This is a genomic window from Streptomyces sp. MZ04, from assembly GCF_004684775.1.
Lineage (GTDB): Bacteria > Actinomycetota > Actinomycetes > Streptomycetales > Streptomycetaceae > Streptomyces.
The window spans coordinates 1-49231 of sequence record NZ_SRIC01000032.1 but is presented as its reverse complement, the minus strand read 5'-3'; the positions used below and the strand labels follow the sequence as shown (position 1 = coordinate 49231).

General features: G+C 69.2%; 49 protein-coding genes, 5 tRNA genes and 1 pseudogene. 25 read left to right on the top strand and 30 right to left on the bottom strand.

The window, feature by feature from the left end:
• The first annotated feature begins 205 nt into the window (after positions 1-205).
• On the top strand, positions 206-391 hold the full coding sequence (rpmB, locus tag E2651_RS10310; protein ID WP_135330749.1) for a 50S ribosomal protein L28: 186 nt from the start codon (positions 206-208) through the stop codon (positions 389-391).
• Between the two features lie 119 nt (positions 392-510).
• Here the strand turns inward: rpmB and thiD are convergent, their stop codons facing one another.
• Together thiD and E2651_RS10300 are read right to left on the bottom strand one after the other, a co-directional pair.
• Entirely contained in the window at positions 511-1314 is an 804-nt protein-coding gene (gene thiD, locus E2651_RS10305) for a bifunctional hydroxymethylpyrimidine kinase/phosphomethylpyrimidine kinase (protein ID WP_135330748.1), read from the bottom strand.
• 2 nt (positions 1315-1316) lie between these two features.
• A complete protein-coding gene (locus E2651_RS10300; protein ID WP_135330747.1) occupies positions 1317-2282 on the bottom strand; it encodes a thiamine-phosphate kinase in 966 nt (321 codons plus the stop codon).
• Between the two features lie 209 nt (positions 2283-2491).
• On the opposite strand from E2651_RS10300, the gene E2651_RS10295 reads away from it, so the two are divergent.
• Positions 2492-2725 (top strand): Lrp/AsnC ligand binding domain-containing protein, encoded by a 234-nt coding sequence (locus E2651_RS10295; RefSeq protein WP_016642988.1) that lies wholly within the window; start codon positions 2492-2494, stop codon positions 2723-2725.
• A gap of 26 nt (positions 2726-2751) precedes the next feature.
• Positions 2752-3234 carry a DUF3515 domain-containing protein gene (locus E2651_RS10290; protein ID WP_135330754.1) on the top strand — a complete coding sequence of 161 codons (483 nt, stop codon included), beginning with the start codon at positions 2752-2754 and terminating at the stop codon, positions 3232-3234.
• A 12-nt stretch (positions 3235-3246) separates the two neighbouring features.
• Here E2651_RS10290 and E2651_RS10285 read toward each other — a convergent pair whose 3' ends face one another.
• The 3 genes from E2651_RS10285 to E2651_RS10275 are packed head-to-tail and all read right to left on the bottom strand — an operon-like array spanning position 3247 to position 6249.
• On the bottom strand, positions 3247-4428 hold the full coding sequence (locus E2651_RS10285) for a D-alanine--D-alanine ligase family protein (protein ID WP_135330746.1): 1182 nt from the start codon (positions 4426-4428) through the stop codon (positions 3247-3249).
• Positions 4429-4462: 34 nt separating this feature from the next.
• Positions 4463-5473, bottom strand: a complete 1011-nt coding sequence (locus tag E2651_RS10280) for an NAD(P)H-dependent glycerol-3-phosphate dehydrogenase (RefSeq protein ID WP_135330745.1) — start codon at positions 5471-5473, stop codon at positions 4463-4465.
• Positions 5470-6249, bottom strand: a complete 780-nt coding sequence (locus E2651_RS10275; RefSeq protein ID WP_135330744.1) for a lysophospholipid acyltransferase family protein — start codon at positions 6247-6249, stop codon at positions 5470-5472. Before E2651_RS10275 ends, E2651_RS10280 begins: the two co-directional genes overlap by 4 nt.
• Before the next feature lie 145 nt (positions 6250-6394).
• Here E2651_RS10275 and cofC point away from each other — a divergent pair, with 145 nt between their 5' ends.
• Positions 6395-7030, top strand: a complete 636-nt coding sequence (gene cofC / locus E2651_RS10270; protein ID WP_135330743.1) for a 2-phospho-L-lactate guanylyltransferase — start codon at positions 6395-6397, stop codon at positions 7028-7030.
• A gap of 13 nt (positions 7031-7043) precedes the next feature.
• Positions 7044-7247: a hypothetical protein gene (locus E2651_RS10265; RefSeq protein WP_135330742.1), complete on the top strand. Its 204-nt coding sequence runs from the start codon at positions 7044-7046 to the stop codon at positions 7245-7247.
• An 86-nt stretch (positions 7248-7333) separates the two neighbouring features.
• Here the strand turns inward: E2651_RS10265 and E2651_RS10260 are convergent, their stop codons facing one another.
• From E2651_RS10260 to leuC, 4 genes are all read right to left on the bottom strand, one after another.
• On the bottom strand, positions 7334-7993 hold the full coding sequence (locus tag E2651_RS10260; RefSeq protein ID WP_135330741.1) for an HU family DNA-binding protein: 660 nt from the start codon (positions 7991-7993) through the stop codon (positions 7334-7336).
• 172 nt (positions 7994-8165) lie between these two features.
• Positions 8166-8402, bottom strand: coding sequence for a hypothetical protein (locus E2651_RS10255; protein WP_135330740.1), 237 nt, complete (start codon positions 8400-8402; stop codon positions 8166-8168).
• Positions 8403-8640: 238 nt separating this feature from the next.
• The gene (leuD, locus tag E2651_RS10250) at positions 8641-9234 is read right to left on the bottom strand and encodes a 3-isopropylmalate dehydratase small subunit (protein WP_135330739.1); all 594 of its coding nucleotides are present in this window, start codon (positions 9232-9234) and stop codon (positions 8641-8643) included.
• Between the two features lie 5 nt (positions 9235-9239).
• The gene (gene leuC, locus E2651_RS10245; protein ID WP_135330738.1) at positions 9240-10664 is read right to left on the bottom strand and encodes a 3-isopropylmalate dehydratase large subunit; all 1425 of its coding nucleotides are present in this window, start codon (positions 10662-10664) and stop codon (positions 9240-9242) included.
• 181 nt (positions 10665-10845) lie between these two features.
• Between leuC and ndgR the strand changes: the two genes are divergently transcribed.
• Positions 10846-11562 (top strand): IclR family transcriptional regulator NdgR, encoded by a 717-nt coding sequence (gene ndgR / locus E2651_RS10240; RefSeq protein ID WP_135330737.1) that lies wholly within the window; start codon positions 10846-10848, stop codon positions 11560-11562.
• 95 nt (positions 11563-11657) lie between these two features.
• Here the strand turns inward: ndgR and E2651_RS10235 are convergent, their stop codons facing one another.
• Complete coding sequence (locus E2651_RS10235) at positions 11658-12143, bottom strand: DUF4188 domain-containing protein (RefSeq protein WP_209446111.1); 486 nt, start codon at positions 12141-12143, stop codon at positions 11658-11660.
• Positions 12144-12255: 112 nt separating this feature from the next.
• On the opposite strand from E2651_RS10235, the gene E2651_RS10230 reads away from it, so the two are divergent.
• On the top strand, positions 12256-12912 hold the full coding sequence (locus E2651_RS10230) for a MerR family transcriptional regulator (RefSeq protein ID WP_135330736.1): 657 nt from the start codon (positions 12256-12258) through the stop codon (positions 12910-12912).
• Between the two features lie 50 nt (positions 12913-12962).
• Here the strand turns inward: E2651_RS10230 and E2651_RS10225 are convergent.
• The 9 genes from E2651_RS10225 to E2651_RS10185 all read right to left on the bottom strand — a co-directional run bounded on the left by E2651_RS10225 (position 12963) and on the right by E2651_RS10185 (position 17335).
• Positions 12963-13035: transfer RNA gene (locus E2651_RS10225), tRNA-Glu, on the bottom strand.
• 22 nt (positions 13036-13057) lie between these two features.
• Positions 13058-13129, bottom strand: a tRNA-Gln gene (locus E2651_RS10220).
• 26 nt (positions 13130-13155) lie between these two features.
• Positions 13156-13228 (bottom strand) — tRNA-Glu (locus E2651_RS10215).
• A gap of 62 nt (positions 13229-13290) precedes the next feature.
• A tRNA-Glu gene (locus tag E2651_RS10210) sits at positions 13291-13363 on the bottom strand.
• Positions 13364-13384: 21 nt separating this feature from the next.
• Positions 13385-13456, bottom strand: a tRNA-Gln gene (locus tag E2651_RS10205).
• Between the two features lie 88 nt (positions 13457-13544).
• Positions 13545-14273: an HAD family hydrolase gene (locus E2651_RS10200; RefSeq protein WP_135330735.1), complete on the bottom strand. Its 729-nt coding sequence runs from the start codon at positions 14271-14273 to the stop codon at positions 13545-13547.
• A 370-nt stretch (positions 14274-14643) separates the two neighbouring features.
• Positions 14644-16125: a glutamate--tRNA ligase gene (gene gltX / locus E2651_RS10195; RefSeq protein ID WP_135330734.1), complete on the bottom strand. Its 1482-nt coding sequence runs from the start codon at positions 16123-16125 to the stop codon at positions 14644-14646.
• Complete coding sequence (locus E2651_RS10190) at positions 16118-16906, bottom strand: fumarylacetoacetate hydrolase family protein (protein ID WP_135330733.1); 789 nt, start codon at positions 16904-16906, stop codon at positions 16118-16120. Before E2651_RS10190 ends, gltX begins: the two co-directional genes overlap by 8 nt.
• Before the next feature lie 216 nt (positions 16907-17122).
• The gene (locus E2651_RS10185; protein WP_135330732.1) at positions 17123-17335 is read right to left on the bottom strand and encodes a hypothetical protein; all 213 of its coding nucleotides are present in this window, start codon (positions 17333-17335) and stop codon (positions 17123-17125) included.
• Between the two features lie 576 nt (positions 17336-17911).
• Between E2651_RS10185 and E2651_RS10180 the strand changes: the two genes are divergently transcribed.
• From E2651_RS10180 to E2651_RS10145, 8 genes are all read left to right on the top strand, one after another.
• Positions 17912-21763: a nitrate- and nitrite sensing domain-containing protein gene (locus tag E2651_RS10180; RefSeq protein WP_135330731.1), complete on the top strand. Its 3852-nt coding sequence runs from the start codon at positions 17912-17914 to the stop codon at positions 21761-21763.
• A 9-nt stretch (positions 21764-21772) separates the two neighbouring features.
• Complete coding sequence (locus E2651_RS10175; RefSeq protein WP_135330752.1) at positions 21773-22186, top strand: roadblock/LC7 domain-containing protein; 414 nt, start codon at positions 21773-21775, stop codon at positions 22184-22186.
• Positions 22187-22307: 121 nt separating this feature from the next.
• Positions 22308-22712 carry a DUF742 domain-containing protein gene (locus E2651_RS10170; RefSeq protein ID WP_135330730.1) on the top strand — a complete coding sequence of 135 codons (405 nt, stop codon included), beginning with the start codon at positions 22308-22310 and terminating at the stop codon, positions 22710-22712.
• Positions 22693-23277 carry an ATP/GTP-binding protein gene (locus E2651_RS10165; RefSeq protein ID WP_135330729.1) on the top strand — a complete coding sequence of 195 codons (585 nt, stop codon included), beginning with the start codon at positions 22693-22695 and terminating at the stop codon, positions 23275-23277. Before E2651_RS10170 ends, E2651_RS10165 begins: the two co-directional genes overlap by 20 nt.
• A gap of 340 nt (positions 23278-23617) precedes the next feature.
• Entirely contained in the window at positions 23618-26800 is a 3183-nt protein-coding gene (locus E2651_RS10160; protein WP_135330728.1) for a nitrate- and nitrite sensing domain-containing protein, read from the top strand.
• A gap of 10 nt (positions 26801-26810) precedes the next feature.
• The gene (locus E2651_RS10155) at positions 26811-27224 is read left to right on the top strand and encodes a roadblock/LC7 domain-containing protein (protein WP_135330751.1); all 414 of its coding nucleotides are present in this window, start codon (positions 26811-26813) and stop codon (positions 27222-27224) included.
• Between the two features lie 93 nt (positions 27225-27317).
• Entirely contained in the window at positions 27318-27917 is a 600-nt protein-coding gene (locus tag E2651_RS10150; protein ID WP_135330727.1) for a DUF742 domain-containing protein, read from the top strand.
• Entirely contained in the window at positions 27898-28482 is a 585-nt protein-coding gene (locus E2651_RS10145) for an ATP/GTP-binding protein (protein ID WP_135330726.1), read from the top strand. Before E2651_RS10150 ends, E2651_RS10145 begins: the two co-directional genes overlap by 20 nt.
• A gap of 160 nt (positions 28483-28642) precedes the next feature.
• On the opposite strand, the gene E2651_RS10140 is transcribed toward E2651_RS10145, so the two are convergent.
• The 3 genes from E2651_RS10140 to E2651_RS10130 form a co-directional block, all read right to left on the bottom strand.
• Positions 28643-28834, bottom strand: a complete 192-nt coding sequence (locus tag E2651_RS10140; protein WP_135330725.1) for an acyl-CoA carboxylase subunit epsilon — start codon at positions 28832-28834, stop codon at positions 28643-28645.
• Positions 28835-28866: 32 nt separating this feature from the next.
• Positions 28867-30459, bottom strand: coding sequence for an acyl-CoA carboxylase subunit beta (locus tag E2651_RS10135; RefSeq protein WP_135330724.1), 1593 nt, complete (start codon positions 30457-30459; stop codon positions 28867-28869).
• Between the two features lie 197 nt (positions 30460-30656).
• Complete coding sequence (locus E2651_RS10130) at positions 30657-34532, bottom strand: endo-alpha-N-acetylgalactosaminidase family protein (RefSeq protein WP_135330723.1); 3876 nt, start codon at positions 34530-34532, stop codon at positions 30657-30659.
• Positions 34533-34819: 287 nt separating this feature from the next.
• Here E2651_RS10130 and E2651_RS10125 point away from each other — a divergent pair, with 287 nt between their 5' ends.
• From E2651_RS10125 to E2651_RS10105, 5 genes and pseudogenes are all read left to right on the top strand, one after another.
• Positions 34820-35434, top strand: a complete 615-nt coding sequence (locus E2651_RS10125) for a YceI family protein (protein WP_135330722.1) — start codon at positions 34820-34822, stop codon at positions 35432-35434.
• A 134-nt stretch (positions 35435-35568) separates the two neighbouring features.
• Positions 35569-36105, top strand: a complete 537-nt coding sequence (locus E2651_RS10120; RefSeq protein WP_135330721.1) for a hypothetical protein — start codon at positions 35569-35571, stop codon at positions 36103-36105.
• 128 nt (positions 36106-36233) lie between these two features.
• Positions 36234-36995: a hypothetical protein gene (locus E2651_RS10115; protein ID WP_135330720.1), complete on the top strand. Its 762-nt coding sequence runs from the start codon at positions 36234-36236 to the stop codon at positions 36993-36995.
• 44 nt (positions 36996-37039) lie between these two features.
• Entirely contained in the window at positions 37040-37915 is an 876-nt protein-coding gene (locus E2651_RS10110) for a transporter substrate-binding domain-containing protein (RefSeq protein WP_167828761.1), read from the top strand.
• A gap of 83 nt (positions 37916-37998) precedes the next feature.
• A pseudogene (locus E2651_RS10105) lies at positions 37999-38502 on the top strand (SDR family NAD(P)-dependent oxidoreductase); the annotation flags it as partial.
• 33 nt (positions 38503-38535) lie between these two features.
• Here the strand turns inward: E2651_RS10105 and E2651_RS10100 are convergent.
• A complete protein-coding gene (locus tag E2651_RS10100) occupies positions 38536-39453 on the bottom strand; it encodes a recombinase family protein (RefSeq protein WP_135330717.1) in 918 nt (305 codons plus the stop codon).
• Positions 39454-39633: 180 nt separating this feature from the next.
• Positions 39634-40002 carry a hypothetical protein gene (locus E2651_RS10095; protein ID WP_135330716.1) on the bottom strand — a complete coding sequence of 123 codons (369 nt, stop codon included), beginning with the start codon at positions 40000-40002 and terminating at the stop codon, positions 39634-39636.
• A 21-nt stretch (positions 40003-40023) separates the two neighbouring features.
• Between E2651_RS10095 and E2651_RS10090 the strand changes: the two genes are divergently transcribed.
• Positions 40024-40284, top strand: a complete 261-nt coding sequence (locus E2651_RS10090) for a hypothetical protein (protein ID WP_167828760.1) — start codon at positions 40024-40026, stop codon at positions 40282-40284.
• Between the two features lie 132 nt (positions 40285-40416).
• Here E2651_RS10090 and E2651_RS10085 read toward each other — a convergent pair whose 3' ends face one another.
• On the bottom strand, positions 40417-40743 hold the full coding sequence (locus tag E2651_RS10085) for a phage tail protein (protein WP_135330714.1): 327 nt from the start codon (positions 40741-40743) through the stop codon (positions 40417-40419).
• Positions 40744-40929: 186 nt separating this feature from the next.
• Here E2651_RS10085 and E2651_RS10080 point away from each other — a divergent pair, with 186 nt between their 5' ends.
• Complete coding sequence (locus tag E2651_RS10080) at positions 40930-41589, top strand: 2OG-Fe(II) oxygenase (protein ID WP_167828759.1); 660 nt, start codon at positions 40930-40932, stop codon at positions 41587-41589.
• A gap of 29 nt (positions 41590-41618) precedes the next feature.
• Positions 41619-41858: a hypothetical protein gene (locus E2651_RS10075; protein ID WP_135330712.1), complete on the top strand. Its 240-nt coding sequence runs from the start codon at positions 41619-41621 to the stop codon at positions 41856-41858.
• Positions 41859-42233: 375 nt separating this feature from the next.
• On the opposite strand, the gene E2651_RS43880 is transcribed toward E2651_RS10075, so the two are convergent.
• The 3 genes from E2651_RS43880 to E2651_RS10065 form a co-directional block, all read right to left on the bottom strand.
• Entirely contained in the window at positions 42234-42389 is a 156-nt protein-coding gene (locus E2651_RS43880) for a hypothetical protein (protein ID WP_167828758.1), read from the bottom strand.
• A gap of 99 nt (positions 42390-42488) precedes the next feature.
• Positions 42489-42908, bottom strand: coding sequence for a hypothetical protein (locus tag E2651_RS45190; protein WP_245238720.1), 420 nt, complete (start codon positions 42906-42908; stop codon positions 42489-42491).
• 172 nt (positions 42909-43080) lie between these two features.
• Positions 43081-46230 carry a Tn3 family transposase gene (locus tag E2651_RS10065; protein ID WP_135330710.1) on the bottom strand — a complete coding sequence of 1050 codons (3150 nt, stop codon included), beginning with the start codon at positions 46228-46230 and terminating at the stop codon, positions 43081-43083.
• Between the two features lie 32 nt (positions 46231-46262).
• On the opposite strand from E2651_RS10065, the gene E2651_RS10060 reads away from it, so the two are divergent.
• On the top strand, positions 46263-46913 hold the full coding sequence (locus E2651_RS10060; protein ID WP_348541621.1) for a hypothetical protein: 651 nt from the start codon (positions 46263-46265) through the stop codon (positions 46911-46913).
• A gap of 30 nt (positions 46914-46943) precedes the next feature.
• Here E2651_RS10060 and E2651_RS10055 read toward each other — a convergent pair whose 3' ends face one another.
• Positions 46944-47849 (bottom strand): alpha/beta hydrolase, encoded by a 906-nt coding sequence (locus E2651_RS10055; protein ID WP_135330709.1) that lies wholly within the window; start codon positions 47847-47849, stop codon positions 46944-46946.
• A 100-nt stretch (positions 47850-47949) separates the two neighbouring features.
• Positions 47950-48555, bottom strand: coding sequence for a TetR/AcrR family transcriptional regulator (locus tag E2651_RS10050; RefSeq protein WP_209446110.1), 606 nt, complete (start codon positions 48553-48555; stop codon positions 47950-47952).
• A gap of 68 nt (positions 48556-48623) precedes the next feature.
• Here E2651_RS10050 and E2651_RS10045 point away from each other — a divergent pair, with 68 nt between their 5' ends.
• The gene (locus tag E2651_RS10045; protein WP_135330708.1) at positions 48624-49196 is read left to right on the top strand and encodes a GNAT family protein; all 573 of its coding nucleotides are present in this window, start codon (positions 48624-48626) and stop codon (positions 49194-49196) included.
• Positions 49197-49231: the final 35 nt, after the last annotated feature.

Below are 49231 nucleotides of genomic sequence, written 5' to 3'. Positions count from 1 at the left end.
TATAAGAGACAGGGCCGGGGGTGGGCCCGAGGCGGGGCCCGGGCGAGACATGGTAGTTTCGTTCTACCGAAGCAGTCGTTGTATGCTGCTCCGGTTGCCCGATACCCATCGGGCCATTCCTCCTGGCAACGCCACCCACGATCATTGCACTGATCCCGGCATGCCGGGTTTAACCGTAAGTGCATCTGAAGTCTTGGAGTGACCCGTGGCTGCCAACTGCGACGTCTGCGGCAAGGGGCCGAGCTTCGGCAACAACATCTCGCACTCTCACCGCCGCACGTCCCGTCGCTGGAACCCGAACATCCAGCGCGTTCGTGCCATGGTCAGCGGGACGCCGAAGCGGCTCAACGCCTGCACCTCGTGCATCAAGGCCGGCAAGGTCTCGCGCTGACGCAAGTAAGCGCGGCCACCTAGCTGGTTGCTGAAAGAGCCGGTCCCCTTCGGGGGACCGGCTCTTTCGTATGCTCACACGGATGCGTAGGCCCACCGGATGCGTAGGCCCACACGGACCTACTGCCCCCTGAACCGCCACCCGTGATCCACGGGCCCGATCCCGCCTCCGAGCGCGAACCCGGCCGCGATCGCCCCGGTGACGTACTCCTTCGCCGCGGCCACCGCATCCGGCACGGCGAGCCCCTTCGCCAGGTGCGAGGCGATCGCGCTGGCGAGGGTGCAGCCGGTGCCGTGCGTGTGGCGGTTGTCGTGGCGGGGCGCCCGCAGCCAGTGCTCATCGGAGCCGTCGGTGAGCAGGTCCACCGCGTCGCCCGGCAGATGGCCGCCCTTGATGAGCGCCCACTTCGGGCCGTACGCGAGGAGCGCCGCCGCGGCCCGCCGCATCCCGTCCTCCGACTCGACGTGAATGCCCGTCAGTTGGGCGACCTCGTCGAGGTTCGGGGTGGCGACCGTGGCGACCGGGAGCAGCTTCGTGCGGACCGAGTCGAGCGCGGACGCGGCGAGCAGCGAGTCGCCGTGCTTGGAGACGCCGACCGGGTCGACGACCGCGGGGGCGTCCGTGCCCGCGAGCAACTCGGCCACCGCCTCGACCAGTTCGGCCGAGGCGAGCATGCCGGTCTTCACGGCCTGTACGCCGATGTCGTCGACGACGCTGCGGTACTGGGCCCGCACCGCCTCCACCGGCAGCTCCCAAAAGCCCTGTACGCCCAGGGAGTTCTGCGCGGTGACGGCCGTGACGACGCTCATGCCGTGCGTGCCGAGCGCCAGCATCGTCTTCAGGTCGGCCTGGATGCCCGCGCCGCCGCCGGAGTCGGAGCCGGCGACGGTCAGGACACGTGGGGGCCGTGAAAGCACCGTCATGCTCAGTCCTCGAGGTTGTCGCCGAAGTGGTCCCAGCCCTTGCTGGTCCACGGGGCGCCGTCCACGGTCACCTGCGGAAGTGCCGAGGGGTTGAGGACCTCGCCGATGACCTTCCAGCGGGCGGGCAGCTTCACGTCCGAGGGGAACGTCGCGACGATCGCGTGGTCCTCGCCGCCGTTGAGCACCCACTGGAGCGGGTCGACGCCGACGGCCTGGCCGATGTCGTTCATCTGCGAGGGCACGTCGACGTCTCCGGAGCGGATGTCGATGCGTACCTTGCTCGCCTCGGCGATGTGGCCGAGGTCGGCGATGAGTCCGTCGCTCACGTCCGTCATGGAGGTTGCGCCGAGCCCGGCGGCCGCGGGGCCCGCGTGGTACGGCGGCTCGGGCCTGCGGTGGGCCTCCACGAAGGCGCGCGGCGAGCGGAAGCCGCGCGAGAGCACCGCGTGCCCGGCGGCGGACCAGCCCAACCAGCCCGTGACGGCGACGACATCGCCGGGCTGTGCGCCCGCGCGGGTGACCGGCTCGTGGTTGCGCAGATCGCCGAGGGCCGTGATCGCCACGGTGATCGTGTCGCCGCGTACGACATCGCCGCCCACGACGGCCGCGCCCGCGACCTGACACTCGTCCCGCAGGCCGTCCATCAGCTCGGTGGGCCAGCTGGCGGGCAGTTCGGCGGGGACGACGAGGCCGAGCAGCAGGGCCGTCGGCACGGCGCCCATGGCAGCGATATCGGCCAGATTCTGCGCGGCGGCCTTGCGGCCCACGTCGTACGCGGTGGACCAGTCCCGGCGGAAGTGCCGCCCCTCCAGGAGGATGTCGGTGCTCGCCACGACCCTGCGGTCGGGGGCGGACACCACGGCGGCGTCATCGCCCGGACCGAGCCGGACGGCCGGGGTGGAGGTGAGCCGCGAGGTGAGTTCCCTGATGAGACCGAACTCCCCCAACTCGCCGACGGTTCCCTTCACCGGGACTCACCATGCCCTTTCACGCTGCTCGGCTTGCGGTCGCGAGCCGTCACTGTCATAGGTACGGTCGAGATGACCGTCAACTTCGGTTGTCCGTCCACCGCGATGTGCGCGCCACAGCTCCCCCGGGTCTCCCCGCGAGAAGCGGCGACGCGGTACCGTGGCGTCCCTTCTCCCCACATGATCCTCGTGGCCGCCCTGGAGGTTCCGTGGTACAGGCGTACATCCTGATCCAAACAGAGGTCGGCAAGGCGTCGACCGTCGCCGAGCTGATCGGCAAGATCCCAGGAGTGATCCAGGCCGAGGACGTGACCGGACCCTACGATGTCATCGTGCGCGCACAGGCGGACACGGTGGACGAACTCGGCCGCATGGTGGTCGCCAAAGTCCAGCAAGTGGACGGCATCACGCGGACCCTGACCTGCCCGGTCGTGCACTTGTAGCCCCCGTCTACCCTTGGCCGGTGAAGATTTCCCGTCGCCGGCGCCGTTACCTCGTCTCGAGCCCCGCATTCGCACTCCTGATCGCGACCGCGGGCTGCTCCCAAGCAGACGAAGCGGCGAAGGCCACGGTTCCCACCCCGGACACCGAGGTCGCCGAAATCTGCCGGAACCTGGACAAACAGCTTCCGGAGAAGGTGGACGGTCTGGTGCGCGCCGACCCCGAGCCCACGTCAGTGCTGACCGCCGGGTGGGGAGACCCGGCGATCATACTGCGCTGCGGTGTCCCCCGGCCGCCGAAGATGAACGACGCCGAGGCGGACGGTGTGACCGTGAACGGCGTCAACTGGCTGCTCGAGGAGCAGGACGACGGCTCGTTCCGCTTCACCTCCACACTGCGCAAGGCGTACGTGGAGGTCGCCCTGCCCGAGGAACGCGCGGGGGGCGGCGTGAGCCCGCTGACGGACTTCGCCGCCCCCGTGAAGAAGACGGTCCCCAAGGGGATCGCGTAACGCCGCCAGGGGCTAGCGCAGCCCCGTCGAGCGGTGCAGCGCCGCCTGGATGAGGCGGTCCACCAGCTCGGGGTAGCTGACGCCGCTCGCCTCCCACATCTGCGGGTACATCGAGATGGGCGTGAAGCCCGGCATCGTATTGATCTCGTTGATCACGAACTGCCCGTCCTCGGTGAGGAAGAAGTCCGCGCGCACCAGGCCCTCGCAGGACGTCGCCTCGAAGGCGTCGACCGCGAGCCGCTGGATCTCGGCGGTCTGCTCGGGCGCCAGCGGGGCCGGCACGATCCCGGGCGTCGAGTCGATGTACTTCGCCTCGAAGTCGTAGTAGTCGTGCGACTGCACGGGCGGGATCTCGGCGGGCACGCTCGCGCGCGGGCCGTCCGCGAACTCCAGGACACCGCACTCGATCTCGCGGCCGCGGAGCAGCGACTCGACGAGGATCTTGGGGTCGTGGCGCCGGGCCTCCTCGATCGCCTCGTCGAGGCCTTCGAAGGAGTCGACCTTCGTGATGCCCATCGAGGAGCCGCCGCGCGCGGGCTTGATGAAGAGCGGCCAGCCGTGCTCGCCGGCGAACTCCGCGATCTTCTTGCGGGCGGCCTGCTCGTCGCGGTCCCACTCGCGCGGCCGGATCACCAGGTACGGGCCGACGGGGAGGCCGAAGGAGATGAAGACCCGCTTCATGTACTCCTTGTCCTGGCCCACGGCCGAGGCGAGCACACCGGCGCCCACGTAGGGCACTCCGGAGAGCTCGAGGAGCCCCTGGAGGGTGCCGTCCTCTCCGTAGGGACCGTGCAGCATCGGGAAGACGACGTCGACCTCGCCGAGCGCCTTGGGCACGGAGCCGGGCTCGCTGTAGACGACCTCGCGGTTGCCGGGGTCCAGGGGCAGGACGACGCCGCCCTCGGCCGACTCGGCGAGCTCGGCGACGTTCGGGACCTTGCGGTCGGTGATCGCCATCCGGTCGGGCTCGTCGGCGGTCAGCGCCCAGCGGCCGTCCGTCGTGATGCCGATGGGCAGGACGTCGTACTTGGTCCGGTCGATGGCCCGCAGTACGGCGCCCGCCGTGACGACCGAGATGCCGTGCTCCGAACTGCGGCCGCCGAAGACGACGGCCACACGCGGCTTGCGGAGCGGCTGCTCAGAGCTCTGCTCGGGGCGCGGCTCGGGGCTCTGGGGGAGGTTCTCGCTGCTCATATCGGCTTGAGCGTACCCGCTGGTCTCAGGAGATTCAGCGGCGCTCGGCCTTGGCGCTGCGCGACATCAGCTCCTTGAGGGCGACGACCGGCGGCGTCCCCTCGTGCACGATGCCCACGACGGTCTCCGTGATCGGCATGTCGACGCCGTGCCGTCGGGCCAGATCCAGCACCGACTCACAGGACTTGACGCCCTCGGCGGTCTGCTTGGTGACCGCGATGGTCTCCTCCAGGGTCATGCCCTTGCCGAGGTTGGTGCCGAAGGTGTGGTTGCGCGAGAGCGGCGACGAGCAGGTCGCCACCAGGTCGCCCAGGCCCGCGAGTCCGGAGAACGTCAGCGGGTCGGCGCCCATCGCCAGGCCGAGCCGGGTGGTCTCGGCGAGGCCGCGGGTGATGAGCGAGCCCTTGGCGTTGTCGCCGAGGCCCATGCCGTCGGCGATGCCGACGGCGAGCCCGATCACGTTCTTGACGGCGCCGCCGAGCTCGCAGCCCACCACGTCGGTGTTCGTGTACGGACGGAAGTACGGGGTGTGGCAGGCCGCCTGGAGGCGTTGCGCGATCGATTCGTCGCGGCAGGCGACCACGGCGGCCGCGGGCTGCCTGGCGGCGATCTCGCGGGCGAGGTTGGGCCCGGTGACGACCGCGATGCGGTCGGCGGCGACCTTCGTGACGTCCTCGATGACCTCGCTCATCCGCATCGCGGAGCCGAGTTCGACGCCCTTCATGAGGGAGACGAGCACCGTGTCGGGGGCGAGCAGCGGCGCCCATTCGGCGAGGTTGCCGCGCAGGGTCTGCGAGGGCACGGCGAGCACGGTGAAGTCGGCGTCGGCCGCGGCCTCGGCCGGGTCGGTGGTCGCCCGCAGGTTCGCCGGGAGTTCGACTCCGGGGAGGTAGTCGGGGTTGCTGCGCGAGGAGTTGACGGCGTCGGCCAGTTCGGCGCGACGGGCCCACAGGGTGACGTCGCACCCCGCGTCGGCGAGCACCATGCCGAAGGCCGTACCCCAAGAGCCGGTTCCGAAGACGGCCGCCTTCACGGGGTTCGTCACTTGCTGTCCTCCGGGGTGTTCTCGGGTTCGGGCAGGCCTTGGCGGCCGGCCGCCTTGCGTCGTTGCGCGAGCCGCGCCTTGCGCGGGTCGTAGGGGGTCTCGGGAGCCTTCTCCCCCCGGATCTCCTCCAGGAGTTCGGTGACCGCGGCCATGATGGTCTCGGTCACCTCCCGCAGGATCTCGGGGGTGGGCTCCTGGTCGTAGAAGCGCGAGAGGTCGACCGGCTTGCCCGCCAGGACCTGGAGCTTCTTGCGGGGAAAGAGGCTGAGGTTCTTGCTGTACGGGGGAAGCGCGAGGTTGGCGCCCCACTGCGCGACCGGGATCACCGGGCACTTGGTCTCCAGAGCGACCCGCGCGGCACCGGACTTGGCGGTCATCGGCCACATCTCGGGGTCCCTGGTGAGGGTGCCTTCGGGGTAGAACGCGACGCATTCGCCGCGCTCGATCGCGCCGACCGCGGCACGGAAGGCGTCGAGCGCATTCGTGGTCTCGCGGTAGACCGGGATCTGTCCCGTGCCCTTCATGACCTTGCCGACGAAGCCGTCCTTGAAAAGGCCGTCCTTTGCCAGGAATCGCGGCAGTCGTCCGGTGTTGTACTGAAAGTGCGCGTACGAGAGCGGGTCGATATACGAGTTGTGATTCACGGCGGTGATGAATCCGCCGTCGGCCGGAATGTGTTCCATTCCACGCCAGTCCCGCTTGAACAGAACCACCAGCGGCGGTTTAGCGATGACCGCCGCCAGGCGGTACCAGAAGCCGATTCTGCGGCGGGACACTCGGACACCTTCCTCCATGAACCTGGTCGGCCGCACAAGTGTCGCCCCAGGCTGTCTGTCTGTCGAGAACACCGTACGCCCGCCCTGATGACGAAGCCCTCCAGCAGGTGACAATGGCCCCGACGCGAAGGACGGAGCCGCCCCCTTGCTGTGGACCCTGGTCATACCCCTGAAGCCTCTGGTGCGCGCCAAGAGCAGGCTCGCCGACACGGCCGGCGACCGGCTGCGCCCGGGGCTCGCCCTCGCCTTCGCCCAGGACACCGTGGCCGCCGCGACGGCCTGTGCGGCGGTGCGGGATGTGGTGGTCGTCACGGCCGACGGCCGCGCGGGGCGCGAGCTCGCGGCCCTGGGGGCCCGGATCGTGCGGGACGAGCCCGCGGGGGGCCTCAACGCCGCCCTGGCGCACGGGGCGTCGGCCGTGCGCGCCGAGCGGCCCGCGGCGGCCGTCGCGGCGCTCAATGCCGATCTGCCCGCACTGCGCCCCCCGGAATTGGCGCGGGTCCTCGACGGTGCGGCGCTATTTCCCCGCGCATTCCTTCCGGATGCCGCAGGAATCGGGACGACACTGCTGTCCGCCGCACCGGGAACGGAATTGCGCCCCGCATTCGGCGCGGCGTCCCGTTCCCGCCACTCGGCTTCGGGGGCGGTGGAACTCCCGCTCGCCGGCGTCGATTCCGTACGCCAGGACGTGGACACCGGCGACGATCTGCGGGCCGCGCTCGCGCTCGGCGTCGGACCGCGCACCGCGTCGGCCGCCGCCCGACTGCTGATCGCCGACTGAGTACGCTGCCTCCATGCAGGCGACCGCGTACACGTACGACCCCGAGACCCGCAGCGGCAGCGTGCTGCTCGACGACGGCACCCCGGTGCCCTTCGACCCCCCGGCGTTCGACGCCGGCGGCCTTCGGCTGCTGCGGCCCGGGCAGCGGGTGCGGATCGAGGTCGAGGGGGAGGGCGAGCAGCGGCGCGTCACCCTGGTGACGCTCTACACGTTCTGAGAGACCTTCCGAGCGGACCCCCCACACGCCGCGGGCCGGGCTCCTTGTGGGGAGCCCGGCCCGGCGCGTGAGTGCCCTCGTGCCTCTTACTTCTTGCGGGCGGTCGCCTTCTTGGCGGTGGTCTTGCGCGCCGTCGACTTCTTCGCGGGCGCCTTCTTGGCGGTGGCCTTCTTGGCCGGCGCGGTCTTCTTGGCGGTGGCCTTCTTCGCCGGCGCGGCCTTCTTCGCCGTCGTCTTCTTGGCCGTGGCCTTCTTGGCCGTCGCCGCCTTCTTGGCGGTGGTCTTCTTGGCCGTGGCCTTCTTCGCCGTCGTCTTCTTGGCCGTGGCCTTCTTGGCGGTGGCGGCCTTCTTCGCCGTCGCCTTCTTGGCGGTGGCCTTCTTGGCCGCGGCCTTCTTGACCGTCGCCGAAGCACCGCCGGTCAGGCTGCCCTTGGGCGCCTTCTTGACCGCGACGTCGTGCTTCGGGAGCTTCTTCGAGCCGCTGACCAGGTCCTTGAAGCCCTGACCCGCACGGAAGCGCGGAACCGAGGTCTTCTTGACCCGAACGCGCTCCCCGGTCTGCGGGTTGCGGGCGTAACGAGCCGGACGGTCGACCTTCTCGAACGAGCCGAAGCCGGTGACCGAAACGCGGTCTCCGCTGACCACGGCACGGACGACTGCGTCCAGAACCGCGTCCACGGCGTCGGCGGCCTGCTGGCGGCCTCCCACCTTGTCGGCAATCGCTTCTACGAGCTGCGCCTTGTTCACGTCTTCCCCTTCGGAGACATCGCCCGACGGTATTCGCCAGGCTTTTTCGCACGTTAGGCAGATATATACCGCAAATCAAACACGAAACGGGCTAATCACCCTTGTGCCGCAACGAACTGGACAGTCCATGAGTTCCTCGAAGGCTCCTCGAAGGCCCGTTGAGCCTTGCCGCTCAGGTGTCTTCGGGGAATCGGCCCTTGTCAGCCTCGTCGATGGACTCCATCAATCGCTCCAGACGCCTTGCCGCATCAGCGAGATCGTGTTTGGCCGCGGCCGTAATGACCAGCAGCTTCCGGGTCAGCGCCATCCGTACGCCCTCCGGGACTTGCAGTGCACGCACTCTCGAGTGCGCTTCCTTCAGTTGGTCCGCAACAAGCCCGTAGAGCTCGAGTTGGCTGTCACGTCCCATGCACCGATTGTGCCATCTGGGGCGAGTTGTCGCCTCCGCAGGGGGTAACTACCCACATCCGGCGCCCTCCTGAGGGTACCCCGTCGGACTGAGTACAAGGGGATTTCAAGCCTCTTCTGCCTTCCGTGTCAAGGGAGTTGAGACCACCCGTTCAGGTCATCGGGCACCTCCCGGAGGCGCACACAGAAGTACCCCCAACCGTCCACGATTGGGGGTACATCAGGGTGTTGCGGAGGTGTCAGACCTGCACGGTCCGCGGCTTGTACGAGGGGCGCCCGGTCTCGTACGCGGCGATGTCCGGCTCGTTCTGCAGCGTGATGCTGATGTCGTCCAGGCCGTTCAGGAGCCGCCAGCGGGCGTTCTCGTCGAGCTCGAAGTCGGCGGTGACGCCCTCCGCGCGGACCTGGCGATCCTGCAGGTCAACGGTGATCTCGGCCTGCGGGTCGCGCTCGGTCAGCGCCCACAGCGCGTCCACGACCTTCTGGTCGAGTACGACGGTGAGCAGGCCGTTCTTCAGCGAGTTGCCGCGGAAGATGTCGGCGAAGCGCGAGGAGATGACGGTCTTGAAGCCGTAGTTCTGCAGCGCCCACACGGCGTGCTCGCGGGAGGAGCCCGTTCCGAAGTCGGGTCCGGCGACCAGGACCGTGGCGCCCTGCCGTTCGGGCTTGTTCAGGACGAACTCGCCGTCCTTGCGCCAGGCCTCGAAGAGCCCGTCCTCGAACCCGTCCCGGGTGACCTTCTTCAGCCAGTGGGCGGGGATGATCTGGTCGGTGTCGACGTTGCTGCGGCGCAGCGGGACGGCCCGGCCGGTGTGCGTGGTGAATGCTTCCATGGCTCTCAGACTCCGGCGGTCGCGGGGGCGTCGGACAGGTCGGCGGGCGAGGCCAGGTGGCCCGTCACCGCGGTGGCGGCGGCGACCTGGGGCGACACCAGGTGGGTGCGGCCGCCCTTGCCCTGCCTGCCCTCGAAGTTGCGGTTGGAGGTCGACGCGGAGCGCTCGCCGGGGGCCAGTTGGTCGGGGTTCATGCCCAGGCACATCGAGCAGCCCGCGTGCCGCCATTCGGCGCCCGCCGCGGTGAAGACCTTGTCCAGGCCCTCGTCCATGGCCTGCAGGGCGACCCGGACCGAGCCGGGGACGACCAGCATCCGTACGCCGTCGGCGACTTTGCGGCCCTCGACGATGGAGGCGGCCGCCCGCAGGTCCTCGATACGGCCGTTGGTGCAGGAACCTACGAAGACGGTGTCGACCTTGATGTCGCGCAGTGCCTGTCCCGCACTCAACCCCATGTATTCCAGGGCCTTTTCGGCGGCGCTGCGCTCCGACTCGTCTTCGTACGAAGCAGGATCGGGGACGTGCGCGGAGAGCGGCGCGCCCTGGCCCGGGTTGGTGCCCCAGGTGACGAACGGCGAGAGCTTGGTCGCGTCGATGTAGACCTCGGCGTCGAAGACCGCGTCCTCGTCCGTCTTCAGGGTCTTCCAGTACGCGACCGCCGCGTCCCAGTCCGCGCCCTGCGGGGCGTGGGCACGGCCCTCGATGTAGTCGAAGGTGGTCCGGTCGGGGGCGATCATGCCCGCGCGGGCACCGGCCTCGATCGACATGTTGCAGATGGTCATGCGGGCTTCCATCGACAGCTGCTCGATGGCGGAGCCCCGGTACTCCAGGACGTAGCCCTGGCCGCCGCCGGTGCCGATCTTGGCGATGATCGCGAGGATCAGGTCCTTGGCGGTGACGCCATCGGGCAGCTCGCCGTCGACCGTGATGGCCATGGTCTTCGGGCGGGCCATCGGCAGCGTCTGGGTGGCCAGGACGTGCTCGACCTGGGAGGTGCCGATGCCGAACGCCAGGGCGCCGAAGGCACCGTGCGTGGAGGTGTGGGAGTCGCCGCAGACCACGGTGGTGCCCGGCTGGGTCAGGCCCAGCTGCGGTCCCACCACGTGGACGACGCCCTGCTCGACGTCGCCCAGGGAGTGCAGTCGTACGCCGAACTCCGCGCAGTTCTTGCGCAGCGTCTCCAACTGGGCGCGCGAGACCGGGTCCGCGATGGGCTTGTCGATGTCGAGGGTCGGGGTGTTGTGATCCTCGGTCGCGATGGTGAGGTCGAGCCGCCGCACCGGCCGGCCGGCCTGACGGAGGCCGTCGAAGGCCTGCGGGCTCGTCACCTCGTGCAGCAGGTGCAGATCGATGAAGAGGAGGTCGGGCTCGCCTTCGGCGCGCCGGACGACGTGGTCGTCCCAGACCTTCTCCGCGAGTGTCCTACCCATCGCTTTCCCTCCGACCGGCGTTCGTGAGCCGGCCCAACTAGAGAATTGTTCGCCCACGCCCGTACCCCTCGTGCCGCGCGTGGACCGCGTATCCGTTGGTCCGCGGATCGCACTTACAGAGTGACGTGTTCCATGGAAAATTGAACTTGCGTTTCACAGAGTGAGACGCGAGTATCGACGCATGGACAACTCTAGCGGCGTCGGCGTTCTCGACAAGGCGGCTCTCGTCTTGAGCGCCCTGGAGTCCGGTCCGGCCACCCTCGCGGGGTTGGTCGCGGCCACCGGACTCGCACGACCCACGGCACATCGCCTCGCCGTGGCACTGGAACACCACCGGATGGTGGCGCGGGACATGCAGGGCCGTTTCATTCTCGGCCCGCGGCTCTCGGAACTCGCGGCGGCGGCCGGCGAGGACCGGCTGCTCGCCACGGCGGGCCCGGTCCTCACGCATCTGCGTGACGTCACGGGCGAGAGCGCGCAGCTCTATCGCCGCCAGGGCGACATGCGTATCTGCGTCGCGGCCGCCGAGCGCCTCTCGGGCCTGCGGGACACGGTCCCCGTCGGCTCGACGCTCACCATGAAGGCGGGCTCGTCGGCCCAGATCCTGATGGCCTGGGAGGAGCCGGAGCGCCTGCACCGCGGCCTCCAGGGCGCCCGCTTCACGGCCACGGCCCTTTCGGGCGTACGCCGCCGGGGCTGGGCCCAGTCGATCGGCGAGCGGGAGCCGGGCGTCGCGTCCGTCTCCGCGCCCGTGCGCGGCCCCTCGAACCGCGTGGTCGCCGCCGTCTCGGTCTCCGGACCGATCGAGCGCCTGACCCGCCACCCGGGCCGGATGCACGCCCAGGCGGTCATCGACGCGGCAGGACGCCTCTCCGAGGCGCTGCGCCGCACCGGCTGACCCGCGGGACCACGTTCACCGACGTACACAGCCGGAGGGGCCGCCTCAACGCCGCGGCGGCCCCTCCGGCTGTGCTGTTCGGTCCCTCCGGTCCCTCAGGCCGCCTTGAGACGGTCGGCGGCCCTGTCGCCCCGCCGGCCGACCGGCACCACGCCGATGGCCTTGCCCAGGCCGAACTCCGGCATGTTCACGTACACCGCCTCATGGCCACCGGCCGGCACGACGTACGTCTCGTGCCAGAAGCCGACCTTGCCCTTGCCCTCCCGCATCCTGCGGTTGAAGGCCGCCCAGGCGGGCCGGTGCTCCTTGCCCTGATCGGACGCGTACGCCAGGAGCTTCTCCGGCGACTCCCAGTACTGCACGACGTACAGCACCCGCGCGCCGCCGAGCAGCAGCTGATATCCCAGCATGCCGCTCCCCCGGTCCTTGGACAGCTCCTTGAGCATCCGCGGCATGGCCCGGAAGACGGGCCACCAGCTGCGCACGGCGCGGAAGTTGTTGATGCGCATCCCGATGGTGAAGACGGTCACGCCGCCCTGCGCGTCGGCGGTCATGCGCCCTTCGATCGGCTTGCTGCTCATGATGGGTCCCCCTTCAGAGAGCGTTCAGGAGAGCATTGGATAGTCCCGCTATCCATGATTGGATAGTGCCACTCACCAAGTGGATACGCAAGAGGGAAGAGGAGACGAGCCGATGAGACTGGCGGAGCTGAGCACACGCAGCGGGGTCTCGACGGCCACGATCAAGTACTACCTGCGCGAGGGACTGCTGCCGCCCGGCCGCCGGGTCACGGCGACGCAGTCCGAGTACGACGAGAGCCATCTGCAGCGGCTGCGGCTCGTCCGGGCGCTCATCCAGGTGGGCCGGGTGCCGATCGCGTCGGCCCGCGAGGTGCTCACCGCCCTGGAGGACGAGTCCCTGGACCACAACTCCCGCCTGGGCACGGCGGTATGGGCGCTGCCGCACGGTCCGCAGGCCCCGGAGGACGATCCGGCGACGGACGCGGCCCGGCACACCGTCGACGCGCTGCTGCGGCGGCTCGGCTGGGAGAACGCCCAGGCGTACGGGGCGGATTCACCGGCGTACCGGATGCTGGTCACGGCGGTCGGCACGCTGTCCCGGCTCGGATACCCCTGCGCCGTCGACGACTTGGCGCCCTACGCGCGGTCCGCGGGCCAACTGGCGGTCGCCGACCTGGACTTGGTGGAGCGCTACGAATCGCCCGACGAGCAGTTGGAGGCGGCGGTCGCGCTGACCGTCCTGTACGAGCCGGTGCTGCTGAGCCTGCGCAGGATGGCGCAGGCCGAGGAGTCCAACCGGCGCTACGGCCAGGGGAGTTCGGAGGCATGAGCGGAAATGACGAAGGGGCCCTCCCTTGCGGGAAGGCCCCTCCATTCGCGTACCCCCGACCGGATTCGAACCGGCGCTACCGCCTTGAGAGGGCGGCGTGCTAGGCCGCTACACAACGGGGGCCAGCTTGTCCTGCTGTACTGCGCTGGGCTACCAGGACTCGAACCTAGAACAACGGAACCAGAAACCGTCGTGTTGCCAATTACACCATAGCCCACTGGTCTAGACCAGCTAGACCTTGCGTACCCCCGACCGGATTCGAACCGGCGCTACCGCCTTGAGAGGGCGGCGTGCTAGGCCGCTACACAACGGGGGCCCTAGCGATCCTGCATCGGTAGCAGCGGGTGCGACCCTGACTGCTTCCATGGGAAGGATCTGTACCCCCGACCGGATTCGAACCGGCGCTACCGCCTTGAGAGGGCGGCGTGCTAGGCCGCTACACAACGGGGGCGTTGCAGATAAGCTCTGCGAGCTGGCCTACCAGGACTCGAACCTAGACTAACGGAACCAGAAACCGTCGTGCTGCCAATTACACCATAGGCCATCGAGACGCAACCCCTTGCGGGAGTTTTGCTTCGACTTACGCCTCCCTGCCGGACCTTTCGGCCTTCTCGGGCGGCGCAGGAAGAACATTACCCGAAGGTGGACGGCGCTCCAAAACGGGTATCGGTGCGGAGCAGCGGCGGCAGCTCGGTGAGCCGCGTGATGCGGTGGATGCCCGACGGGCCTTCCTGGGCTGCGCTGTTGCGGTCGAGCCAGATCCCGACGAGACCCGCGTCCCGCGCGCCCCTGGCGTCGATCTCCGGCTGGTCCCCTACGTAGGCGATCTCCTCGGGCTCCAGACCCATCGTCGTACAGACCGCGTGGAAGGCCTCGGCCGCGGGCTTGGAGACGCCGAGTTCGGCGGCGCACAGGACGGACTCGAAGCGGTCGCGCACGCCCAGGACGCGCAGCTTGCGGTCCTGTACGACCAGGGCGGAGTTGGAGAGGACCGCGTGGCGGTAGTCGTCGGCGAGGGCGTCGAGGACGGGCACGGTGTCGGGGAAGAGGGCCCAGGCGGATTCGTAGTGGCCCACGTAGCGGTCGAACCAGGCGTCGGCGTCCGCGTCGTCCAGGGCGGGTGTGTCGAGGAACTCACGCACCCGGTCGCGGCGCTGGTTCTGGAAGTCCCGCAGTCCCTCGCTGAAGCGCGCCCAGTGGCGGTGGGTGATCTCACGCCAGAGCGTCAGCGCACGCTCGGCCGACCCGAACCGCTGCAGGAGGCCCTCGGCGGCGAGGTGCGCGTGCATTCCGGTGGCGTCGGCCTGCGCGTAATCGAAGATCGTGTCGTCTACGTCCCAGACCACGGCTTTGATCGGCATGCTGTCGACGGTAATCGCAGCCGCGCCTTTCGGCTGGGGGTTCGGGGGTTATCCCCCGAAGAATGCAGTGTCTACGTCCCAGACCACGGCTTTGATCGGCATGCTGTCGACGGTAATCGCAGCCGCGCCTTTCGGCTGGGGGTTCGGGGGTTATCCCCCGAAGAATGCAGTGTCTACGTCCCAGACCACGGCCTTGATCGGCATGCTGACGACGGTAATCGCAGCCGCGTCTTTCGGCTGGGGGTTCGGGGGTTATCCCCCGAAGAATGCAGTGTCTACGTCCCAGACCACGGCTTTGATCGGCATGTTCTGAACGTACGCGAAGAGCCCGGGAGCCGTGGTGGCTTCCGGGCCCTTCGGGGTGTGCGGATCAGGCGGCGAGCTTTGCCAGGGCCGCGTCGATGCGGGACAGGGACTTCTCCTTGCCCAGGATCTCCAGGGACTCGAAGAGCGGCAGGCCGACCGTGCGGCCGGTGACGGCGACGCGGACCGGGGCCTGGGCCTTGCCGAGCTTCAGGCCGTGCTCCTCACCGGCGGCCAGGACGGCCTCCTTGAGGGACTCGGGGGAAGTCCAGTCGGCGGCCTCGAGCTTGGCGCGGGCCGTCGTCAGGAGGGCGGCCGGGTCGCCCTTGCCCATGGCCTTCGTCCAGGACGCCTCGTCCTCGACGGGCTCCTTGAGGAAGAGGAAGTCGACGTTGGCCGTGATGTCGGAGAGGACCGTCACACGGGTCTGGGCGTGCGGGGCGATGGCCTCCCAGGCGGCCTGGTCGAAGTCCTCGGGCGCCCAGTTGGCGTGCGGGGCCTTCAGCCACGGCTCGCAGGCCTCCGCGAACGCCTTCACGTCCAGCATGCGGATGTGGTCGCCGTTGATCGACTCGGCCTTCTTCAGGTCGAAGCGGGCCGGGTTGGCGTTCACGTCCGCGAGGTCGAACTTGGCGACCATGTCGGAGATCGAGAAGACGTCCTGGTCCGCGGAGAACGACCAGCCCAGGAGGGACAGGTAGTTCAGCAGGCCCTCGGGGAGGAAGCCGCGCTCGCGGTAGAGGTTCAGGGACGCCTGCGGGTCGCGCTTGGAGAGCTTCTTGTTGCCCTCGCCCATGACGTACGGCAGGTGGCCGAAGTCGGGGATGCCCTTGGCGACGCCCAGCTCGATCAGCGCCTTGTACAGGGCGATCTGGCGCGGGGTGGAGGAGAGCAGGTCCTCGCCGCGCAGGACGTGGGTGATCTCCATCAGGGCGTCGTCGACCGGGTTGACGAGCGTGTAGAGCGGGGCGCCGTTCGCGCGGATGATGCCGTAGTCCGTGACGTTCTCCGCCTGGACCGTGATCTCGCCGCGGACCAGGTCGGTGAAGGTGGTGGCCTCGTCCGGCATCCGGAAGCGGACGATGTGGCTGCGCCCCTCGGCCTCGTACGCCTGCTTCTGCTCGGCGGTGAGGTCGCGGCAGTGGCCGTCGTAACCGGACGGCTTGCCGGCGGCGCGGGCGGCGTCGCGGCGGGTGTCCAGCTCCTCGGTGGTGCAGTAGCAGGGGTAGGCGTAGCCGCCGTCGAGCAGCTTCTGCGCCACGTCCTTGTAGATGTCCATGCGCTGCGACTGGCGGTACGGCGCGTGCGGGCCGCCGACCTCGGGGCCCTCGTCCCAGTCGAAGCCCAGCCAGCGCATCGAGTCCAGGAGCTGCTCGTAGGACTCCTCGGAGTCGCGAGCCGCGTCGGTGTCCTCGATGCGGAAGACCAGGGTGCCCTCGTTGTGCCGGGCGAACGCCCAGTTGAAGAGGGCGGTGCGGACCAGGCCCACGTGGGGGTTGCCGGTCGGGGAGGGACAGAAACGTACGCGTACGTTCGTCGCGTTAGCCACGCTTGATCACCTTGTTGGTGAGAGTGCCGATGCCTTCGATGGTGACGGCGACCTCGTCGCCGACGTTGAGGGGGCCGACCCCTGCCGGGGTGCCCGTGAGGATGACGTCGCCGGGGAGCAGCGTCATGGCCTCGGTGATGTTCACGATCAGATCCTCGATGGAGTGGATCATCTCGCTGGTGCGGCCGAGCTGGCGCTGCTCGCCGTTGACCGTGCACTGGATCGTGAGGTCGTTGGCGGCGGCCAGGTCGATGTCCGTCTCCACCCAGGGGCCGAGCGGGCAGGCGCTGTCGAAGCCCTTGGCGCGGGCCCACTGCTTCTCGCGGCGCTGCACGTCACGGGCCGTGACGTCGTTGGCGCAGGTGTAGCCGAAGATGACGTCCTTGACGCGCTCGCGCGGGACCTCGCGGCACATGCGGCCGATGACCACGGCCAGCTCGGCCTCGTGGTGCAGCTCCTCGGAGAAGGGCGGGTACGCGATGGCGTCGCCGGAGCCGATCATCGAGGTCGCGGGCTTGAAAAAGGCGAACGGGACGTCCGGGACCTCGTGGCCGAGCTCCTTGGCGTGCTCTCCGTAGTTGCGGCCGAACGCCACGATCTTGTGACCGATGACGGGGGGCAGCAGCCGGACCTTGCTGAGCGGGACCTTGACACCGCTCAGCTCGAACTCGGCGACGTACGGGCTGCCCTTGATGATGTCGACGACTAGCTCGTCGGGCTTGTCACCCTCGACCGCGCCGAAGGCGACGTTGCCGTCGATGGAGAACCTGGCGATGCGCACGTGAGCCTTGGCCCCTTGCTGATGTGGGTGGAGTCTGACGCTCCAGGCTAACGCGGTGGCCTGCGGCCCGCTCTGACCCGGCCTCTTGTGGCCCGGTGATGCTTTGGGCGCCGTCTGATCGCCGCTGCGCGAGCTCGTCCTCAAACGCCGGACGGGCTGGAGATTTCGCCCGCTCGTCCACAGTCGCCTGACGGGCTGGGGTTTCCCGGCTCGTCCTCAGACCGCAGACGCGGTGGTCTCAGGGGTGAACTCCTCCGGCGCGTCCATGAGGATCGTGCGCTTCGGGTTGGCCGTCTGGGTCGGGAGTTCCAGCGCGTGCTCGGGCTGGTCGGCCGCGGGCTTGACCTCCTGCGCGTCCGTGAGGTGCGCGAGGGTGGTGCGGCGCGGGTTGGCTATGTTGCGGAACATCGCCGACTTCACAGTCTTCATCTGTTGTTCAGGCCTTGTCAGTTGGGGCGCCGGAGAGTCGACGCCGGTTGTCGGATTAGCCATCCCTGTAAAGCGTCAGGCTAAACATCCAATTCCCGGCCAAAGTCCTTTTGAGGCCATGATCTTGATGTGAGTTTGCTCACGAGCTAGCAGGCAAAAGGGTCAATTCAGGCCCGTGAAGGCCTTGTTGGAATCGGACATTCAGCCATTGAAGGTCTCATTCCGCTCCCGATCATGAAGACTGGGACACCCCCCACCCGTAGACGTTTCGCCTTTGATGGCCCGTTTTGACCCGGATGACTTTCTACATCCCGTGACGCGCCACTCACGCCGTGTCACGAAGGCCACGGCCCGACACACGGGCCTTGTTGGAGATCCTGCACTGTGCTGGAATTCCCGAGACCGCCGCGGGATCGAACCGGCGCGCAGGGGCGCAACGGAGCGCCGAGTGGCGGCGGGAAAGGGGAGCAGCGCCGGTCACTCACGACCACCATGGGGCGCGCTCAGTGCCCCACGACGCCGACACCGTCCGTCCGTTCATGCGGAAGGACGCCTGGTCCAGAGGTTGCGACGCTAGTGCAGGGACGTTTCAAGAGGGATGGCAGCGGCGCTGCGGCGGAGCCGGAGCGCGGCGGGATCGACCGCGGCTCCTCGGCCCAGCACGCCCAGAACACCGGACCTGTGCTGTCCGGCGGCAGCGGCCCCGGTGCCGCGCGCGCGGCGGGCGGCACCAGTCTGCCTCCGGCCGCGGCGAAGCCCGGCGGCTCCTCGGGCGGTAAGTCGCCCAGCGGGCCCGGCTCGCGAATAGCCCTGCGCAACTGGCGCATCTCCACCCGCCTGGTCTCGCTGCTCGCGCTCCCCGTGATCACCGCGACCTCTCTCGGCGCGCTTCGTATCAACGAGTCGATGGACGAGATCCAGCAGCTCGACAACATGAAGCTGCTGACCGACATGACCAAGCAGGCCACCGAGCTGGCCTCCGCGCTCCAGGAGGAGCGCGACCGCTCGGCAGGCCCCCTCGCGCACGGCGCGAAGTCCTCGGACTACGTGGTCAAGGGCGCCCGGCAGAAGACCGACCGCGCCTACAACCGCTTCCTCCAGGGGACGCAGGACCTCGACGACACCGAGGGCGACAAGGGTCTGCTCGGCGTCCGGGCGAACACCGTCGAGATCACCCAGCAGCTCCAGAAGATCAACGACGTACGCAAGAACGCGTACAAGGACCCGACCTCGACGTCCCAGACGGTCGACGCCTACAGCCAGCTCATCGAGCAGCTGCTCGCGCTCTCCTCGGACATGGCGCAGGCGACCAGCAACCCGGACATGATCCAGCGCACCCGTGCGCTGACGGCGTTCTCCTCCGCCAAGGAGTACGCATCGGTGCAGCGCGCGATCATCGCGGCCGCGCTGCCGGCGGGCGACTCCGAGTTCGGCAAGATCTCCGAGACCGACCGGCGTTACGGCTTCTCCGCGCTCGACAAGGAGAACTCCGAGCTGGATGCCTTCAAGGGCATCTACGCGGGCAACCCCGACGAGCTCACCAAGCCCATCGACGGCGGCAACGCCTCCATCAAGGGCGCCGACTCCTACGCCAAGCGCGTGCTTGAGCAGGAGGGCGGCATCAAGCTCCAGGACAAGCGGTCGTACAAGGACTGGGTCGACAACGACACCACCAAGATCGACGCGATGTCCAAGATCGAGCTCACGCTGCTCAACGAGATGGAGCAGAAGGCCCGCGAGCTGCGCAACGAGTCCGAGCAGACGGCCATCCTCAGCGGTGCGCTGATCCTGCTCGTGCTCGGTGTCTCGCTCGTCGGCGCCTTCGTCGTGGCCCGCTCCATGATCCGCTCTCTGCGGCGACTGCAGGACACCGCGACCAAGGTCGCCCAGGACCGCCTGCCCGAGCTGGTCAAGCAGCTCTCGGAGTCGGACCCGCAGGACGTCGACACCTCCGTCGAGTCCGTCGGTGTGCACTCCCGGGACGAGATCGGCCAGGTGGCCGCGGCCTTCGACGACGTGCACCGCGAGGCCGTCCGCCTCGCCGCCGAGCAGGCCCTGCTCCGCGGCAACGTCAACGCGATGTTCACCAACCTCTCGCGCCGTTCCCAGGGTCTTATCCAGCGTCAGCTGTCTCTGATCTCCGAGCTGGAGTCGCGTGAGGCCGACCCCGACCAGCTCTCCTCGCTCTTCAAGCTCGACCACCTCGCGACCCGCATGCGCCGTAACGGCGAGAACCTGCTGGTTCTCGCCGGTGAGGAGCCGGGGCGTCGGTGGACCCGGCCCGTTCCGCTCGTCGACGTGCTCCGTGCCGCCGCCTCCGAGGTGGAGCAGTACGAGCGCATCGAGCTCGCCTCGGTGCCGACGACCGAGGTCGCGGGACGCGTCGTCAACGACCTCGTGCACCTGCTCGCCGAGCTGCTCGAGAACGCCACCTCCTTCTCGTCGCCGCAGACGAAGGTCAAGGTCACCGGTCACGCGCTGCCCGACGGCCGTGTGCTGATCGAGATCCACGACACCGGTATCGGTCTGTCGCCGGAGGACCTCGCCGCGATCAACGAGCGGCTCGCGTCGCCGCCCACCGTGGACGTGTCGGTCTCGCGCCGCATGGGTCTGTTCGTGGTCGGTCGTCTGTCGCAGCGTCACGGCATCCGTATTCAGCTCCGTCCTTCCGACTCCGGTGGTACGACCGCGCTGGTCATGCTGCCCGTCGATGTCGCCCAGGGCGGCAAGAAGGCTCCGGGTATGCCCGGTGCCCCCGGTCAGGGCGGTGGCCCGGCCGCCGCGCAGGCCGCCGGTGGTGTCGCGGCCGCGCGTCGCGGTGTCGGCGCGGGGAACGGCGGACCCGGCTCGGCCGGTCCGGCGGCTGGTTCCGCCGGACGGCTCGGCGCCGGTGCGCCGCGTGGACAGGTCACGGGAACGGGGCCGCGTGCCGCGCTGCCGTCGCGGGACTCGGGTCAGGGTCAGGGCGGCCAGGGTCAGGGCGGCCAGGGGCCGCGGGCCGGTTCGCCTTCGGCTCCGGTGGGGCCGACGGGCTCCCAGCAGGGCGCCGGTGGCAGCCTCTTCGGGGGCAGGCCGGACGCCGGCCGTGGCGCGGGTTCCGCGCCGCAGCCTCCCGTACCCCAGCAGCGTACGAATCCGGTGAACCCCGCGGGGAACGTTCCGAACCCCGCGGGCGCCTCGAACGACTCCGGTGACCAGGGGCGCAGGCCGCAGCTTCCGCCGCGGATGGGGCCTCCCCCGCTCGAGCGAAGCCGAGAGCTTGGGGAAGGTCCGCGTGCCGAGCTTCCGGGTGGCAACCCGCAGCCGCGCGTGCCCAGTTGGAGCGACGAGAACGCGCAGCCGCAGGTTTCGCGCGAGCCGTTCGACACCCCGCGCGGGCACGAGGAGCCGGAGACCACCGGCCAGTTCGCGCAGCCGACCGCCGGTGGCGCGATGCCGGGTCCTGGTGCGACCGCGGAGTTCGCGCGTCCCGACTTCAACGGGCCGCCGCCCGGCGCCGGTTCGCAGCAGGGCCAACAGGGTCAGCAGAACCAGCAGGGCACCGGTCAGTTCGTGCGTCCCGATGTCTTCGGTGGCCAGGACGGCTCCGGCACGGGTCAGTTCGAGCGGCCCGGCACCAGTGCGCCGCGCCGGGGTCAGGGTCAGGGCCAGGGCGGTCCCGGCCAGGGCAGCGGTCAGAGCAGCGGTCAGAGCAGCGGTCAGCTCGGCGTCCCGCCGCAGCCGTCGCAGTCCCAGCAGCCCCAGCTGCCCCAGCTGCCCGCCCCGTCGCGGCAGCAGCCGCAGCAGCCCCCGCAGCCTTCGCAGCCTTCGCAGCCCGACGAGCTGCCGCCCGCCGGTCCCGGCGACGGTCGCACCCCGCTGTTCGACACGCTGGAGACCAACTGGTTCCAGCAGCAGCAGGAGCAGCAGGCCCAGCGGTCCGGCGGCACCCCGCCGCAGTCCGGTGGCAGCCGTCCCGCCGAGCCCGCCCCCGAGCAGCCGCGGCGCCCCCAGCGTCCGCAGCCCTCGTCGCCGCTGCCCTCGCGGCCGCAGGCACAACAGCCGCAGTCCCCGGCCGGTCCCCCACGCCCGGCCGCCGCACCCGCCGCCAACCAGGCCGGCGGTGGCGGTGACAGCGCCAACGTCACGAACGGCAGCAGCGCCGCCTGGCGCAGCTCGCCCAACGACGAACTCGGCCGCCAGGCCGAGCGCGTCCGGCAGCCGTCCGCCGGTGGCGTCACCACATCCGGCCTGCCGCGCCGCGTCCCGCGAGCCAACCTCGTCGCGGGCACGGCACAGCAGCAGCAGGACAGCACAGGTCCGCAGGTCTCGCGTGCGCCCGACGACGTACGCGGCCGGCTGACCAATCTCCGTCGGGGCATCCAGCAGGGTCGCCAGGCCGGTACGGGCCAGACCGGCAGCTTCCCCACTCACCAGCAGGAGCGTTAGTTGAGTCCGATGAGCCAGGCGGCACAGAACCTGAACTGGTTGATCACCAACTTCGTGGACAACACCCCCGGGGTGTCCCACACCGTTGTGGTGTCCGCCGACGGACTCCTTCTGGCGATGTCCGAAGGCTTCCCGCGTGACCGCGCCGACCAGCTCGCCGCGGTCGCGTCGGGGCTCACGTCCCTGACCGCCGGCGCCTCCCGGATCTTCGAGGGCGGCACCGTCACCCAGACCGTCGTCGAAATGGAGCGGGGGTTCCTCTTCATCATGTCCGTGTCCGACGGCTCGTCGCTGGCCGTGCTCGCGCACCCGGACTGCGACATCGGCCTCGTCGGCTACGAGATGGCGCTTCTGGTCGACCGTGCGGGCGCTGTCCTCACCCCCGACCTCCGCGCCGAGTTGCAGGGCAGCCTGCTGCACTAGACATCCCCATCGGCCGCCCCACCGTCCGAACGTACTGACCAACCGTCCGGCCGCCACTGGTGCCCCCCACCGGCTCTATTCGACGGCACGCAGACCATCTGCTGTCCCGCCCGGAGGATCCATGACCCCGCCCAACGCCTCTCACGACCCGTACGGCTCGCAAGCCTCGTACGGCATGGAAGGCGACCAGCCGCTGGTGCGTCCTTACGCGATGACCGGCGGCCGGACCAGGCCCCGCTACCAGCTCGCGATAGAGGCGCTGGTGAGCACGACGGCCGACCCGGCCCAGCTGATGGGGCTGCTCCCCGAGCACCAGCGGATCTGCCACCTGTGCCGCGAGGTCAAGTCGGTGGCCGAGGTCTCGGCTCTGCTCTCCATGCCGCTCGGCGTGGCCCGCATCCTCGTGGCCGACCTGGCCGAGGCCGGGCTCGTCGCCATCCACCAGCCCGGCGGCGACGAGAACGCCGGCGGCCAGCCTGACGTGACACTGCTCGAAAGGGTGCTCAGTGGACTTCGCAAGCTCTAGCAGCGGAGCATCAGCCCGCTCCACCACGTCCGCGAAGATCGTGGTGGCGGGCGGCTTCGGTGTCGGCAAGACCACGTTCGTCGGCGCCGTCTCCGAGATCAACCCGCTGCGCACCGAGGCCGTCATGACGTCCGCGTCCGCGGGCATCGACGACCTCACCCACACCGGAGACAAGACCACCACCACGGTGGCGATGGACTTCGGCCGCATCACCCTGGACCAGGACCTGATCCTGTACCTCTTCGGTACGCCCGGTCAGGACCGCTTCTGGTTCATGTGGGACGACCTCGTCCGCGGCGCGATCGGCGCGGTGGTCCTGGTCGACACGAGGAGGCTCGCCGACTGCTTCCCCGCCGTCGACTACTTCGAGAACAGCGGCCTGCCGTTCGTCATCGCCCTCAACGGCTTCGACGGACATCAGCCCTACACCCCCGATGAAGTGCGCGAAGCCCTGCAGATCGGCCCCGCGACGCCCATCATCACGACCGACGCGCGACACCGTGCGGACGCAAAGAGCGGCCTGATCACACTGGTCGAGCACGCACTTATGGCACGACTCAAGTAGACGAGGGAGTACGGCAGTTGCCGTAGATTCAGCAGAGTGGTCTGTGTCCTTTGACACGGCTGACCACTCTGTTCATAACGTTTCGACAGAGAATTCGCCGGGCGCCACCACGCGTCGCGGTCATCTGGTGTCGCTGCGCTCACAAGAGCCCCGCCTTTTGGCGGGGCTCGCTCTTTTTGACCGTTTTATCTGAGGCTTACACCACTCGGAACTTCCGCTTCCCACTGTTTGGAAGAGGACCCCCTGACGTGCTGGAATGCGCTGAACTGCCCAGTAGCACGGGCCTTGGAGACGACAGCGGGGCCGATGCGGGCCCCGCCGCCGAGAGGTTGTTGGTCGAGTGAGGCGAAGCAAGACGAGCCCCGCACCGCCGCAGACGCGGGACACGCGGGGCAACTTCACCCCGCCGCCGCGCACAGCGGCGTCCCCCATAGATGTGCAGGGCCATGAACCACCGGCCCCCTCCGGCGGCAGAATGTCCCCGCGCAACTGGCGCGTGCCGACCCGCCTGAACGCGATCCTCCTCATACCCGTGCTCGTCGGTCTGATCATGGGCGGCTTCCAGGTCAAGGCCTCGATCGACACCTGGAGCGAGGCCCAGGACGCCGAGAACACCGCCATCCTGGTGCGGGCCTCCCTCGACTACGGCAACCGCCTCATCGAAGAGCGCGACATCTCCGCGGCACCGCTGCTGCGCGGCAAGAAGAACGACCCCGCCGTCGTCAGCGCCCGCAAGGCCACCGACGCCGCCAAGGCCGAGTTCGACGCCGCCGCCGAGAACATGCCCCAGAAGGAAGGCCTCAAGCGCCGCCTCGACGGCTTCCACAAGGTGGAGCCGGGTCTGCAGGCGCTGCGCCAGGTCGCGTACACGACCAAGCTCTCCGGTTCGAAGACCGAAGAGGGTTACGTCGCCATCCAGCACCCGCTGATGGAGTTCGCCAACGAGCTGGGCCTGGGCACCGGAAACATCACCAGCTACGGCCGCACCGTCTACGCCATCTCGCTGACCAAGGCCGCGCTCTCCCTTGAGCGCTCCATCGGTACGCACCTGCTGGTCAAGCCCGGCCCCACCGCTTCGTCCTTCGCCACGCAGCGCACCTCGCTCGCCTCGTACGCCTACCTCGAGGGCATCGCCATCGAGGAGTACAAGGGCGGCGGCACCCCCGCGGACCTCGCCAAGCTCGAGGCCGCCAAGAAGCAGCTGCAGGCCGAAGGCGAGAAGCAGGCCAAGCAGGCCGCCGCCGCCGCGAAGGCCAAGGGCGAGACCTTCGCCCCGCCGCCGGCCCCCGAGAAGATGGTCGCGGGCATCGCGGGTCTGCCGACCACGCAGCCCAGCGCCCGCCTCGCGCTGGCCCAGAAGGGCATCACCGCCGAGGCCTGGTGGGCCACCACCACCGCCAAGTTCGACGCGTACCGCGACATCGAGTCCGACCTCGCCGACAAGGCCGTGAGCGAGGCGTCGGACATCGCCGACAACGCGCAGCGCAACGCGTACATCACCGGCGCCATCGTCGTCGTCGCGCTGCTGGCCGCGTTCATCCTGGCCGGGCTCATGGCCCGCCAGATGAGCAACGCGATGCGCCGGCTGCGGACCGCCGCCTTCGGCATCGCCGAGCAGCGGCTTCCGATGCTGGTCGACCAGCTCTCCCGTACGGATCCGGGCCGTGTCGACACCCGCGTACAGCCCATCCCGATCAACACCACGGACGAGATCGGCGAGGTGGCCCGCGCCTTCGACCAGGTGCACCGCGAGGCCGTGCGGCTCGCCGCCGAGCAGGCGCTGCTCCGTGGCAACATCAACGCGATCTTCACCAACCTCTCGCGCCGCAACCAGTCGCTGATCGAGGGCCAGCTGACCCTCATCACCGACCTGGAGAACAACGAGGCCGACCCGGACCAGCTGGAGAGCCTCTTCCGCCTGGACCACCTGGCGACCCGTATGCGCCGCAACGGCGAGAACCTCCTGGTTCTCTCCGGCGAGGAGCCGGGCCGCCGCTGGGACCAGCCGGTCCCGCTGGTCGACGTGCTGCGCGCCGCCTCCTCCGAGGTGGAGCAGTACGAGCGCATCGAGCTGTCCGGTGTCCCGGAGGCCGAGATCCACGGCCTCGCCGTGACCGACCTCGTGCACCTGCTCGCCGAGCTCCTGGAGAACGCCACCACGTTCTCCTCGCCGCAGACCAAGGTCCGCGTCACCGCGACCCGTCTTCCCGACGGCCGCGTCATGGTCGAGATCCACGACAAGGGCATCGGCCTCACCGCCGAGGACTTCGCGGACATCAACCACAAGCTGGCCAACCCGCCGACGGTGGACGCCGCGATCTCGCAGCGCATGGGCCTGTTCGTGGTCGGCCGCCTCTCGGACCGGCACGGCATCCGTGTCCAGCTGCGCCCCTCGGGCGAGCAGGCCGGTACGACCTCGCTGGTCATGCTCCCCGACGGGATCACGCACGGTGGCGGTGGCGAACACCAGCTGCCCGAGTCCGAGTTCACGGTCTCCTCGATCATGCCGGAGCAGCATGCCCCGGAGCAGCCGGCCTTCGCGCACCAGCCGATGCGTACGGCGGCGGAGCTGGGCTTCGACGACAGCCGCTACACCGCCGACAACGGCGAGACCCCGGAGCTCGACCCGGTGGGCCGCTCGCTGATGCGTGAGGAGCGGCGTGCCGCTCTGGAGGCGCAGGCGCAGTCCGACGGCGGCCGTCCGCTCTTCCGCGACGAGATCGAGCCGCAGGGCTTCGACCAGCAGGGCGGATTCGATCCCGGATACGACCAGCAGGTACCGGCGTACGACGAGTACAACCAGGGCGCGCAAGCCCCGCAGTCGTACGAAGAGCCGTACTACCCGGCGCGGGACGGCTACCAGGACGCCCCCTATACGGAGGCGGGTCACGACGATCACGCCGCCCGTACGGGTGTCGCCCCCGAGCCCTTCGCCGCCTACCCGGACCGCTCCCACCAGGACGACTGGCCCTCGCGCGACGGATACGAGAACAACTCGGGCGGATACGGCGACCAGTACGCCCCGGAACCGGAATCTGGTCCGGCGGCTCCCCTGAACGGCGGGGAGCGCGTAGGCTTCGAGCGTCCCGGACCGGCGCCCTCCACCGTCCACGACACCACCGCGGCGGGCCTTCCGCGCCGCGGTGCGACCGGTGCCACCGGCAACGGCAACGCTCCGGCCCCGGTCCCGGCCGAAGACGCGTTCGGCAACAACGACAGCAACTGGCGTTCGTCCAACGACGACCGCTGGCAGCGCGCCGAGCAGCTGAAGGAGCCCAAGGCGGGTGGGATCACCCCGTCCGGACTCCCGAAGCGGGTACCCAAGGCCAATCTGGTCGAGGGCACGGCGGAACAGACCCCACAGGGCGGCCCCCAGGTCTCCCGCGACCCCGAGGACGTCCGGGGCAGGCTGAGCAACCTGCGCCGGGGCGTCCAGCGGGGACGCAGCGCAGGCAGTGACACGAATGGCCAGGACACCGGTAATCACCGCGGTCCTGACAGCACCTACAACCAGGAGCGTTAGTGTGAGCCCGATGAGCCAGGCGGCGCAGAACCTGAACTGGTTGATCACCAACTTCGTGGACAACACCCCCGGGGTGTCCCACACCGTGGTGGTCTCCGCCGACGGACTCCTTCTGGCGATGTCCGAAGGCTTCCCCCGCGACCGGGCCGACCAGCTCGCGGCCGTCGCATCCGGTCTGACCTCCCTCACCGCCGGGGCCTCCCGGATCTTCGAGGGCGGTTCCGTGACCCAGACCGTTGTGGAGATGGAGCGAGGATTTCTCTTCCTTATGTCCATCTCCGACGGCTCCTCGCTGGCCGTGCTGGCCCACCCGGATGCGGACATCGGTCTCATTGGGTACGAGATGGCGCTTCTTGTCGACCGCGCCGGTACCGTGCTCACGCCCGACCTGCGTGCGGAGCTGCAGGGGAGCCTTCTCAACTAGTAGACGGACGGTGCGTTCACGCGTCCCGTGGCCGTAAGGTTTCGGGACGCGGCTCCAGAATGATGGTGCCCGGCACAGTCGGAGGAGGAGTACGTGGCAGGCTCAGGAACACCCCCGGACGGATCGTCATCGGCCAACTGGTCGTCTGGCCACGGCCAGGCTCAGGGGCCGCACGACGGGGCGCCGAACCGTTACAACTTCCCCTCCGCGCCCAGTCAGCACCGCGCCCCGTACCGCCAGCCGCAGCAGCCGGGCCCCCGCCAGAGCCCGTACGAGCAGCCCCACACACCCAGGATCCAGCCAGTGCAACCACAGCGACGCGCCCCAGAACCGGCGCCCGCAGGTTCTGCGAGCAACCCCCTGGTGCGCCCGTACGCCATGACGGGCGGCCGCACCAGGCCCCGCTACCAGCTCGCCATCGAGGCGCTGGTGCACACCACCGCCCAACCGCACCAGTTGCAGGGCCAGTTGCCCGAGCATCAGCGCATCTGCAACTTGTGCCGCGAAATCAAGTCAGTAGCCGAAATCTCGGCTCTGCTCTCCATCCCCCTCGGCGTCGCCCGGATCCTCGTAGCCGACCTGGCGGAGGCCGGACTTGTCGCCATCCATCAGCCGGGCGGCGACGAGTCCGCCGGCGGCCAGCCAGACGTGACACTGCTCGAAAGGGTGCTCAGTGGACTTCGCAAGCTCTAGCGGCGGAGCAACAGCCCGCTCCACCACCAGCGCGAAAATCGTGGTGGCGGGCGGCTTCGGCGTGGGCAAGACCACGTTCGTCGGAGCGGTCTCTGAGATCAACCCGCTGCGCACCGAGGCCGTCATGACGTCCGCGTCCGCGGGCATCGACGACCTCACGCACACCGGAGACAAGACGACGACGACCGTCGCCATGGACTTCGGCCGCATCACCCTGGACCAGGACCTGATCCTGTACCTCTTCGGTACGCCCGGTCAGGACCGCTTCTGGTTCATGTGGGACGACCTCGTCCGCGGCGCGATCGGCGCGGTGGTCCTGGTCGACACGAGGAGGCTCGCCGACTGCTTCCCCGCCGTCGACTACTTCGAGAACTCCGGCCTGCCGTTCGTGATCGCCCTCAACGGCTTCGACGGCCACCAGCCGTACAACCCCGAAGAGGTCCGCGAGGCGCTCCAGATCGGCCCGGACACCCCGATCATCACCACCGACGCGCGGCATCGCGCGGACGCGAAGAGCGCGCTGATCACGCTCGTGGAGCACGCGTTGATGGCTCGGCTGCGGTAGCGGTTCTTGCCTGTACGTCGATGGGCCTCGCACCGTTACGTCGGTGCGAGGCCCATTGCGTTTCCCGCCCACCCAGCCGTTTGCCCGGCAACGCAAAGGCAACGCAAAGGGCCCGTACTCAGCGGAGTACGGGCCCTGAAACGTGCGTCAGGCGGCGGGGCTAGCCCTGCCAGCTGTGCGGGGCTCGGAAGCCCGGGGTGCGCTCGAGGCGGCGCCAGCCCGCCCTGTCGCGGCCGCGGCGGGCCGGGGCGGCGGGCTGTGCGGCGGCGCGGGCCAGCAGGATCGCCGTGATGGCGGCGACCTCCTCGGGCTCGGCGTGACCCTTCTCGACGCGGATGTCGGGGGTAGTCATGTGCAGCGTTCTCCTTGTGGGCTACTGCAGGATTACTGCGGAGGGTTGCCGTGTTTGCGCGACGGCAGGTCGGCGTGCTTGTTGCGGAGCATCGCGAGGGAGCTGATCAGCACCTCGCGGGTGGCTGCGGGGTCGATCACGTCGTCGACCAGGCCGCGCTCCGCGGCGTAGTAGGGGTGCATCAGCTCGGCCTTGTACTCCTTGACCATGCGCGTACGCATCGCCTCGGGGTCCTCGGCGGCCGCGATCTGGCGGCGGAAGATGACGTTGGCGGCACCTTCGGCGCCCATCACCGCGATCTCGTTGGTCGGCCAGGCGTAGGTGAGGTCCGCGCCGATGGACTGGCTGTCCATCACGATGTAGGCACCTCCGTACGCCTTGCGCAGGATCAGCGAGATCCGCGGGACCGTCGCGTTGCAGTAGGCGTACAGCAGTTTCGCGCCGTGCCGGATGATCCCGCCGTGCTCCTGGTCCACGCCCGGCAGGAAGCCGGGCACGTCGAGGAGCGTCACGATCGGGATATTGAAAGCGTCGCACATCTGGACGAAGCGGGCGGCCTTCTCGGAGGCCTCGATGTCCAGGACACCCGCCAGGGACTGCGGCTGGTTGGCGACGATGCCCACCACCTTGCCGTCCAGACGGGCGAGGGCGCAGATGATGTTGCGGGCCCAGCGCTCGTGGACCTCGAGGTAGTCGCCGTCGTCGACGAGCTCCTCGATGACCTTGGTCATGTCGTACGGACGGTTGCCGTCCGCGGGGACCAGGTCGAGGAGGACGTCCGAGCGGCGGTCCGCCGGGTCGTCCGACTCGTGCGTCGGCGGGTTCTCGCGGTTGTTCGATGGCAGCATCGCGATGAGGTAGCGGACCTCGGCGAGGCAGGTCTCCTCGTCGTCGTACGCGAAGTGGCAGACGCCCGACGTCTCGGCGTGCACGTCCGCGCCGCCGAGACCGTTCTGGGAGATCTCCTCACCGGTCACCGCACGCACCACGTCCGGTCCTGTGATGAACATCTGCGAGGTCTCGCGGACCATGAAGACGAAGTCCGTCAGGGCCGGCGAGTAGGCCGCGCCGCCCGCGCACGGGCCGAGCATCACGCTGATCTGCGGGATGACGCCGGACGCCTTGGTGTTGCGCTGGAAGATGCCGCCATAACCGGCGAGCGCGGAGACGCCCTCCTGGATACGGGCACCCGCGCCGTCGTTCAGGGAGACCAGCGGGGCACCGGCCGCGATGGCCATGTCCATGATCTTGTGGATCTTCGTGGCGTGCGCCTCACCGAGCGCACCGCCGAAGATGCGGAAGTCGTGGGCGTAGACAAAGACCGTGCGGCCCTCGACCGTGCCCCAGCCGGTGATGACACCATCGGTGTACGGCTTCTTGGCCTCGAGGCCGAAACCGGTCGCCCGGTGCCGGCGCAACTGCTCGACCTCTTGGAACGAACCCGCGTCGAGGAGCAGCTCGATCCGCTCACGTGCGGTCAGCTTGCCCTTGGCGTGCTGGGCCTTCGTCGCCTTCTCGCTCGGCCCGCGCAGCGCCTCGGCACGGATTGCGTGCAGTTCGGCCACGCGCCCACGCGCGTCGGTGGGCTCGCCTTCGGGAGAAGCGGTGTCGTCCAAAACGGTCATGTAGTGACCTTACGAAGCGCACCCATAAAAACGGACCGTCGACTCTGCACAGTCTCCGGCCCGTTTTCCTGGCGCCCCCGAACAGAAGCTCTCCGCTGTACGCGCGAAGTGACTGCTCAGGGCCATGTTCAGCTGTAGGGACTCCACAAATGGTTACGTGAGAGGCACCTCACATGGGACTAATGCGATGGGCCCGATCAGCCCCCGCAGTGGAAGCGCGCCTCCCCCCAGTCCGCGTGATCATTGCCGGGTCCGTCGCCCCCGTCCCCCGTCACCAGGTCGACGTACTTGGCGCCGGTGACATCGGCGGTCAGCGACCACGCGTCGTCCGCCGCCTTCAGGACCGGTGACTTCACCTTCTCCACCCCGTCGGCCGCCACACTGAACTGCACACTCCCCCGCGTCCCCTGCGAGTCGTCCTGGCCGACCTTCGCCGTGAAGGATGTGCACTTGCCACCCAGGTAGTAGCGGATCTTGCCAGGTGATGCCGTGCCGAGGCCCTTCTCGTAGACGGTGCCGTTGATGGTCAGCGGCTTGCCGTCGCCCGCGGCCGTCTCGCCGTTCGACATGTCCTTCTCGGCGGGGCCCCAGCCGTTCTCCATGGACGTCCAGTCCATGTCGGAGGCGTACGTGTCCACCGTGGGCGGCGGCGGGAGGGTGCGGACGGAGGTTTCGGCGGCCAGCTCCCTCGCCTCGCCGTCGATCTCGTACGCCACCTTCGAACTCAGCCGGTACGTCTGGTACTTGGCGTCGGCGGGCGGTGTGACCTGCCAGGTGGCGGTGGCCTTCGCGCCGGGGGCCACCGGGTCCAGGGCGACCGGGCCCGAGGGCTCGGCCGTCCAGCCGTCCGGGAGGGTCAGGGTGGCCTCCGCGGCCTTCGCCGCCGTCGACTCGTAGTTGGTGAAGGTGGCGGTGACCTCGTTCTTCACGCCCGGTTCAAGGGTTTCCGTCTTGCTCGCGATGCCGAGCGTCGCGCACGCGGGCTGCTCGGTCGCCGGACCCAGGTCGGTCACCGTGAGGTTGTCCAGGGCGAAGTCCGCGGTCTCGGCCGCGCTGTCCCGCATCCGCAGGCCCACCCAGGTGTCGCCGCAGCCCGCCGTGACGGTCTGCTCGAAGTGGCCCGTCGTGCGCTGCTCACCGAGGGCGGTGCGGCGCGTCTCCACCGAGTCCGGCTTGCCGTCCGCGGCGATCCTGTCGTATCCGGTGACCCAGTCGAAGGAGTCGGCGTGGCTCGCCTGATAGTCGTAACCGACCTTGTAGGAGCGCCCGTTGGTGAGCGGGACGGTCGCCGGGGTGGTGCGGTACACGAGGCCGTTGTTGCCCTCGTGCGTCTTCAGCGAGCGGGAGCCGTCGAGGACGTCGTCGATGAGCTTTCCGTTCCAGCCGGACTGGGTGTACGGGGCGTGCTTGAGCGCGAGGTGGGTGCGCGGGTCCGTCACGCCTCCCCCGCCGCCCTTGGCGAAGGGGCCCCAGCCCTGGTCGACGTCCTCGAAGTCCTCGTACGCGACGGTGTCGCCCGGCTTCGTGGTGGGGGCGTTGGCGACGACGCGTACGTCGGCGATCCGCACCCGGGCCGTCGAGCCGTCGGCGGCCTCCGCCGTCAGGGTCGCCGTGCCGCTCGCCGGTGCGGTGAAGCCGACCTTGGCGCGCTGCAGATACGTCCCCTGCCACTGGCTGCCCGAGTCGGTGTTCTCCAGGGTCGAGCGCTCGACGGAACGGGACTTGCCCGCGATGCCGAGGGTCGTGCGGCGTTCCTTGCCGGGCTCGACCTCCATCCAGGCGGAGGCCGTGTAGCGCTTGCCGGGCTCAAGTCCCTTGATCTGCTGACTGATCGTGGCCTTCGTCGCGCCGCTCAGCCCGGCGCTGTGCCGGCCCAGCTTGTCGGTGTCGCGCGTGACCGTGCCCGTCTTCGACCAGTCGCCCAGGCGCGCGTCGTGGAATCCGGGGTCCTTGACCGGACCGCCGTCGCCCCAGGCGGGGTCGGTCGCGGAGGGGGTGGTGTCGGCCGGGTAGAGGACGTACGGCTGTCCCGCCTCGGCCTCGAGGGTGACCTTGCCGCCGTCGGCGCGCACGGTGCCAGTCTTCACGCGGCCGTTGTCGGTGAGCTTGTAGACGGTGTACGCATTGCCGGGCACCGCCCAACTCGTGGTACCGCCCGCCTTGTTGTAGTGGTACAGCTTCTTCCCGCCGTCCCACGGGAGCAGGTACGAGGTGTCGCTCAGCACCTTGCGGCCGTCGTCGTAGAACGTGCGCTTGCCGTCCTCGACCGTGCCGCGCACGCCGCCGGTGAAGGTGATGTCGTCGCTCTTGGCGTCCCAGCGCGTGATCCGCTCGTGCTGGAGGTACTTGGCGGGCAGGTCGCGCTGCCAGATGTTGGCGTAGAAGGCGTTCCAGTCGTTCTCGCCGGTCCAGCCCTCGAACTCGTCGATGGCGGTCTGGCCGAGCACGGGGTCGGCGTTCCAGATGTCCTTCTCGCTGTTGCGGATGAAGCGGATGATCCGCGAGTTGAGGCCCTTGTTGGTCTTGGGGCCGTAGTCGAGGTCGTTGGCCCAGTGCGACCAGAGCGAGTCGCGCTCGAACTTGTCCGCCCACTCGGTGGCGAGGTTGAAGCCCTGATCCTTCACGGCCTTCGCGGTCTGTTCGGCGATCCAGCCGTGGGTGTAGTAGACGTCCATGTAGATGAGGGAGAGATTCGGGTCGGTCTCCTTCCTCAACTGCTTGAATCTGCTCGCCAGGTCACCGCTGTTGATGTCGCGGCGCTGGTCGATGTAGTAGCTCTGGTTGAGCCAGTTCCAGCCGGGCTTGGCCTTGTCGACGAGCTTCTCGTCGAAGGCGTTCGCCTCCGGGTAGGCCTCGGTGGCGTTCACGTGGACGCCGAAGGTGGCGCCCCACTTCTTGCCCTCCCTGAGGAGCTTGTTGAGGTCCTTGAGGCCGCCCGCGCGCTGGTTGTAGTTGCCGCCGTAGTCGGGGTGGGCGGAGTCGTGGCCCTCGGAGGCGTACCCCTTGAGGATGGCCTGCTGCCCGAGCCCGTCGGTGGCGAGGGAGACCCGCTTCACGTCGTCGAGGGTGCGCAGGAAGGGGTGCTGGGCCTGGCTGCCGAAGTTGAAGGGGATGTGCGAGATGACCCGGTCGGGGGTTCCGTCGGCGCCCCTGGGCTTGGTGGCGATGGTGTCGCGGTAGGCGACGGCGCCGTCCTGCCAGTCGACGCGCTTGTCGCCGTTGGCGTCGGGCGTGACGACGACCTTGGCCCAGGGCAGGTCGTCCCCCTTCGCGGGCTCGGGGGCGCCCGCGCCCCGGTTGACCCACTGCCCGGACCAGACGCCGACGCGGGTCGCGCCGTCGTCGCCCTTGGTGGCCCGGTGCCAGAAACGGGCGCCGTCCTGGCCCGTGGCCCCGCTCGGTCTGTCGTACGTGGAATTGGACTCGACGGCGGCCGCGAGCTGTCCGGTGTTGACGATGGCGTACGAGGCACCGACCGGCGCCTGGTCCGCCGGAGTCTCGGCGGTGACCTGGCCGAACTTGTCGGCGGTCCGTGTGGAGTCGGGGTCCAGCTTGGTGAACGCGGTCTCGGCGCCGCCGTCCGAGCTGCCGACGGAGACGAGGTCGTGGCCGGGGATGTCGATGGTGCCGACGCGGAAGGCCTCGGTGTCACGGACCGCGGTGATCTTGAAGGTGGTGGCGCGTCCGCGCACCGAGAGCCGGGCGTCGAGCTCCACGCCGGTGAGGTCGGGGAAGGTCAGGGTGTACGCGGCGGTGGCGCCCTCGATCTGCGGGGCGCCCTTGACCTGGACCTTGTAGGCCTTGCCGTTCAGGGTGAGCTCGGTGACCGGGCGGGTGCTGCCGAGGAGGCGGGCGCCGGTCGCCTTGTCGGTGTACGAGATGACGCGGGGGAAGTCGTCGGCGACGGCGACGGTGAGCCGCTCGGAGGCGATGACGGCCTGGGCGGCTTGCGCGGCCTGCGGGGTCTGCGGGGTGGGGTCGGCGGTGGCGGGTCCCGCCAGGGCGAACACGGCGGACGATGCGGCGGCGATGGCGCAGGCCGCGCGGAGTCTTCGGGAAGGGGACGGGGGCATGCCGAACTGGGTATCTGCGTTGTCGCACCCCGGTCAATGAAGTCGGGGCCCAAGCAGCGCGGCAGTCCAAGAACCACCGGGCGGAAGTCCAAGGAGCGGGGCGACTCGGTTCGTCGTAGCGTCGATCTCGGTACGTGATCTCTCGAACACACTCCGCTCTCTGTTGAATATTGAACAGAATAGGGTTACAGTCAATCTCGTTGAACATTCAACAGATGTTTGCAGGTACATCCCCCGTAGCTCGCAGCTCGGCATCACCGCCCGCAGCTCGTCCCCAAGGAGCAGTCATGGGTCTCTTCGGCCGCAAGAACGAAACCGCCACCACCGCCGCCACGGCGACCGCCCCGGTCAACCCGGACCTGGCCGCCCTGACCGGCACGTACACGATCGACCCCTCGCACTCGTCGATCGGCTTCGTCGCCCGGCACGCCATGGTCACGAACGTCAAGGGCTCGTTCGCGGACGTCGCCGGCACGCTGCACCTGGACGGCACGGACCCGTCCCGCTCGACGGCCTCCATCGACATCAAGATGGACAGCATCGAGACCGGCAGCGCGGACCGTGACGGCCACCTGAAGAGCGCGGACTTCTTCAAGACCGACGAGTTCCCGGAGATGACGTTCCGCTCCACCAAGGCGGAGGCGCTGGGTGGCGACGACTACCGCATCACCGGCGACCTGACGATCCTCGGCACCACCAAGCAGCTCTCCATCGACCTGGAGTTCAACGGCGCGGCCACGGACCCCTTCGGGAACGAGCGCGTCGGCTTCGAGGGCAAGTCGGAGATCCTCCGGTCCGAGTGGGGCCTCACCTGGAACGCCGCTCTGGAGACGGGCGGAGTGCTGGTCTCCGACAAGATCAAGCTGAACTTCGATGTCTCCGCCATCAAGAACGCCGCCTGACCGGGCCTTTCGGCCCCCCACGAGCGCGCCCGCCCTCCACCCCCGTAACGGGAGGGCGGGCGCTCGGCGTATCCGGGGCTCCCGGTCAAGGGCTCCCGGGGCCGCCCTTCGGCACCTTCGGTACGGTTCGGGCCGTGGCCGATTTCCTGCAGCAACTCCCCGCCCTGATAGGCGTGATCGTCGGCGCCCTCGGTTCGTACGCGGCGATCATGCGCGGTGACCGTGTGCGCTTCCAGCGGGAGCAGGCCGCCCGCTGGGAGGAGCGGCGGCTCACCGTCTACACCGAGTACGCCCGGGTCCTGAAGCAGACGGTGACCCTCACCTACCGCGTCTCGGCCCACCACGGCAACGACCCGCATCCGCATCCCCTGTCCCCCGCCGCCGCTGAACCCCACCTGGCCGAGGCGGCCAGTGCGCGCGATCCGGCAGGCGAGGCGCTGCTGATGCTCGGCACACCGGAAGTGGTGACCACGGCACGGACCTGGGTCATGACGGTGGTCGACATGGAGCGCTTCATGCGCGAGGGCACCCGGGATCCCGACGCGTGGGCGCGGCTGCTCGCCCGCCAGCGCGCGACGCGGGAGGAGTACTACGCGGCGGTCCGGCGCGACCTGGCGCTCCCGCCGGGGCATTCGGGGCGGTGGCAGGTGACGTCGTCCCAGACCGATTGAGCGCGCGATCGTCGGCTGAACGCGGTCTTCGACCGAACCCGGCCCGGCATTGAGCACATCCGCCAACTCCCTTTGTCTGTCCGCCCGTTGGCCTGTCGATGCCCGGCGAGTGAACGTATCCTCCGCACATGACGGCCAACGGGGCGCAGGACCCGTCAGGGCAGGACCCATCCGGAGACACGGGCTCGCCGAGCGCCACTCGGCGGGCGGCACCGGCCTGGCTCACGGGCGTCGCCACGTCGGTGAAGGCGCGCCTCGCGGACAACACCTCGATGCTCGCCCTGATGATCTTCATCAATCTCGTGGTCATCCTCGCGGGGGCCGCCATCTGGTACCGGCTCGGCGGGGACCCCACCGTGATCGGCGTGGTGGCGGGGGCGTTGCTGGCGTTCGTCGGCGGCATGCTCTCCCTGATCCGGGCCCGCACCAAGGACACCGAGGAACTTCCGCTCTACCCGCCCCTGATGCTGGCCGTGATCCCGCTGGCGGTCCTTGTCGTGGGGCTTTCGTCGTGGGCGGTGTGGACCTACCTGGAGAGCCGCCCGGTGCAGCTCGCCGACGAGTTCTCCCTGGAGCCCGAGGGGCCCGTCGAAGGGGGCAAGGCGGTGCTCGCCTCCGCGCACACGGACCGCACCAGGCCGGTCCTCACGATCACCTTCTCCGTGTCCGAGTACGACCCCCAGTCACCGGTCTGCGCCCCGAACACGCAGCTGACCGTGGCCCTGCGGCCGGGTACCGGCCGGAACCGCCCGCAGACCAAGCCGGCGGGCGAGGAGTTCCGGTTCGACCTGGGCGAGGGCGTCAAGGACATCCGCCTCTCGGTCGAGGCGGCGGCGGAACGCAACTGCAAGCTGGACCTGAAGATCGACTCGGCCCGACTGGACGACTGATGACCGGCGCCGACACGACGCATGATGACGACTGGGGACGCTCCATGAAGCGCTCACACCGGACCCGCGCCCGCCGTTCCGCGCTCGCGGTGACCGCCTTCCTGCTGGTGGCGGCGACGGCCTGCGGCGACGACGGGGAAGAGGAGCCGTCGCTGCTCGACGACACGGTGCACATCGGCACGGCGTTCGACCAGCCGGGGTTCAGCCTGCACGCCAACCACACCGACCGCGGGTTCGAGGTGGACCTGGCCGCCCACCTGGGCAAGGAGCTCGGATTCGCCGTCCGCTTCCAGGACGTGCCGACCGGCCGGCGCGAGCAGGAGCTGGACCAGGGCGCGGCGACGCTGGTGATCGCCACGTACTCCATAACTCCCGCGCGCGAGAAGGAAGTCGACTTCGTCGGCCCTTACCTCAACACCCAGCAGGGCTTCCTGGTGCGGAAGAACTACAACAAGATCAAGAAGGAGAAGGACGTCGAGGACAAGCTCATCTGCACGGTCGAGGGATCGACGTCGGCGCGTGCGGACCTGCCCCCGCGCACCACGATCCGCGAGGAGGCGGACTTCTCGACCTGTGTGTCCAAGCTCCAACAAGGCAATGTCGACGCGGTGTTCACCGATGAGGCGCTTCTGTACGGATATGTGGAGCAGCAGAAGCGGAGCAAGGTGCCGCTCAAGGTCGTCCCCGATGTCGCGTTCGGGCTCACCAACCGGTACGGGATCGGGCTGCAGAAGGGTCATACCGAGGACTGCGAGAAGCTGCTCGTGGCCGTGCGGGACTATCTCAACGAGGAGTGGGCCAACGACATCAAGACGCAGCTGCCCGCCCTGGTCGACACCTATCCCGGCGACTGGCAGAACCGCTTCAAGCCGGACACGGGCGATCTGAACACGTACTCCTCGTGCAAGGCGCAGCAGTAGGGCGGGGTGCGAACAGCAGGGCGGGGTGCGGCCCCTTGCATTGGCTTGCGCTAGCGGGCGCTCCAACTCCTACGGTCACCCGCATGACGACAGCACGGCAGCAGCAAGACAAACTCGGCAGCGGCTTCGACGCGTCCAGCACGGCGGACGACGTACTCGACGGGATCGATCTCCACGGCAGGACGGCGCTGGTCACCGGCGGCTACTCGGGCCTCGGCCTGGAGATCACGCGGGCCCTGAGCCGCGCGGGCGCGCACGTCATCGTCCCGGCGCGCAGACCCGCCACGGCACGGGAGGCGCTGCGGGACATCCCCGGGGTGGAGGTGCGGGCGCTGGACCTGGCGGACCTGGCGAGCATCCGGAAGTTCGCGGACCACTTCCTGACGACGGACGACCGCAAACTCGACATCCTCATCAACAACGCGGGCGTCATGGCGTGCCCCGAGACCCGCATGGGCCCGGACGGCGCCTGGGAGGCACACTTCGCGATCAACCACCTGGGCCACTTCGCGCTCACCAACCGCCTTGCTCCGGCGCTGAGTTCGCGCAACGCCCGGGTGGTGTCCGTATCCGGGCTTGGGGAACATCGGTACAGCGGTTGGCGGTGAGAACGATCTTGTTCAGGGCGTGAGGGCGCTGACCCTGTTCTCGTACTCGCGGCGGGCCTTGCGCTGGGCCGGGACCGCGGGAAGGTCGTGGCTGCCGTCGAGCGGCTGGCAGCGGGCGAGGAGCCCTCGGTGCACGGCGGGGACGGCGCTGACGCGCAGGGTGTAGCCCTGGCCGCGTTGTACAGCCTGGCCCTGGTCGAGGGCGGTCCGCTCGACAGGCTCCAGGGCGGTGGCGCGGAGGAAGTCGGCGACCTTGCCCGGCATGTCGAGGACGACAGGCACCTCCCGAGCCGAGGTGTCCTCGTGGCCAGCGGCGTGTTCGGGCATGAGGTCGGCAACGGCCGTGCGGATGGCGCCCCGGCTGACGCCGTGCTCGCGGGCGAGGGCGGCGATGGACCGACCCTCCAGGTACGCAGTACGCACGGCGTCGGTCTTCTGGGTCGGGACGGCAGGGCGGCGGCCACCCTTGCTGCCCTTGGCCTCGGCGGCCCGCAGCCCGTCGTAGGTCAGCTCTCGCTGGAGGTCGCGCTGCAGTTCGCCAGCCGCCGCGAGGGTCTGCACCATGAACTTCACCGTGGACAGCAGTTCTCCGGTGCGCGGGTGGCGGGCGGTGAGGTCCATGGCGGAGAACGCTCCGTCGTGGATGCGCAGGGCCAGGCGGTTCGCGTGCAGGACGTCGAGCACGTCGAGGATGTGCCCGGTGCCGCGGACGAGGCGGAACATCTCGGAGACGTGCACGATGTCGTGCGGCCGGGCGTAGTCCAGGAGCGCGCGGAACTTCGGGCGCTGGAGGGGGTGGAGGCGGCTGGAGGTGCCGGGGTCCTCTTCGAAGCCGATCGGGTCCTCGATGCCGGCCTCGTGGAGGACGAGGTCCTGCCGTGCGGTGGACTGCTGGTCGGTCGAGACCCGCTTGTAGACCAGGTTCGCCACCGGACGCCCCTTCCTGACGGAGGATCTGACCCTACCTGTCGTCAAACCCTGTCAGCAATCATCATCGGATCTGATTGGATTCGCGCCGCCGCGGACCTGGGGTTCGCACGGGTTCATTGGACGTCCGGACCGCATGTCGGCAAACGATCGTTTGACGACAGGCAGGCAGCGACGGGGTGGCTAGGCAGGCTCCACCCAGACGCCGAAGTCGAGGCCGCCGATCTCCACCCTGAGTCCGACGTCGCCCCGGAACTCGGTGATCTCACCGACGCGGCAAACAAGGGGGTGGGACGCCAACAGCTCCACGATCAGGTCCCGGACTCCGCCACAGCTTGGCCCCTTCGTCGGCGTGATCTCCAGATCCTCAGCCTTCACGTGCCGCCCCAGGACTTGGCGCACCGCCTCCGCGACGGGCGGGGCGAAGGCACTCAGGAGGTGCGGGTTGAGCGAGGACGAGAAGGAGAGCATCAGTTCGCCTCGGTCCTCTCCGTCTTCGCACAGGGCTTGGTCCTCGACGAGCAGGATGGTGTCCGGCCCGAGGCCGTCCATCGGGTTGTAGGTGATCGAGCGGTGTCCTGGCCGGGCCTGTTCCCGCTCCAGTGCCGTGCGGACGACCGTCGCGCACGGGCCGTCGAAGAGTTCGTGGAGGCGGGCGTCGCCCTGCGGGCCGACGGCGACACGGAGTTCCGCCGACTCGACGGCGAGGGCGAGGGCGAGGTGGACGGTCTTGTCCTCGCGGACGAGGGGGTGCTCCAGGGCGCGACACGCGTGGACAGCTCGAAGAGCGGACGGAAGAGCTGGAAGCGGCCCGGGCGGCGAACCGGGAGCTGACCCGGGCCCTGAACCACTCGCCGCCGGAGCCACGCTGACCGACGGTTGGTCATCAGGTCACAGCAGTGCGTCCCAGACGGCTCCGCCGTCTGGGACGCACCCAGCAGTCGAGCAGGGCCACTTGAGCGGCAACTATTCGATGGTGATGTCTTCGTACGTGATGGTGACCGACTCAATCGCCGACCCGCTGCCCTCGGCTTCGAGACCCGGAGAGCTCCACTGACTCGCCCAGGCGTTGATCAGGTTGATCCGCCGGACAGCACCGCCAGCGTCTTTGACGGCGAGGGTGACGTTCTGGCTGTGAGTGGCCAGTTGAGATTCCCCGCTGGCGGCCAGTCGCTGGGGAACTAACTGGCCGCCAGCGGTGACGCTGCGTGGGCGAAGGAGGTAGGACCTGACATCACGGCAGATCTGGGGGACGTCCTTGAGATGCTTCACACCGAGCTCTCGTCGGTTCATGTACCCCACATCGCGCCGTGGTGAGGCTCTACCAACTGGCCGTGTATGAGGGTGATTCGTGGTCTGCTGTCGAGGCACGCCCCATTTATTCAACGCACGATGCAGGGCCTTTACGGGGCGTGCGTGCTCTTGTGCGCCGAGTGCGCGCCCTTACGTGTAGGGCCTGGTGCGCGGTCCGCTGGCGGTATGCAGGAAACAACCACGCCCGCGCAGGGTAGCGGAGTCATCCCGATACCTTCCGCGGTGCTCTCGGGGAGGTCCGCAGCCGAGCAGCAGATCGCCGTGATCCCGGCACCGCTCATGCGAGTGGAAGGCTTCCTGGGTGAGGCTGGGGCCGATGCCCTGTGGCGCTTCGCGGTCGAGCGCGAGGGGGACTTCGTCTCGGGCCAGGCGGCGGGGCTGAAGCGGCCGGCGGCCTATCTGTCCACCGATAGCCCAGTCTTGCGCCAGCGGTTGGCCAACTGCCTGCCGCTGGCCCGCAGCGTGCTCGGTATCCGGGTCCCTGGTGCCCGGGCCACCACCGAGATCACCGCCTACGGCGACGGCCAAGGTTTCCCCTCGCACACCGACGCGGGCATCGCGGGGGCGGAGGGCGGGGAGCAACTGACCGGCCTGTACTACTTCCATCGCAGGCCCCAGCCGTTCACCGGCGGCCAGCTGCGGCTGTACGACACCGCCGCCCAGGGCGATCGGGCCTGGCGCGCGGACACCTACCGCACCATCGAGCCGGCCTTCGACACCCTGCTGCTGTTCCCCGTAACCGTCCACCACGAAGTGACAGCCACGCACTGCCCCTCCACGGCATTCGCAGACCGTCGCTTCGCCCTCACCATCCACGTGTCCTAACCCTCGACGAGCACTGGAAGGCAAACCTCATGGAAACGTCTCACCCCGCCACCCCCGTCGTCGACTTGCTGGACCGCGCCGCCGAGCCGGCCAGCCACGGCTGGCAGCGTCAGCAACCCGACGCCCCACTCCCAGACCCCGACGACCAGGCACTCACGGTGGACGATCCCACGACCCGAGCGGCGGAAGCACAAGGCCACGGCTGGCAGCGTCAGCAGCCCGACGCCCCCCTGCCCGGACCCGACCACGAGGCCCTCAAGGTCCAGTAACGGCGGCCTCGCGGAGCCCGGCGACCAAGTCGGCACAGAGCGACCCGCGGCAATCTCCAAGCCGCGGGCCGAGCCCGCCCAAGCTGAAGGGCCCCACCCCCAACCTGTCAGATGACCTCCGCTCCAGCCCCCAGCCTCCTGACTACGACCAGCGCGAGCGCCACACCGATCACCCACGCCACAACATTCAGGCAGTCCTCAATCGCGCTACGGAGGGTCATCTATCAACTGGCCGTACGTGGGGAGATATCGCTGGCCGCTGTCACTGGCCGGCTTCGCCTTCCGCCGGCGTTTCGCCGAGCTGGCTGGCGAGGTCCTGAGACTGCCCTTCTGCCACCACCAGCCTGATCTGACCGGGCTGGGCGACATCCGGCTTCACTCGATGAAGGCGTCATCGACCGTGGTGCTCTCGCCGATCTTGACGGCGTCGTCGCCCAAAGCGACTTCCGCGATCGTCTCGACCGAGCCCATCTCGGTGGTCCCGATCACCAGCGTGAGGTCCTGCCCAGCCAGCCCGTTTTCCGCAGTCATCTCTCCACCGATCGATCGTCGAGTAGTGCTTGCCGAACCTAGCGGGCTTGAACCCGGGCTCACTCTGCGAACGATAACGATCGTTTGTGAGACCGCGAGCTATTGCTCGCCGATCTCCTCAAGGGTCACTGAAACGATCGCGTGGGTCGGCGTACCGTCGTTGTCGAACTTCGTGAGTTGCCCGCCGGCTTGGGTGACGTACGCGTTGAAGGTGGCCAGGGCAGCCCTCCCCCATTCGATCCTGACCCATGGCGGACTCGGCCGCTTGGCCTTGACGCTGCCAGGCGTCGGCGAACAACAGTCCATCAGAAAATTCAGCTGGTCCATTACGTCGCAGGAGCTCGAATCGAGGAACATTTCCAAGCTCAGCGTTCGCGCCTGCTTCCCAGTGGGCTCGGGCGCCCTGGTCCGCGACGCGGTCTCCCCAAGGATGAGCTGTTCTGGATTGAACCTAAATTTGATCTCCCTCAACTGGGCTCCGGGACCCGCTCCCTCCGCAATCGGCGGTTCAAAGACCACCAAAGAAGGCCGAACAGTACTAAACAATGTTGCCTCCGAATGAGCTCACAGCCTGACCTTCCTCGTTCTCCTACCAGGGCACTCTCCTGCCTCGTCCAGGACTACCCCGATGTCACCGGTGTTGCACCCGCGCACCTGCGGGAGGACGCCTTCGAGACGGACTGAGACTGAGTCACGCAGCTGGGGCGGCCCACTCGTCTTCGTCATCGTCGAGCTCGGGAGCGTCCGGGTCGCGCAGCGGGCGCAGGCCCTGGGGCGGGGTGGAGGGGGTGAAGTTGTAGCGGCCCAGGACGTTGAGGTTCTTGAACTTCAGCGGGGAGAGGCGGGCGACGTCCTCGTCGCTGATCTCGTGGCCCTCGGCACGGAGCTGGGCGACCGCGGCGTCGATGTACTTCGTCGTCCAGAGCACGACGGCGTTCAGCACCAGGCCCAGTGACCCGAGTTGGTCCTCCATGCCGTCCCGGTATGCCTGGTGGATGGTGCCCCGCTTGCCGTGGCAGATGTCCCGGGCGAGGGTGTGGCGGGACTCCTGGACGGACAGCTGCTTGCCCATCTGCCGCCGGTAGGTGTCATCGACGGGGTCGACGACCTGGAGCAGGTGCAGGGTCTTGGCGATCCGCCCGTACTCGGCGAACGCTTGGCCCAGCGGTGAGGGCCGCCCGTGATTGCCGAACATTCGCAGCAGGTCATAGGCCCGCACTTGGTTGGTGACCAGCGAGCCGGCTACCTTCAGCATCTCCTCCCACTCTGCGGTCACCTTCTTCAGGTTCACCTTGTTGGTGCGGGCGAGATCCGCCAGCGGCCCGTAGCCGCCGGTCTCGATCCCGTCCATCTCGGCCCGCCAGAACCTTTGGTCGTCCAGGTCCTTGAACCGCGGGGAGAAGTTGTAGCCCAGGATCTTGAACAGGCCGAACACCATGTCGCTGTACGAGGCGTTGTCGGTGGCGACCATCTCCGGCTTCACCCCGCCGTCGAGGTTCAGCAGGGCGTCCAGGATGTGCAGGGAGTCGCGGGGCGTGCCCGGGACCACCATCTGCCCGATCCCGAACACCTGGTCGTTGACGGCGTTCAGCCAGGTGATGCCGCGCTTGAACCCGAAGTACTTCGGGTTCGGGGCGGTGCTGATGGAGCGGACCGGGACGACGAAGCGCAGGCCGTCGACGGAGGCGAGCAGCCCGTTGCCCCAGTGCGCCACGATCGGCACCTTCGCCTGGGCCTCGATCAGGGCGGCGTTCGCCGCGGCGATGGTGTCGGCCCGTAGGTAGTACTGGTCGACGTGGACCAGCCGGGAGCGGGTGAGTGCCTCGTGGCCGGGGTTGGTCACCGGGGTCATGCCGATGTTGCACGCCTCGCTTACCAGGAGCGCGACGACCGAGGTGGTGAGGTCCTTCATACGGGTCTTGCCGTCGCCCAGGTGCACGAAGGCGTCCAGGAACCCGGTCCAGGAGTGCACCTCGAACAGCAGGTCCGGCAGGTCGATCTTCGGGAGCATCTTCTCCACCCGGCGCCGCAGCCAGGCCAGCGACTTGGGCACCCCCAGCGCCCCGAGCTTGTCGACGTTCAGCTTCGCGCGGCCGCCGCCCTCGGGTATCTCGATGCTGACCTTCGCATCCGCGCCGGCCTCTTCGAGGCGTTCGGCCATCTGCTTCCACGCCGCATCCAGCACCCGCACCAGCTCCGCCAGATGCTCCTCGACGGGCGCCTCCAGGCTCAGGCCAGCCAGTACGTCCTCGCGCACCGCCAGCCACGGCTTGCCGTCCAGCAGCCGGGCACGCGGGTTGGAGAAGCGGTGCGAGGGAGACGCGAAGATGGCACGGCTGACCAGCGCCCGATACAGCTCCTCCAGCACGCACACCACATACGCGTCGCGGTCCACCGCACCCTGCGGCAGGTCCTTGTTCGCGTACACCGCCTTGCGCCAGTACGGCGGCACCACCTTGTCGTCGACCTCCCGCTTCAGCAGCGGCTTCTTCGTCACCTGGCGGCGGCTGAGCGCGGGCAGGCCCTTGACCGCCGCCAGGACCCGCTCCCCGGCCGGGGCCGCGCCGAGCATCTTGGTGTCGCCGAGCAGCGACAGGAACGGGCGCACCGTGTTGTAGCGGTTGGCCAGCGCCTCGCGGATCGCGATCTCCGCCGAGTCGTCGTCCTCTGGAACCAGACTGGCCACGGTGGCGGCCGCGCTCCACAGCTGGGCCCTCGGCGCGACCTCCTCCAGGGCCTTCCACATCGCGGCCGCGTCCACCGCCTTGCCGCTCTCCTCGATGTGCTCCAGCTCCTCCATGAACACCTTCGAGATGCGGGCCGTGATCCGCGACGCCCTCTCCAGCTGCGGCAGCGTGGAGAGCCGGTCCTTGTTCGTGAGCCGCTTCGCGGTGCTGAGCAGCTTGGTCGACATCAGCACCGTGAACAGCTCCAGCGCGTCGTCAATCGCCTTGGCCTCCAGGTGCCGCATCACCGCGGTCAGCATCGCGGTGCGCTTCGGCTCGCTCGCCCGCTCCAGGCTCGTCGCCTTCGACCCCAGGCCGTACCGGGCCAGCGCGGCGAGCCGGTTCGGCGGGAGCTTGTCCAGCTTCACCCGTCCCAGCCGGTACACCGCGATCTCATCCACCCGCTCCAGCGCCCGCTTCATCGCCGTACCGGTGGTCTTCGTCGGCGGCCGGCGGAAGGTCTCCAGGTACGAGTACCGCCGACCCTCCGGCGTCTCCAGCAGCGCCACCAGGTCGGCGGGCAGCGACGGGTCCGCCCGCCAGGCCGCCCTGGCGACCGTCGTGTGCAGGCGCTTGTCCGCGATCTCGCGGACCTCGGACACCTGCCGCGCCAGCACCGACACCCCGGGCAGCAGCACCCGGTGCTTCCGCAGCCAGCCCACCGCATAGTCGAACAGCGCCTTCGGCCCCTCCGAATGCGCGGTCCACGCCCGCCCGTGCAGGAACGTCCGGAACTTCCGACCCCACTCCGGGTCGTCGTACTCGTGATACTCGTACGCGTCCCGGATCTCCCACGCGTGCTCGTACGCGGTCTTCGGACGCTCGGTGTACCGCTTCACGACCGAGACGTCCTCGATGCCCAGCTGCTCGGCCAGGTGCTCCAGCACCGGCCACGGCACGCTCAGCGGATCGTCGGGGAGGAACCTGCCGATGTAGCGCACCGTGCACATCTGTAGCGCGAAGCCCAGTTGGTGGTACTGCGTACGCCGCAGCGCGATCAGATCGCGGTCCACGTCGTCCAGGAAGAAGAAGCGCTCCAACTCCGGACGCGTCGGCTCCTCGACGAACTTCCCGTACGCCTCCGCCTGGTCATCCGTCAGAAATTCCACCGGCATGCGGCGGAGCCAACCACCCGCCGCTACAGAACGTGGATCTTTGGCCGAAGGGCCCCAGGAAGCAGACCACTCGTGCTAGAAGTCCACCGCTCACCGCTCAAGATCGTTCTCAGCGCCAACCGCTGTACCGATGTTCCCCAAGCCCGGTATCCTCCTCCGGCCACTTCCTCTCCGGCATCCGCTGGGAGGACCCGCACTTCGTCCGCGACGGCTACGACCGCCGGCTGGCCTACGCCCAGTCGAAGACTGCGAACGCGCTCTTCGCCCTCCACCTGAACTCCCTGAGCGCCGCGACCGGCACGGGCCCATGCGCCTTCGCCGTACACCCCGGAAGCATCCTGACTCCCCTCCAACGCCACATCCCCCGCGAGGAGCAGATCGCACAGGGCTGGATGACCCCCGACGGCACACCGGCCCCCGGCTTCAAGACCCCGGCACAGGGCGCGGCCACGGCGGTCTGGGCGGCGACGTCACCTCTCCTGGACGCTCACGGCGGCGCGTACTGCCAGGACTGCGACATCGCGGAGCCCGCGACGACCGAGGACATGCTCATCGGCGGAGTGAAGCCGTGGGCGACGGACCCGGAGGCGGCGGCCCGGCTGTGGCAACTGTCGGCGGAGCTCACGGGGCACGCCCGAGCGGGGCACGCCCGAGCGGGGCACGCCCGAGCGGGGCACGCCTGAGCGGGCCGTGCCGGATCCGCCGGAATCACCTCACTCCCCGAGGCTGTTCGACAAGATCGCCTCTGCCAGTGGCCCCAGCACCTCCGCCGGCAACGCATGCCCCATGCCCGGGATTTCCGTCAGGCGGGCGCCCGCGATCACCTGGGTCAGGTGCTGGGGGTGCGGGGGCGGGAACACCGGCTCTGCCGTGGGGGAGATGATCAGGGTGGGGATCTGAGTGGTGGCCAGTTCCTTGGTACGGAGCATGTTCGCGTCGTCCGCACGGGCGTGGGCCGTCGAGGCCACGTGGGTGCCGGTGTGGGCGATGATCCTGCGTTCCAGGGCGCGGAAGTAGTCGGCGTCGAAGGGGAGTCGGGTGCCGTTCAGGGCGTGCCAGTGCTCCACCCTGCGGTCCAGTTCCGCCTCCAGGCCCTTGTCCTCGACCGGGCGTGACCAAAGGTCCAGGATCCGGGGGGAGATGCCGGGGAGGTCCGGTACGGGGATCTCGGTTCCGTCCGGGGCCTTGTACGGCGTTGCGCTCATCGCGCAGGTGCCGATCAGCGTCGCGCTCAGTACGCGTTCGGGGTGGTCCGCCAGGACCAACTGCGTCAGCATGCCGCCCAGCGACATGCCCACCACGTGGGCCCGCTCGATGCCCAGGCCGTCCAGGACCGATAGCGCGTCTTGCGCCAAGTCCGTGATGGGGTAAGGGCGTTCGTCGAAGGTGGAGGTCGAGCGGCCCGTGTCCCGGTGGTCGTAGCGGATCACCTGATGGTGGGCCGCCAGCGCTTCGACCAGGGGGTCGGGCCAGCCGAGCCCGGAGGCCTGAGCGCCCATGACCAGGAGCAGCGCGGGGGCGTCGGGCGCGCCCATCCGTTCGGTCCACAGCCGCACGCCGGGGGCGACGTCCACGTACTGCTCCTGGGCCCGGGGGTTCGATGCGGCCGATTCCTTCATGGGGACTCCTGCGCTCGTCGTGACGGTACGATACGTATCGTCTCGCCATATGGGCGTCGCGTCAAGCGGTATGCCGTCCTGTCCCCTTGCGTCGGCCCCCTCAGCCGTCCGCCAGCCCCGCCAGAAACTCGTCGACCAGCGCCGTCTGCCGCTCGGCCGAGAACTCCCCCGGCGCGAACAGCGCCTGGACGACCAGGCCCAGTACGAAGCTCTGGGCTGCCGCCGCCACATCCCCGGCCGGTGGAGCGGGCGGCAGTTCGCCCCGGCGCTGGGCCTCCTCGATGTGCTCGGCCATCCGCTCGCGGCCCTGGCGGTAGCGCGCCGCGTGCTCGTCCGCGAGGTCCGGGTCGGCGAGCGCGACGTCCCAGGAGCCCACCCAGATGCGGTTGCTCGCCGCGCTCTCCGCGTCCAGGGGGAGGATGTCCAGGAGCCGGGCCCGCAGCATCACCAGGCCCGACGCCGCCCCGGCCCGTTCCGCCGCGGGGCGCGGGCGGTCTGCGGACCGGCGGTCGAGCACGTCGAGGGCGTGGCGGACCAGGGCCCGCTTGCTCGGGAAGTAGTGCGTCAGAAGGCCGGTGGTCGCCCCCATCTCCGTGGCGACCGCGCGCAGCGTGAGGCCGCCGAAACCGCGCGCGGCAAGGACCCGCCACACCGCCTGGGAGACCTCGGTCCGGCGGGCGTCATGGTCTCCACGGGCTGGCGTCATACCCGGTAGGGTACATACCCAACGTTCGTTACGTACGTACTCCGTACCTCTCGTACCTAGGAACCGCCATGTACGCCATACCGCTGACCGAGAGTGCCGAGCTCCGCCTCCTGGAGCCCTGGCAGGCCGACGAGTTCCTCGCCCACATCGACCGGGCCCGCCCGCACACCGACCCGTGGATCCCGTGGGCCACCCGCTCCACCGACGTGGCGTCCGCCCGCGCCACGCTCCAGCTCTTCGCGGACAAGCAGGCCGCCGACGCCGGGCGGATCTACGGGATCTGGCTGGACGGCACCCTGGTCGGCGGCGTGATGTTCGTGCAGTTCGACGCCGAGCGCGGCAACTGCGAGATCGGCGTGTGGACGGAACCCGCGGGCGAGGGCCAGGGGCTGATCAGCGCGGGCGTACGGCACTTGATCGCGTACGCCTTCGGTGAGCGGGGGATGCACCGGATCGAGTGGTGGAACAGCGCGGGCAACACCCGCAGCAGGGCCGTCGCCCAGCGGATGGGCATGCACCTGGACGGCACCCTGCGGGACCAGTCCCTCTACCGCGGGGTCCGGCACGACATGGAGATCTGGTCGCTGCTCGCGCACGAGTGGCGGGGTGAGGGATCGGGCGAGCAGCCGAAGGCCGCCTAGAACCCGCCCCCGAAGTCGCCGCCTCCGCCGAAGTC

Excerpts from the sequence above, each read along its gene's own strand:
- E2651_RS10230 (WP_135330736.1), top strand. The coding sequence starts at position 12,256 with ATGAGACTGGCGGAGCTGAGCACACGCAGCGGGGTCTCGACGGCCACG.
- E2651_RS10265 (WP_135330742.1), top strand. The coding sequence starts at position 7,044 with ATGCAGGCGACCGCGTACACGTACGACCCCGAGACCCGCAGCGGCAGC.
- E2651_RS10075 (WP_135330712.1), top strand. The coding sequence starts at position 41,619 with ATGGAAACGTCTCACCCCGCCACCCCCGTCGTCGACTTGCTGGACCGC.
- E2651_RS10055 (WP_135330709.1), bottom strand. The coding sequence starts at position 47,849 with ATGAAGGAATCGGCCGCATCGAACCCCCGGGCCCAGGAGCAGTACGTG.
- E2651_RS10085 (WP_135330714.1), bottom strand. The coding sequence starts at position 40,743 with ATGAACCGACGAGAGCTCGGTGTGAAGCATCTCAAGGACGTCCCCCAG.
- E2651_RS10050 (WP_209446110.1), bottom strand. The coding sequence starts at position 48,555 with ATGACGCCAGCCCGTGGAGACCATGACGCCCGCCGGACCGAGGTCTCC.
- E2651_RS10065 (WP_135330710.1), bottom strand. The coding sequence starts at position 46,230 with ATGCCGGTGGAATTTCTGACGGATGACCAGGCGGAGGCGTACGGGAAG.
- E2651_RS10185 (WP_135330732.1), bottom strand. The coding sequence starts at position 17,335 with ATGAAGACTGTGAAGTCGGCGATGTTCCGCAACATAGCCAACCCGCGC.
- thiD (WP_135330748.1), bottom strand. The coding sequence starts at position 1,314 with ATGACGGTGCTTTCACGGCCCCCACGTGTCCTGACCGTCGCCGGCTCC.
- E2651_RS10200 (WP_135330735.1), bottom strand. The coding sequence starts at position 14,273 with ATGCCGATCAAAGCCGTGGTCTGGGACGTAGACGACACGATCTTCGAT.
- E2651_RS10045 (WP_135330708.1), top strand. The coding sequence starts at position 48,624 with ATGTACGCCATACCGCTGACCGAGAGTGCCGAGCTCCGCCTCCTGGAG.
- leuD (WP_135330739.1), bottom strand. The coding sequence starts at position 9,234 with ATGGAAGCATTCACCACGCACACCGGCCGGGCCGTCCCGCTGCGCCGC.
- E2651_RS10170 (WP_135330730.1), top strand. The coding sequence starts at position 22,308 with ATGACCCCGCCCAACGCCTCTCACGACCCGTACGGCTCGCAAGCCTCG.
- leuC (WP_135330738.1), bottom strand. The coding sequence starts at position 10,664 with ATGGGTAGGACACTCGCGGAGAAGGTCTGGGACGACCACGTCGTCCGG.
- E2651_RS10175 (WP_135330752.1), top strand. The coding sequence starts at position 21,773 with ATGAGCCAGGCGGCACAGAACCTGAACTGGTTGATCACCAACTTCGTG.
- E2651_RS10135 (WP_135330724.1), bottom strand. The coding sequence starts at position 30,459 with ATGACCGTTTTGGACGACACCGCTTCTCCCGAAGGCGAGCCCACCGAC.
- E2651_RS10125 (WP_135330722.1), top strand. The coding sequence starts at position 34,820 with ATGGGTCTCTTCGGCCGCAAGAACGAAACCGCCACCACCGCCGCCACG.
- E2651_RS10235 (WP_209446111.1), bottom strand. The coding sequence starts at position 12,143 with ATGAGCAGCAAGCCGATCGAAGGGCGCATGACCGCCGACGCGCAGGGC.
- E2651_RS10130 (WP_135330723.1), bottom strand. The coding sequence starts at position 34,532 with ATGCCCCCGTCCCCTTCCCGAAGACTCCGCGCGGCCTGCGCCATCGCC.
- ndgR (WP_135330737.1), top strand. The coding sequence starts at position 10,846 with ATGGACAACTCTAGCGGCGTCGGCGTTCTCGACAAGGCGGCTCTCGTC.
- E2651_RS10155 (WP_135330751.1), top strand. The coding sequence starts at position 26,811 with ATGAGCCAGGCGGCGCAGAACCTGAACTGGTTGATCACCAACTTCGTG.
- E2651_RS10285 (WP_135330746.1), bottom strand. The coding sequence starts at position 4,428 with ATGAGCAGCGAGAACCTCCCCCAGAGCCCCGAGCCGCGCCCCGAGCAG.
- E2651_RS10095 (WP_135330716.1), bottom strand. The coding sequence starts at position 40,002 with ATGGACGGCCTCGGGCCGGACACCATCCTGCTCGTCGAGGACCAAGCC.
- E2651_RS10110 (WP_167828761.1), top strand. The coding sequence starts at position 37,040 with ATGAAGCGCTCACACCGGACCCGCGCCCGCCGTTCCGCGCTCGCGGTG.
- E2651_RS10140 (WP_135330725.1), bottom strand. The coding sequence starts at position 28,834 with ATGACTACCCCCGACATCCGCGTCGAGAAGGGTCACGCCGAGCCCGAG.
- E2651_RS43880 (WP_167828758.1), bottom strand. The coding sequence starts at position 42,389 with ATGACTGCGGAAAACGGGCTGGCTGGGCAGGACCTCACGCTGGTGATC.
- E2651_RS10115 (WP_135330720.1), top strand. The coding sequence starts at position 36,234 with ATGACGGCCAACGGGGCGCAGGACCCGTCAGGGCAGGACCCATCCGGA.
- E2651_RS10080 (WP_167828759.1), top strand. The coding sequence starts at position 40,930 with ATGCAGGAAACAACCACGCCCGCGCAGGGTAGCGGAGTCATCCCGATA.
- E2651_RS10255 (WP_135330740.1), bottom strand. The coding sequence starts at position 8,402 with ATGGGACGTGACAGCCAACTCGAGCTCTACGGGCTTGTTGCGGACCAA.